At 66.1% G+C, this 57671-nt stretch carries 44 protein-coding genes and 1 riboswitch (2 of these 45 cut by a window edge); of the genes, 10 read left to right on the forward strand and 34 right to left on the reverse strand.

The window, feature by feature from the left end:
* Window positions 1-665 carry the 5' portion of a TonB-dependent receptor gene (locus tag ASF14_RS05205; RefSeq protein ID WP_056432791.1) on the reverse strand. 1636 nt of this gene lie to the left of the window's left edge, so the window shows 665 of its 2301 coding nt (coding positions 1-665); it begins with the start codon at window positions 663-665; its stop codon lies off the left edge, out of view.
* A 31-nt stretch (window positions 666-696) separates the two neighbouring features.
* Window positions 697-806, reverse strand: a riboswitch (TPP riboswitch).
* Window positions 807-932: 126 nt separating this feature from the next.
* Between ASF14_RS05205 and ASF14_RS05210 the strand changes: the two genes are divergently transcribed.
* The gene (locus ASF14_RS05210; RefSeq protein ID WP_056432653.1) at window positions 933-3356 is read left to right on the forward strand and encodes a S9 family peptidase; all 2424 of its coding nucleotides are present in this window, start codon (window positions 933-935) and stop codon (window positions 3354-3356) included.
* 187 nt (window positions 3357-3543) lie between these two features.
* Window positions 3544-5343, forward strand: coding sequence for a DUF885 domain-containing protein (locus tag ASF14_RS05215; RefSeq protein ID WP_056432655.1), 1800 nt, complete (start codon window positions 3544-3546; stop codon window positions 5341-5343).
* A 9-nt stretch (window positions 5344-5352) separates the two neighbouring features.
* Here ASF14_RS05215 and ASF14_RS05220 read toward each other — a convergent pair whose 3' ends face one another.
* Window positions 5353-7134 (reverse strand): M14 family metallopeptidase, encoded by a 1782-nt coding sequence (locus ASF14_RS05220; protein ID WP_443025759.1) that lies wholly within the window; start codon window positions 7132-7134, stop codon window positions 5353-5355.
* 193 nt (window positions 7135-7327) lie between these two features.
* On the opposite strand from ASF14_RS05220, the gene ASF14_RS05225 reads away from it, so the two are divergent.
* The gene (locus ASF14_RS05225; RefSeq protein WP_056432660.1) at window positions 7328-8515 is read left to right on the forward strand and encodes a DUF2252 family protein; all 1188 of its coding nucleotides are present in this window, start codon (window positions 7328-7330) and stop codon (window positions 8513-8515) included.
* Between the two features lie 263 nt (window positions 8516-8778).
* Here the strand turns inward: ASF14_RS05225 and ASF14_RS05230 are convergent, their stop codons facing one another.
* The 7 genes from ASF14_RS05230 to ASF14_RS05260 form a co-directional block, all read right to left on the reverse strand.
* The gene (locus ASF14_RS05230) at window positions 8779-9021 is read right to left on the reverse strand and encodes a hypothetical protein (protein WP_056432663.1); all 243 of its coding nucleotides are present in this window, start codon (window positions 9019-9021) and stop codon (window positions 8779-8781) included.
* 160 nt (window positions 9022-9181) lie between these two features.
* The gene (gene katG, locus ASF14_RS05235; protein WP_056432793.1) at window positions 9182-11407 is read right to left on the reverse strand and encodes a catalase/peroxidase HPI; all 2226 of its coding nucleotides are present in this window, start codon (window positions 11405-11407) and stop codon (window positions 9182-9184) included.
* A gap of 326 nt (window positions 11408-11733) precedes the next feature.
* Window positions 11734-13008, reverse strand: a complete 1275-nt coding sequence (locus ASF14_RS05240; RefSeq protein WP_236696935.1) for a PQQ-dependent sugar dehydrogenase — start codon at window positions 13006-13008, stop codon at window positions 11734-11736.
* A 39-nt stretch (window positions 13009-13047) separates the two neighbouring features.
* Window positions 13048-13923, reverse strand: a complete 876-nt coding sequence (locus tag ASF14_RS05245; protein WP_082442088.1) for an NAD(P)-dependent oxidoreductase — start codon at window positions 13921-13923, stop codon at window positions 13048-13050.
* Window positions 13920-15098 carry an L-rhamnonate dehydratase gene (locus ASF14_RS05250; protein ID WP_056432666.1) on the reverse strand — a complete coding sequence of 393 codons (1179 nt, stop codon included), beginning with the start codon at window positions 15096-15098 and terminating at the stop codon, window positions 13920-13922. The genes ASF14_RS05245 and ASF14_RS05250 overlap by 4 nt, the downstream gene beginning before the upstream one ends.
* Window positions 15095-16351 carry an MFS transporter gene (locus ASF14_RS05255; RefSeq protein WP_056432669.1) on the reverse strand — a complete coding sequence of 419 codons (1257 nt, stop codon included), beginning with the start codon at window positions 16349-16351 and terminating at the stop codon, window positions 15095-15097. The genes ASF14_RS05250 and ASF14_RS05255 overlap by 4 nt, the downstream gene beginning before the upstream one ends.
* Window positions 16341-18038, reverse strand: a complete 1698-nt coding sequence (locus tag ASF14_RS05260) for a GH39 family glycosyl hydrolase (protein WP_082442089.1) — start codon at window positions 18036-18038, stop codon at window positions 16341-16343. The genes ASF14_RS05255 and ASF14_RS05260 overlap by 11 nt, the downstream gene beginning before the upstream one ends.
* 388 nt (window positions 18039-18426) lie before the next feature.
* On the opposite strand from ASF14_RS05260, the gene ASF14_RS05265 reads away from it, so the two are divergent.
* Complete coding sequence (locus ASF14_RS05265; protein WP_056432672.1) at window positions 18427-19158, forward strand: FadR/GntR family transcriptional regulator; 732 nt, start codon at window positions 18427-18429, stop codon at window positions 19156-19158.
* Between the two features lie 40 nt (window positions 19159-19198).
* On the opposite strand, the gene ASF14_RS05270 is transcribed toward ASF14_RS05265, so the two are convergent.
* Window positions 19199-20755, reverse strand: a complete 1557-nt coding sequence (locus tag ASF14_RS05270; protein WP_056432675.1) for a DHA2 family efflux MFS transporter permease subunit — start codon at window positions 20753-20755, stop codon at window positions 19199-19201.
* A gap of 125 nt (window positions 20756-20880) precedes the next feature.
* On the opposite strand from ASF14_RS05270, the gene ASF14_RS05275 reads away from it, so the two are divergent.
* Both ASF14_RS05275 and ASF14_RS05280 read left to right on the forward strand, forming a co-directional pair.
* On the forward strand, window positions 20881-21933 hold the full coding sequence (locus ASF14_RS05275; RefSeq protein ID WP_056432678.1) for a type III polyketide synthase: 1053 nt from the start codon (window positions 20881-20883) through the stop codon (window positions 21931-21933).
* The gene (locus ASF14_RS05280; RefSeq protein ID WP_056432681.1) at window positions 21930-22448 is read left to right on the forward strand and encodes an isoprenylcysteine carboxyl methyltransferase family protein; all 519 of its coding nucleotides are present in this window, start codon (window positions 21930-21932) and stop codon (window positions 22446-22448) included. The genes ASF14_RS05275 and ASF14_RS05280 overlap by 4 nt, the downstream gene beginning before the upstream one ends.
* Here the strand turns inward: ASF14_RS05280 and ASF14_RS22130 are convergent.
* The 4 genes from ASF14_RS22130 to ASF14_RS05305 form a co-directional block, all read right to left on the reverse strand.
* On the reverse strand, window positions 22411-23154 hold the full coding sequence (locus ASF14_RS22130; RefSeq protein WP_236696936.1) for a hypothetical protein: 744 nt from the start codon (window positions 23152-23154) through the stop codon (window positions 22411-22413). The genes ASF14_RS05280 and ASF14_RS22130 overlap by 38 nt on opposite strands.
* Window positions 23147-25354, reverse strand: coding sequence for a PAS domain-containing sensor histidine kinase (locus ASF14_RS05295; protein WP_056432690.1), 2208 nt, complete (start codon window positions 25352-25354; stop codon window positions 23147-23149). Before ASF14_RS05295 ends, ASF14_RS22130 begins: the two co-directional genes overlap by 8 nt.
* A gap of 178 nt (window positions 25355-25532) precedes the next feature.
* Window positions 25533-26585 carry a zinc-dependent alcohol dehydrogenase gene (locus ASF14_RS05300; protein ID WP_056432693.1) on the reverse strand — a complete coding sequence of 351 codons (1053 nt, stop codon included), beginning with the start codon at window positions 26583-26585 and terminating at the stop codon, window positions 25533-25535.
* Complete coding sequence (locus ASF14_RS05305) at window positions 26582-27640, reverse strand: patatin-like phospholipase family protein (protein WP_082442091.1); 1059 nt, start codon at window positions 27638-27640, stop codon at window positions 26582-26584. The genes ASF14_RS05300 and ASF14_RS05305 overlap by 4 nt, the downstream gene beginning before the upstream one ends.
* A gap of 135 nt (window positions 27641-27775) precedes the next feature.
* Here ASF14_RS05305 and ASF14_RS05310 point away from each other — a divergent pair, with 135 nt between their 5' ends.
* From ASF14_RS05310 to ASF14_RS05320, 3 genes are all read left to right on the forward strand, one after another.
* Window positions 27776-29284, forward strand: coding sequence for an MFS transporter (locus tag ASF14_RS05310; RefSeq protein WP_056432700.1), 1509 nt, complete (start codon window positions 27776-27778; stop codon window positions 29282-29284).
* Between the two features lie 88 nt (window positions 29285-29372).
* Entirely contained in the window at window positions 29373-31598 is a 2226-nt protein-coding gene (locus ASF14_RS05315; RefSeq protein WP_056432701.1) for a hypothetical protein, read from the forward strand.
* A gap of 3 nt (window positions 31599-31601) precedes the next feature.
* Window positions 31602-32336, forward strand: a complete 735-nt coding sequence (locus ASF14_RS05320; RefSeq protein WP_236696937.1) for an SDR family oxidoreductase — start codon at window positions 31602-31604, stop codon at window positions 32334-32336.
* 9 nt (window positions 32337-32345) lie between these two features.
* Here ASF14_RS05320 and ASF14_RS05325 read toward each other — a convergent pair whose 3' ends face one another.
* Window positions 32346-33326, reverse strand: coding sequence for a methyltransferase (locus ASF14_RS05325; RefSeq protein WP_082442093.1), 981 nt, complete (start codon window positions 33324-33326; stop codon window positions 32346-32348).
* Window positions 33327-33392: 66 nt separating this feature from the next.
* Window positions 33393-33659 carry a hypothetical protein gene (locus ASF14_RS05330; RefSeq protein ID WP_056432704.1) on the reverse strand — a complete coding sequence of 89 codons (267 nt, stop codon included), beginning with the start codon at window positions 33657-33659 and terminating at the stop codon, window positions 33393-33395.
* A gap of 128 nt (window positions 33660-33787) precedes the next feature.
* Between ASF14_RS05330 and ASF14_RS05335 the strand changes: the two genes are divergently transcribed.
* Window positions 33788-36115, forward strand: coding sequence for an FdhF/YdeP family oxidoreductase (locus ASF14_RS05335; protein WP_056432707.1), 2328 nt, complete (start codon window positions 33788-33790; stop codon window positions 36113-36115).
* Between the two features lie 93 nt (window positions 36116-36208).
* Here the strand turns inward: ASF14_RS05335 and ASF14_RS05340 are convergent, their stop codons facing one another.
* The 18 genes from ASF14_RS05340 to ASF14_RS05425 form a co-directional block, all read right to left on the reverse strand.
* Entirely contained in the window at window positions 36209-37642 is a 1434-nt protein-coding gene (locus ASF14_RS05340; RefSeq protein WP_236696938.1) for a porin, read from the reverse strand.
* A gap of 49 nt (window positions 37643-37691) precedes the next feature.
* Window positions 37692-38825, reverse strand: coding sequence for an FMN-dependent L-lactate dehydrogenase LldD (gene lldD / locus ASF14_RS05345; RefSeq protein ID WP_056432709.1), 1134 nt, complete (start codon window positions 38823-38825; stop codon window positions 37692-37694).
* A gap of 16 nt (window positions 38826-38841) precedes the next feature.
* Entirely contained in the window at window positions 38842-39609 is a 768-nt protein-coding gene (locus tag ASF14_RS05350) for an FCD domain-containing protein (protein WP_056432813.1), read from the reverse strand.
* Window positions 39606-41279: an L-lactate permease gene (gene lldP / locus ASF14_RS05355; RefSeq protein WP_056432712.1), complete on the reverse strand. Its 1674-nt coding sequence runs from the start codon at window positions 41277-41279 to the stop codon at window positions 39606-39608. Before lldP ends, ASF14_RS05350 begins: the two co-directional genes overlap by 4 nt.
* A 403-nt stretch (window positions 41280-41682) precedes the next feature.
* Window positions 41683-43158 carry a tryptophan halogenase family protein gene (locus tag ASF14_RS05360; RefSeq protein ID WP_056432714.1) on the reverse strand — a complete coding sequence of 492 codons (1476 nt, stop codon included), beginning with the start codon at window positions 43156-43158 and terminating at the stop codon, window positions 41683-41685.
* Window positions 43159-43197: 39 nt separating this feature from the next.
* Window positions 43198-45234 (reverse strand): hypothetical protein, encoded by a 2037-nt coding sequence (locus ASF14_RS05365; protein ID WP_056432717.1) that lies wholly within the window; start codon window positions 45232-45234, stop codon window positions 43198-43200.
* Window positions 45231-48113, reverse strand: coding sequence for a TonB-dependent siderophore receptor (locus tag ASF14_RS05370; RefSeq protein ID WP_056432720.1), 2883 nt, complete (start codon window positions 48111-48113; stop codon window positions 45231-45233). Before ASF14_RS05370 ends, ASF14_RS05365 begins: the two co-directional genes overlap by 4 nt.
* Window positions 48114-48219: 106 nt before the next feature.
* Window positions 48220-49173 carry a FecR family protein gene (locus ASF14_RS05375; protein WP_056432723.1) on the reverse strand — a complete coding sequence of 318 codons (954 nt, stop codon included), beginning with the start codon at window positions 49171-49173 and terminating at the stop codon, window positions 48220-48222.
* Window positions 49170-49760: an RNA polymerase sigma factor gene (locus ASF14_RS05380; protein ID WP_236696939.1), complete on the reverse strand. Its 591-nt coding sequence runs from the start codon at window positions 49758-49760 to the stop codon at window positions 49170-49172. The genes ASF14_RS05375 and ASF14_RS05380 overlap by 4 nt, the downstream gene beginning before the upstream one ends.
* A 547-nt stretch (window positions 49761-50307) precedes the next feature.
* On the reverse strand, window positions 50308-51372 hold the full coding sequence (locus ASF14_RS05385) for a ferritin-like domain-containing protein (protein ID WP_168371505.1): 1065 nt from the start codon (window positions 51370-51372) through the stop codon (window positions 50308-50310).
* 464 nt (window positions 51373-51836) lie between these two features.
* Entirely contained in the window at window positions 51837-52097 is a 261-nt protein-coding gene (locus tag ASF14_RS05390; RefSeq protein ID WP_236696940.1) for a hypothetical protein, read from the reverse strand.
* 454 nt (window positions 52098-52551) lie between these two features.
* On the reverse strand, window positions 52552-52866 hold the full coding sequence (locus ASF14_RS05395; protein ID WP_056432729.1) for a 2Fe-2S iron-sulfur cluster-binding protein: 315 nt from the start codon (window positions 52864-52866) through the stop codon (window positions 52552-52554).
* The gene (locus ASF14_RS05400; RefSeq protein ID WP_056432732.1) at window positions 52866-53855 is read right to left on the reverse strand and encodes an NAD(P)H-dependent flavin oxidoreductase; all 990 of its coding nucleotides are present in this window, start codon (window positions 53853-53855) and stop codon (window positions 52866-52868) included. Before ASF14_RS05400 ends, ASF14_RS05395 begins: the two co-directional genes overlap by 1 nt.
* A complete protein-coding gene (locus ASF14_RS05405) occupies window positions 53855-55015 on the reverse strand; it encodes an acetyl-CoA C-acetyltransferase (protein ID WP_056432733.1) in 1161 nt (386 codons plus the stop codon). Before ASF14_RS05405 ends, ASF14_RS05400 begins: the two co-directional genes overlap by 1 nt.
* 1 nt (window position 55016) lies before the next feature.
* Window positions 55017-55799, reverse strand: coding sequence for an enoyl-CoA hydratase/isomerase family protein (locus ASF14_RS05410; protein ID WP_056432736.1), 783 nt, complete (start codon window positions 55797-55799; stop codon window positions 55017-55019).
* A complete protein-coding gene (locus ASF14_RS05415; RefSeq protein WP_056432818.1) occupies window positions 55796-56866 on the reverse strand; it encodes a phosphotransferase in 1071 nt (356 codons plus the stop codon). Before ASF14_RS05415 ends, ASF14_RS05410 begins: the two co-directional genes overlap by 4 nt.
* A gap of 2 nt (window positions 56867-56868) precedes the next feature.
* Window positions 56869-57645, reverse strand: coding sequence for an enoyl-CoA hydratase-related protein (locus tag ASF14_RS05420; RefSeq protein ID WP_156361052.1), 777 nt, complete (start codon window positions 57643-57645; stop codon window positions 56869-56871).
* On the reverse strand, window positions 57642-57671 hold the final stretch of the coding sequence (locus ASF14_RS05425) for an acyl-CoA dehydrogenase family protein (protein ID WP_056432742.1). 1149 nt of this gene lie beyond the right edge of the window; only the last 30 of its 1179 coding nucleotides appear in the window; the start codon falls outside the window, past its right edge; the stop codon is at window positions 57642-57644. Before ASF14_RS05425 ends, ASF14_RS05420 begins: the two co-directional genes overlap by 4 nt.

Below are 57671 nucleotides of genomic sequence, written 5' to 3' on the forward strand. Positions count from 1 at the left end.
CCCCGCCAATTGTCCGCACGCGTATTGGAATAGGAGACGAACGCCTTCAGGCCCGTGCTCCCGATCTCCCCCGTATCGACCCGGACGAAGACACGGCGCATGGCATAGGAACCGAGCGCCAGGTCGGCGAGCATTTGCCGCGTCGCCTTGGGATCGTCGAGGCTCAGCGACAGCAAACCGCCCGCACCCACGACGGTCGGGGCATCGAGATCCACCGATCCCGGCGACAGCGCGATGCGACGCAGATTCTCGGTATCGGCGAATTGCGAGGGATAGGCGTAATAATAGCCGATATCATTCTGCGGCGCGCCCTCCATCAGCACCCCGATCTCGTCCTGCCCCAGGCCGCGCAGTGTCAGGCTGGAACTGGTCGACAGGCCGTAAGGGTCGCTGGAGGCAACGTTCGCACCGGGCAGCAGGTTGACCAGCTGGAAGGCGTTCTGGGTCGGGGCCTGCTTGACGATGAAGTCGGTCGCGACCTCGCTGACCGCATGGGGCGCGGTCTGATCGGGCAGCAGGCCTTCGGGATCGCGGTGGCCGATCACGCGAATATCGGCTGAGGCATCGGGGGCTTGCTGCGCCGAGACCGTCACCGGCCACGCGGCGGACAGCATCAGGGCAGCAAGGCGGATCATCGTTTGATCGCGCGAAATCACAACCGGCATCGTCTTTTCGTCCACTTCACGGAGGGACGACGGAAGAGCCGCGTACCCTCCCTACGCCGGTATGACCCGGATCAGGTTCAGCGGGTCATGGGCTGCTGCCCACCTCTCAACAGCGCATCAGCGGCCCCCCGGGGATGGCGCCGTCTAGGCGGTTATGCGCCGCATGCAAATGCTTATCGCCTCTGGCCTTGCCGCAAACCCCGAAAGGACTGGCAGGCCCGACGCGCCCGTGGCACATGATCCGCCATTCATCATAAGGGGTTACGAATGCGCGCTGGTGCCTGCCTGATCGCTCTGCTGCTTGCCACCACTGCCCATGCGCAGACGCCCGGCACCACCTATCACCGCGCACCCGATGCCATCGCCAAGGCGCTGGAAAACCCGCCGACCCCGGCCGTCGCGGTCAGCCCCGACCACCGCACGCTCGCGATCCTGGGGCGGGAGAACCTGCCGGCGATCGCCAATCTGTCGAAGCCGATCCTGCGCCTCGGCGGCTATCGCATCGATCCCGTGACCAACGGCCAGGCCGAGGTCCGCGTTCAATGGCTGAACGCGCTGAGCTTCAAGGACATCGGCAGCGGCCGGACCGTCGCGGTCCAGTTGCCCAGCGGAATGCGCTTCGCGTCGCCGGACTGGTCGCCCGACGGCAGCCGCCTCGCCTTCTATGCGCAGGATACGGACGGCCTGTCGCTCTGGGTCGCCGAGCGCGATGGCCGGGCGCGGGCGGTCGCACGGGGGCTGAACGGCGCCTTCGGCACGCCGTTCGTCTGGATGCCGGACAGCCGGTCGCTGGTCGCCTATACGGTTCCCGCCGGGCGTGGATCACCGCCCCCCGCCGCGACGACGCCGACCGGCCAGATCGTGCAGGAAAGCAGCGGCCGGACATCGGCTGCGCGCACCTATGAGGACCTGCTCGGCGATGCGCATGACGAGGCTCTGTTCGACCATTATTTCACCGGACAGCTCGTCCGCATCGGCCTGGATGATACCGCCCGGCCGATCGGCACGCCCGGCCTGATCCGTGATTTCAGCGTCTCGCCCGATGGCCGCTACCTGCTGACCGAGCGGCTGAAGCGGCCCTATTCCTATCTGCTGCCCGCCCGTTTCTTCCCGACCGAAATCGCGGTCTCGACCATCGATGGACAGTCGGTAAGGACGCTCGTCGACCGCCCGCTCGCCGACGACCTGCCGGTCGATTTCGATGCGACGGTAAAGGGCCCGCGAGAGGCGGAGTGGCGGTCCGACGCGCCCGCGACCCTGGTCTGGGCCGAGGCGCTGGACGGCGGCAACCCGCGCGTGAAGATCGCCTTCCACGACAAGGTCATGATGCAGGCCGCGCCCTTCGACGCCCCGCCGGTCGAACTGGCCCAGACCCCGGCGCGCTATGCGACGACGATGTGGGGCGATGACGGCTTCGCCATGGTCGTCGACCGCGAATGGCGCAGCCGCACCGAGCACCGCCTGGCGGTGGCACCGTCGCGGCCGGGGCAGAGCCGGATGCTGCTGACCCGCAATTATCAGGATCAATATGGCGATCCGGGCCGCCCGATCCTGATGGAGAATGCGGCGGGCAAGCCGGTGATGCGCTTCACGCCCGGACATGACGGCATCTATGTCACCGGCGACGGCGCGACCAAGGCGGGAGCCTTCCCGTTCCTCGCCACCATGACGCTGGCCGGTGGCGAGCAGAAGCGGCTTTGGACCGCCAAGGCCCCCTATTACGAACCGGTCGTCGCGATGCTCGACGACAAGGGCCAACGCATCCTGACCCGGCGGGAGAGCGCGACGCTCGCCCCCAATTACGTGATCCGCACCGTCAAGGGCGGCGGGGCGAAGGCGATCACCACCTTTGCCGACCCTGCCCCCGTCTTCGCGGGCGTCACCCAGCGGACGATCACCTATAATCGCGCCGATGGCGTGCCGCTGTCGGCTACTCTCTATCTGCCCGCCGGTTACGATACAAAGCGCGACGGGCCGCTGCCGACGCTGCTCTGGGCCTATCCGGCCGAATATACTGACGCCAAGGTCGCCGGACAGACGGTCGACCAGGGCAATCGCTTCGTGCGGCCGCGCGGGATCAGCAACCTGTTCCTGCTGACCCAGGGCTACGCGATCCTCGACAATCCGGCGATGCCGATCATCGGCGAGGGCGGCGCGGAGGCGAACGACACCTATGTCAAACAGCTGCGCGAGGATGCGCAGGCGGCGGTCGACGCGGTGGTGAAGCTGGGCGTCGCCGACCGGACCCGCATGGCGGTCGGCGGCCATAGCTATGGCGCGTTCATGACCGCCAATCTGCTGGCCCATACCGACCTGTTCCGCGCCGGGATCGCGCGGTCAGGGGCCTATAACCGCACCCTGACCCCGTTCGGCTTCCAGGCCGAGCAGCGCACATACTGGCAGGCGACGCCGACCTATACCGAGATGAGCCCCTTCACCTATGCGGACCGGATCAAGGCGCCCATCCTGCTCATCCATGGCGGTGCCGACGACAATAGCGGCACCTTCCCCATTCAGTCGGAGCGGATGTACGCCGCGCTGAAGGGCAATGGCGCGACCGTCCGCTATGTCGTCCTACCGAACGAACCGCACGGCTATCGCGCGCTGGAATCGACCGAGGAGACACTGTGGCAGATGACCGACTGGCTTGACCGCTACGTCAAGCCGAAGCAGCCTGTGGCGGCGGACTGACCGGCATTCATGGTGCGTGGTCATACGGGCGTTTGACCGTCGGCCCTCCAAACGCACGCCTCCCTCGCCCCTCACAGAGGGGAGAGAGCGGTATTTACACAGACGATCCGCATCAGATGCCCGCTTGCCCAGCAGCCACTTTGTCGCCTAGCTTCCCGTAAATAGCTTTATAACGGGGAAAAACGGCATGGATCGTCGCAACTTCATTATGTCCGGCGCGGCCACCGCCGGGCTGACCATGTTGCCCACGCGGTCCGCCTTCGCGCAGACGTCTGGCGACGCGCGCCTGAACACCGCCTTCGATCAGGTCCTGGCGGAGACGGTGCGCGAGTCGCCCGAATTCGCGACCTCGCTAGGTCTGGACACCGGCCGGAATGCCGACCTTCGCCACCAGCTGGGCGACAACAGCTACGGCGCCATTGCCAAGAACCTGGCCCGCAGCCGCAAGGCGCTCGCGCTCGTCACCGCCGTCGACCCCGCCTCCCTATCGCCCCAGGCGCGGATCGATCGTGAGGTCGTGCTCTACAACATCAAATCGAACATGATCGGCCCGGAGCAGTTCGGCCTTGCCTCGCCCCAGGGCCCCTATCCGATCTCGCAGCAGGACGGCGTGTATTTCTCGCTGCCCGACTTCCTGGCCTCGACCCATCCGGTGAAGACCGCGGACGATGCCGAGGCCTATCTCGACCGGCTCGCTTTGATGGGGCGTCAGCTCGACAACGAAACCGACGTGCAGCGGCGTGAAGCCGCCAAGGGTCGCCTGGCGCCCGACTTCTCGCTCGACCTCGCGCTGGGCCAGATGGCGAAGCTCCGTTCCCCCGCCGCCGCCGACAGCCAGCTGGTCCAGGCGCTGACCCGCCGCGCCGGCGCGGCGAATATCGGTGGCGACTGGAAGGCGCGCGCGACCCGGATCGTGGCGGAACAGGTCTATCCCGCGCTCGACCGCCAGATCGCCCTGCTGCGCTCGCTGCGCCCCTCGGCCCGCAGCGCCGCGGGCATCTGGGCGCTGCCCGATGGCGAGGCGATGTATGCTGCGGCGCTCGCCCAGGCGACCACCACCACCCTGTCACCCGATGCGGTGCATCGCATGGGCCTGCAACAGGTCGCCGAGCTCACCGCCCAGCTCGACACGATCCTGCGCGGCCAGGGTCTGACCCAAGGCAGCGTCGGTGCGCGCCTCGATCAGCTCAACCGCCAGCCTGCGCAGCTATACGCCGATAACGACGCCGGACGTGCCGAACTGCTCGCCAGCCTCAATGCCAGTGTAAAGGCGATGCAAGCCCGCCTGCCCCAGGCGTTCACGAACCCGCCCAATGCCGCGCTGGAGATCCGCCGCGTCGCGCCCGAAATCCAGGACGGCGCGCCCAACGGCTATTATTTCCGCGCCCCGCTCGATGGTTCGCGTGCGGCCATCTATTGGATCAACCTCAAGAACGTCCACGACTGGCTCAAATACACGCTGCCCAGCCTGACCTATCACGAGGGCGTGCCGGGCCATCACCTTCAAATCTCGACCGCCCAGCGTGCGCCGACGCATCCGTTGCGCAAGATCGCCTTTTTCAATGCCTATCTCGAAGGCTGGGCGCTTTATGCCGAGCAATTGGCCGACGAGCTGGGCGGCTATGCCTCACCCGTCGAGCGCGCGGGCTATCTCCAGTCTTTCCTGTTCCGCGCCGCACGACTGGTGGTCGATACGGGCATCCATACCAAGCGTTGGACGCACGAACAGGCGACCAAATATCTTGTCGACACGGTCGGCTTCGCCCCCGGCCGTTCGCAGCGCGAGGTCGAGCGCTACTGCGTCTCGCCCGGCCAAGCCTGCAGCTACAAGATCGGCCACGCCGCCTGGCTGCGGGCCCGCGAAAAGGCCAAGGCGATCGCGGGCAGCCGTTTCGACCTGAAGCATTTCCACGACGTGCTGGAAGCGGGTGCGATGCCGCTGTCGATGCTCGAGCGTATCGTCGAGGAGCGGGCGCGCGCGGTCTGACGCCGCGCGTCAGTCCACCTCGCGCGCAATCGGGTAGCGAAGCGGATAGGGATGCCCCGGCCCGGCCTCGGCATAAAGCCAGGCCAGCCGGGCGTCCGCGTCGGCGGCGAAGGCCGGCTCTTCCTCGAGCTTCTTCTCGAAGCGACGCTTCACATCGGCATCGGTGTCGAGAAGTTGCTCTCCCAGAGCGGCGAGCACATAGCCGTCGGTATTGGGCGCCGGTGCCAGCATCTCCGGGAAAAAGCCCCAGGCCAGGAACGAGTCCTGGCTTTCGGGTTCCAACAGGGCGGCGGCCAGCAAGCCCAGCGGCTGATCGGCCGGAACACGGACACTGCCCGCCGGCATCTCCTGCTCGACACTGGCATGGGCGAAGCGTGCGGTGATCGGATAGCGTCCCTCATTGGGCTGCGACAATTTCGGGTCGATCAGTTGGACCCGGTCGAGCTTGCGGATCTGCGGCGCCTGTATTGTCTCGAACCGGATGCCGTGCAGGCGGAGCCGTTCGATCACCTCGGTCTGCTCGGGCGGAATCCACCAGGCCTTGGGCAGGCGAACGCTCTCGACCGGCTGCTGCCCAACGATCGGCATCCGGAAGGTGATTGGCTTGCCCAGCCAGCGCTGCTCGTCGCGCCCGGAGGCGGGTGATCGATAGGTGTCGAATGCGACGCCCTTGAAATTCTCGATCCAGCCGATCGGCGCGGCGGCGGGCTTCCACCGCGTCAGCAACTCGGCGGGGCGGCTCGCCCGGTCGGCCGCCTTGGCCTCCGCGATCCGGGCGCGATCGGTGGCGGCGACCTTCAGCGCGGCTTCCAGCAGGACATAGGTCCCCAGAACGCGCTGACGATAGGGTTTGAGCATATGGTTCTCGACCAGCACGGTCGGCATGCCGATGAAATCGCCATAGCCGGTCGAATAGCGCGGCCCTTCGGGGCTGTAGCGTATGCCCTTTTCCGGGTGCCGCGTATCGATCGGGCTGGGATAGATGATCGGAATATGCCCCGCCGCCGTCAGCGCGGCCGAAACCGCCGGACCGAAGCGACCCTCCAGCCAGTCGGCGGTGGCACGGTGCCGCGCATAGGTGCCCCAACCGGCATAGGTAAAGGTCACGTCATACTGCATGTCGAAGCCTTCACTGACATGACAGTCGATATAGAGGATCGGGTCGAGCGCGCGGATCAGGCCGATCATCGCGCGCGATTCCGGCGCATCCAGCTTGGCGTAATCGCGATTGAGGTCGATATTGCGCGCATTGGCGTCCCGCCCCTTTTCGGCCGGGCCCCGGATATGCGGATAGTTGTAGGCGCTCCTCTGTTCATGCCCGTCGATATTGTAGATCGGCACGAACACCAGATCGACCTGATCGAGCAGGCTGTCCTTCCCGCGCAGCGCAATATCGCGCAGCAACATCAGCCCGGCATCCTTGCCGTCGATCTCGCCCGAGTGGATGCCGCCCTGCACCAGCACGACGGGCTTGCCCGCCCCCCCCTTGCTGGCGCGGACATAGATCATCTCGCGCCCCTGGGTGGTGCGGCCGAACGTCTCGACGCGGATGAGGGGCGACGCCGCTTGCAGACGTGCGAGCCATGCCCTCACCTCGGCATAACGCGGCGTCGTCCGGAAACCCGATGCCTCGACCGGGGTGATCCAGGGATCGCCCGCCTTTGCGACCAGGGCTTCGCTCTTCCCGGACCATGGCAATGTCGGCGGCAGGCGCGCGGGCTGCTGCGCAGTCAGACTGCCTGCCGTCGTCAGTAGCAAAAGGCCGAGAAGGGGAGCACGCTTGGTCTGCAAGGCAGCACTTTCAAAGGGGACCGACATGAAGCCGCCGCTGTATGATACGATATAGCGTACCGCAACCCGGTGCTTGTGCCGGCCCGATATCGCTTGTGTGGCGACAGCCCAAATCGCGCCGCCAGCAATGTTTTGTTACTTTCGGCGCGCCGTCGCGTTGTCGTGAAGTAACTCGTTCGAGGTCCCGTCACACATGCCATTTCCCGCCGATCGCAATGCCATTCTCGAAGCCCGTCGTACGCTGAAGATGGCGCGATCCGCCCATGCCTATGTCCGCGGCAACACGGCGAAATTCTACGAATGGCTGGCTGCATCCAAGACGGCGCGGCGGGTGCCGCAGGGACCGGCGATCTGGATTTGCGGCGACTGCCATCTGGGCAATCTGGGGCCGGTCGCCAATGGCCATGGCTCGGTAGAAATCCAGATCCGCGATCTCGATCAGGCCGTAATCGGCAACCCCGCCCATGACCTCATCCGGCTCGGCCTGTCGCTGGCCACGGCGGCGCGCGGCTCTGACCTGCCCGGTGTCGTGACCATGCGCATGATGGAGGCGATGGTCGAAGGCTATGCCACGGCCTTTCGCGGTCCCGATCGCGACGATCCCGACCTCGACTCCGAGATCGTCCGCAGCGTCGAGCGTGAGGCCCTGGGTCGGCGCTGGCGCCATCTGGCCAAGGAAAGGCTGGACGCCGTCGAACCGCTTATCCCGCTGGGCAAGAAATTCTGGGAGTTGTCGCCTGAGGAGCGTGAGGCACTGACCGCGCTGTTCGCCGACGAACGGGTCGGTGCCATGGTGCTGTCGCTGAAGGGCAAGCCGCAGGACCGCGAAGTCCGGCTGGTCGACGCTGCCTATTGGATGAAGGGGTGCAGTTCGCTCGGCCTGCTGCGCTACGCCGCGATCGTGGCGCTCCGGACGCGCAAGGGTAACTGGTCGTACGCGCTGGTCGATCTGAAGGAGGCGACCGCTCCCATCGCCCCCGCAGCGCCCGGCGCGGAAATGCCGAGCGACCCTGCGGAACGGGTGGTGACCGCGGCCCGTCATTTGTCCCCCTATCTCGGCGAGCGGATGATGCCCGTCACGATGCTGGACCGCTCGCTCTTCATCCGCGAACTGACCCCGCACGACATGAAGCTGGAGGTGGATCAATTTAGCCAGGGCGAGGCGGTTCGCGCCGCCCGACACCTGGCTTTCGTGGTCGGAACCGCCCATGCGCGCCAGATGGACGCGGCCGCCCGCTCCGAATGGCTGGCGATGATCGAAGCGGATCGGAGCGGTGCGCTCGACACACCGTCATGGCTCTGGGAAAGCGTCATTACGCTCTCCGGCAGTCACGAAACGGGCTATCTCGAACACTGCCGACGCTATGCCATCGCCGCCTGAAGCGGGACAGCATTACATTGAAGCAACGTGAGCCCCTCCCCTTCAGGGGAGGGGTTGGGGTGGGGCCTTTCCACGAACGCCGTGCTTGTGGAAGCGCCCCACCCCCGGCCCCTCCCCTGAAGGGGAGGGGTGGTTTCATCTCAGGTCATCAGGCTCTGGGGTCAGATCCATGGTCATCATTGCTGCTTTCTTCCTTCTCCCCTCTATGGGGCGAGGGAAAGACAGGGCGCATGTTGACGCTCGGGGGAGAGCTCAAGCCCCAATCAGCCGGAATTGGCCTCGGCGATCTGGCGCGCCATGCGCTCGGCATCCTTGGCGACCTGTTCGTCGTCCAGCTCGCGACGCAGCCACCGCACCTCGTGAAGATTGCCGTGCTCGTCGAGTTCACCGCATCCGATCCGCTTGCCATAGTCCAGCAGCGCGCACGTCGCCCCGGGGACATGCGCCCGGACGATCTTCTGCACCTCATCGATAACATATTCGCCGGAACCAGCAATTTGCGTCATATCATCCTCTGATCGAACCTCGGGATAGCATTCGTATCGACGCGCACGAAGTCGTTTCTTTGCCCCTCCCCCTATCGGACAGCGCAGCAGACATGAAAAAGGGGCGCGGTGCCCGGACCCAAGTCCGGCGCACCGCGCCCCCGCAAGGCAATCGACGGGCTTAGCTGGCCTGGTTGGCCGACACAGGCTTGGCGGTCACGTCGAAGCGATCGGCGTTCATCACCTTCACCCAAGCCCGCACGAAGTCGCGCACGAACTTTTCCTCATGCCCGTTCTCGGCATAGACCTCGGCTGTCGCGCGCAGCTGCGAGTTGGAGCCGAAGATCAGGTCGGTCCGCGTCGCGCGCCACTTTTCCTGGCGACCGCCACGGTCGTAACCGATGAACTTCTCGTCGCTCGACGCATCGACCAGATCCCAGAAGGTATCATTGTCGAGCAGGTTGACGAAGAAGTCGTTGGTCAGCTGACCCGGACGATCGGTCAGCACGCCTTCCGGCGCATCGCCGAAGTTGGCACCCAGCACGCGCAGGCCACCGACCAGCACGGTCATCTCCGGCGCGGACAGGCCCAGCAACGCCGCCCGGTCGAGCAGCAGCTCCTCGGTCTTCACCGGGTTGCGGGTCTTCAGATAGTTGCGGAAACCATCGGCCTGCGGCTCCATCCACTTGAAGCTCTCGACATCGGTCCATTCCTGCGTCGCATCGCCGCGACCGCCCAGGAACGGAACGCTGACGTCGAACCCGGCATCACGCGCCGCCTTCTCGACCGCCGCCGAACCCGCCAGCACGATCGCATCGGCCAGCGACATGTCGCCGCGCAGTTCGTTGAGCTTTGCCAGCACCGTCTGGAGCTGTTCGGGCTCGTTGACCGCCCAGTCCTTCTGCGGAGCCAGCGCGATGCGGGCACCGTTGGCGCCGCCGCGATGATCCGACCGGCGATAGGTCGACGCCGAGGCCCAGGCGGTCTTGACCATCTGCGCGACCGTCAATCCGCTGGACAGCACCGCATCCTTGAACGCAGCCACGGCCGCATCCGACGGTGCGGTGCCTTCCGGCACGGGATCCTGCCAGATCAGCGTCTCTTCGGGAGCTTCCGGCCCAAGATAGCGGATCTTCGGCCCCATGTCGCGGTGGGTCAGCTTGAACCAGGCCCGGGCAAACGCATCGTCGAGCGCCGACTGATCGTCGCGGAAACGCAGCGCGATCTCGCGGAACTCGGGATCCATCTTCAGCGCCATGTCGGCGGTGGTCATGATCGTGGGCACGCGCTTGTTCGGGTCGCGTGCGTCGGGGGCCATGTCCTCCGGATCAGGGTTGACCGGGGTCCACTGCTTGGCACCCGCCGGGCTCTGCGTCAGCTCATAGTCGTATTTGAACAGCAGCCGCAGATAGTCGCCGGTCCACCGGGTCGGATTGTTCGACCAGGCACCCTCGATGCCCGAGGTCGTGATATGGCCCTGGCCGATCTCCTCGCTGTCGGTCAGCCAGCCGAGACCCTGCTGGTGGATCGCTTCCGAGGCGGGGTTCTTGAAGCCCGTGGGGGGCTTTGCACCATGCGCCTTGCCGAAGGCGTGGCCACCGGCGGTCAGCGCCACCGTCTCTTCCGAGTTCATGGCCATGCGCTGGAACGTCGCCTTCATGTCGCGCGCCGAGGTCAGCGGATCGGGATTGCCACCGGGACCTTCGGGATTGACGTAGATGAGGCCCATCTGGATCGCGGCAAGCGGCCCTTCGAGCTCGGGCAGTTCCTCGGTGATGCGGGTCTGCGCACCTTCGTCGACCCACAGCTCTTCGGCGCCCCAGAAGGTGTCACCCTCCGACGCATAGACATCCTTGCGGCCGCCCGCAAAACCGAAGGTCGGGCCGCCCATGCTCTCGATCGCGACATTGCCCGCCAGGATGAACAGATCGGCCCAGCTGATATGCTTGCCGTATTTCTGCTTGATCGGCCACAGCAGGCGCCGCGCCTTGTCGAGATTGCCGTTGTCCGGCCACGAGTTGAGCGGCTCGAAACGCTGCTGACCCGAGGACGACCCGCCGCGCCCATCGGTCACGCGGTAGGTGCCGGCGGCGTGCCAGGCCATGCGGATCATGAAGGGGCCATAATGGCCATAGTCCGCCGGCCACCAGGGCTTGCTGTCGGTCATCAGCGCGAGCAGGTCCGCCTTGACCGCGGCATAGTCGAGCGTGTTGAACGCCTCGGCATAGTCGAAATCTTCGCCCATCGGATCGGGCGAGATGCCGTGCTGGTGCAGCATGTCGATCGGCAGCGCATCGGGCCACCAATCCTTGTTGGTCCGCCCCAGCAGCGACCGCGCCTTGACCTCGCCGCCGCCCTTGCCGCCCATCGGGCAACCGCTGCCCTTGGGCTGTTCGTAATCGGCCATGTCGGTGTCCTCTTCCAACCGGTGTTCCTATGGGAGCGAAGGTGCCGCATCGGACAACATGCTGTCCAAGCGATTTTTCGGGCCTGACAGATTTCATTAATCGATCACTATCGGCACCGTGCTCATGGAACAGAATGCCTATGACCGCGACCGGTTGCAGAATGGCAGGACGGACCATCTGTCGGGTCGCACGTCCCAGCCCGCTGCCGGGCAGCGGGGAATGACGACCGCCCGCCCCGCCCTGAAGAGCGGGAACGGACAGTGCCTATCAACAAGCGCGGGTAAGACCGCCGGGCGATCTTTCTCCGGCCCGGCGATCCGGCGACTTACGCCGAGCGTCGCGATGACAATCGCAGCAACCGGCCGCCATCGCCATCCTCCAACACCCACAAGGCGCCATCGGGACCGGCCATCACGAAACGGATGCGGGCCCCCATGTCCCAGCGCGCCGCTTCCCGTGGCTTGATGCCGTCGAACGTGATCTGCACCAGCAGGTTCGATCCCAGCCCCCCGACAAAGGCCGAACCGCGCCATTCGGGGAACATGTTGCCCCGATAGAAGGTGAAGCCCGCAGGGGCGATGACCGGGTTCCAATAGAGCGCCGGTTGCCGGAACTGCGGCTTGGTATCGGGACGGGGGATCGGCTTGTCGTTGTAATTGTCGCCATAGGAGACCAGCGGCCAGCCATAATTGGCGCCGGGTTCGATCAGGTTGAGTTCGTCGCCGCCCTTCGGCCCCATCTCGGTTTCCCACAGCCGCCCCTGATCGTCGAAGGCGAGGCCGTAAGGATTGCGCAGGCCGCTCACCCAGGTTTCGGCCGGGGTCAGGTTGGGCGCGGGCATCGTCGCCTGCCGGACCTTGGCGGTGGCGGCGGCGACCGTATCCTCGGGCGGATCGATGATGCCAATGCTCGTCGCGCCGGTCCTGCCCGCCGCCGGATTGCCGGGCGCGGGCTTGCCGTCGAGCGTCAGACGCAGGATCTTGCCGAGCGCCTGATCGGGGTCCTGCGCCGGGGTGAAACGCTGCCGCTCGCCCACCGTCAGGAACAGATACTGCCCGTTCGGCGAAAAGGCGATATAGCCGCCAAATTGTCCCCCAGCACCGCGCGGCAGTTGCCGCCAGATGACCGACAGGTTCGCCAGCGAAGCGCCCCCTGCCCCCTCCATCAACGTCGCGCGCGCGAGGGCCAGCCCGTCGCCGCCTTCGCCCGGCTCGGCATAGGTCAGATAGACCTGCCGATCCTGTGCGAAGGTCGGCGATGCGATGACGAAGAGCAGGCCGCCCTGCCCTTCATGATGGACCGTCGGAACGCCGCCGACCGGGGTCTTGGCCCCCGCCTTCGTCACCAGCCACAGCTTGCCAGGCTTTTCGGTGACCAGCATGCGGTCGTTGCCGATAAAGGTGAGCGCCCAGGGATCGTCGAACGTCGCGATCGCCTCGGTACGGAACGGCTTGGACGTCGCGGGCTTGGCGTTCCCGTAATTGACCGGCGCTTCCGCGGAACTTGCCGCGGGGCCGTTTTCCTCCGCCTTGCCGCAGGCGGTCAGGGTCATCGCCAGCGTGGCGAGCGGCAGGACGAAGGGTGGGATGCGATGGAACACGGGGGATGAAATCCTTGGCAAAGACGCGGAAGACGGGTGTCAGCAATGCTGGGGGCGAAGCGGCTCGACGACGGCGGCGATGTCCTCGTTCGCCCGCCCGGCCGCCGCCGCCGCCTCGAACCGGGCGCGTGCGGCAGCGGCGCTGGCGAGATCGATACCCTGCGCATCGAACGCCGCCTGGGCATAGGACAGGTCCTTGGCCATCAGCGGGATCAGGAATTGCGGGTCATAGGCACGCTGAAGCATCCGCCCCGCGACCGCACCCAGCAACGGACTGCCCGGCGCTCCACTCGCCAGCAGGCCGACCGCACGGTCGACATCCAGCCCGCTCCGTTCGATCATCGCGACGGCTTCCGCCAGGCTGGCGATCTGCACGCCGCACAGGAAATTGTTGACCAGCTTCAACAGCGCGCCGCTGCCGGTATCGCCCAGATGGATGGTTTCGCTGCCCATCGCCGCCAGAACGGGTTGGGCCGTCTCCACATCGGACGCGGCACCCCCCACGAGGAAGCGCAGCTGCCCCGACGCGGCCTGCACCTTGCTTCCCGTGACCGGCGCATCGAGAAAGCCGATACCGCGCCCCTTGGCGGCCGCGGCCAGCTCGCGCACCCAGTCGATCGTCAGCGTGCTCGCCTCGATCAGGATGCTGCCGGGACGCATCGCCGCCAGCGCGCCCCCGTCCAGCCAAACGGCGCGGGAGGCATCGTCGCTCGACAGCATCCCGATCGCGACATCCGCCTGCGCCACCGCATCGGCCGGTGTCTCGGCAACGTACGCTCCGGCGCTCGCCAGCGAGGCGGCCTTGTCCTTCGAGCGGTTCCACACGGTGACGTGGAACCCCGCCTCCAGCAGCTGGCGCGCCATGCCGCCACCCATGATGCCCAGGCCCAGCAGGGCCACGTTGCGGATCGTCATTGCGTCACCTCGAATTGCAGGAGTGCGGCCTCGTCGATCTCCAGCCCCAGGCCGGGAAGATCATCGGACAGCCTGATATAGCCATCCTGCGCGACGGGCTCGCCCTTGAAAATATACCAGAACAGTTCGTTGCCCACTTCCACGTCGACCTTGGGAAAATATTCCGCGATCGGCGAGTTCAGGCTGGCCATCACGACGTGATAATTATGCATCTGCCCGGCATGCGGTACGACCGGGATGCCATGCGCCTCGGCCAGCGCCTGGATCTTGCGGGCGGCGGTCAGGCCGCCGACCCGGTTCGTGTCGAACTGGATGTAATCCAGCGCGCGAGCCTCAATCAGCTGGCGGAAGCCGTAGCTGGTGAATTCATGCTCGCCCGCCGCGATCGGCGTCGATCCGAAACGGCGCAACTCGTGATAGCCATGGATATCGTCGGGGATGATCGCCTCTTCCAGCCAGCGGAGGTTGAACGGTTCGATCAGCCGCATCATCCGCTTCGCATAGTCTAGGCTCCAGCCCATATAGGCATCGGCCATCACGTCGATCTCATCGCCCACGGCTTCGCGCACCGTACGCACCAGCTCGACATTGCGTGCCATACCCGCCGCACCGTCGTCCGGGCCCCAGCCGAAACGCAGCTTCATCGCGCCGAAGCCTTGTGCCTTGTAGCGTCGGGCTTCCTCGGCCAGCTCGTCGAGCGGCACGGAATAGAGGCGGCTGGCATAGACGGGGATATGCGGCCGGGTGCGTCCGCCCATCAGGCGGAAACAGGGCTGCCGGGCGTCCTTGCCCATCAGGTCCCACAGCGCAATGTCGATGGCGGAGATCGCGGCCATCACCACGCCCTTGCGCCCGAACGCCATCGTCTTGCGGTACATGTGCTGCCACAGGAACTCGGTGTCCCAGGGATTGCAGCCGATCAGCAGCGGTGCCAGCGCACCGTCGATGATCTGCTTGGCGACCATCGGCGCCAGCGCGGCATTGCCGATGCCGACCAGCCCGGTATCGGTGAATATCTCGACGATCAGCCAGCCGTGGAAGGTGAAGCTGCCCATCGTCTCGGGCGAGAGCATGGGCGAAACGGCGTCCATCGGATTGGTGCAGAAATGGGGCGGCAGGGCCTGTGTGCGGCCCTTCCACTGCACGACGCGGGTGCGGACTTCGGTGATCTTCACGCGGTGTTTCCTTCACGGTCGAGTTGTTGGATGCGCGGAACCGCCAGACAGATCAGCGCGAAGGCCAGGACGTGGAGCGAGGCGGCGACCGCCAGCACGGGGGCATAGCCATGGCCATGGTCGAGCGCCCACCCCGCTGCCTGGCCCATGACGATGCCGCCGAACGCGCCGCCCATGCCGACCAGCCCCGCGAGACGCCCCAGCGCCGCGCGCGAGATCATGTCGGTCGGCAGCGTCATGACCAGGGTCGACCAGCCCTGCTGGCCGAAAAAGGCCAGGCTGAAGATGGCCAGCACTATCCCCACCGTTTGCGCCTGCGGGACCAGCATCACCCAGGGCATGCACGCGGCGCAGGCGGCCAGCGCGATCTTGCGGGCGGCGTTGACGGACATGCCGCGTGCGAGCAGTCGGCTCGACAGCCAGCCCGCGCCGATACTGCCGCCGCCCGCCGCCGCATAGGGAATCCAGCCCAGCGTCGCGGCCTGTTTGAGGTCGAAATGATGCACCTCGAACAGATATTTGGGCAGCCAGAACAGGTAGAAATACCAGGCGCCGTCGCTCAGGAACTTGGCGCCGACGATACCGGCGACCTCACGCCGGGCAAGAAGCGCACGAACCGTCGGCGCCTTCGCGGGATGGTCCGGCACAGCCGCCTCCGGGAGCGGATCGCGATAGGATACGGCCCACGACACCGCCCAGACCAGCCCCAGCGCGCCGGTCACGAAGAACACCCAGCGCCAGCTCGCCAGGCCGAACCAGTTCGCCTTTGCGAGCAGCAACGCGATCAGTGGCGGGGCGATGACCGCGCCGACCGATGTCCCGGCATTCACGATACCCATCGCGGTCGCACGGGCGCGGGGCGTGAAACGCTCGGCAATGGCCCGTGTGGCGGCGGGAAAGCCCCCGCCCTCGCCGATGCCCAGGAGCAGCCGACTGGCGACCAGCGCCACCACCCCGCCCGCCAGCCCATGACTGGCGCAGGCCAGCGACCAGAACGCCATGATCGCCACGAAGCCGACCCGCGTTCCCACCCGGTCGAGCAGCCAGCCACCCCCCAGATACATCAAGCCATAGGTCGCCAGGAACGCGGAATCGAGCAGCGCCTTGGTCTGGTTGCCGATCGGGATATCCTTCTGGATATGCCCGATCACCCAGGGCAGTGTCTGTCGATCGAGATAGCTGATGGCGATCGCCGTCGCCACCAGCAGCGCGATCCCCCATGACCGTGTGGCAATCGGGGTATCAACGCGCATTCAACACGACCAGCGCGACGCCCTGTCTGGGCACCGTGATCGACGTGGTAACCGTGTCGCGCGCCTCGGCCGTCAGGGTGATGGGCTGCGGCTGCATCGCCGATGCCTTTTCCAGCGCGGCATATTGCGTGACGTTGGGATTCAGCGGCGACCCCATCTTCTTCCAGGCGGAAAAGGCATTGGCGTTGTCCTCATCGACGCGGAACAGCGTCGCCGTCGGGGCCCGGCCACGGACGCCCCGGATCGTCAGGCGGATCGCCGCGCTCGGGCCGGGCACGTCGTCATCGTGATAGTGCCACAGGAGGACGGCGACCTGGCCGTCCTTGGTCCGCGTGGCGAGCGTGCCGACATCCGCCTGCCCCCGCACGCCTTTGGCCATGATCTCGTCCAGCGGCAGCTCCGCATCGCTCGTCGCGGCCAATTGGTCGGTTCCCAGCTTCGCGAACATGCGGAATATGTTGAGCACGGGCAGGTCGATGCCGTTGGACGACAGCTGGCGATACCCCGCGAACCAGGGCTGGTCCTCGAACTCGAACGCCCAGGTCAGCACGCCTTCCAGATTGACGTTGCGCCGCTTCGCCAGGGCCCAGATGCGCGGGAAGCTGGCCGCCGTATAGCTGGAATACATGGTGCCGTTGCGATAGCCGTTCTTGAGGCCGGGACACGCCGCGCAGCCCTCGGGATCGCTTTCGCCGATCACGACCGGCTTGGACGCCAGCGCTGGCATGGACAGCGTCTTGTCGAAGCCGCCGTTCACGCCGCGAAGGTGAACGTCGAGACCCATGCGGACATGGCCGTCCACGAACTTGGGGTCCCCCTTGGCATGGAAGGCCAGGAAGTCCGTCGGCGTTCCGACCTGGCCGGTGGCGTAATTCTTGCCGCTGGTCACATGGCGCAGGAAGCCGTCCATGAAGCTGCCACCGGGACCCGCCGAATCCATGCCGCCGACCCGCGCCGTGGGCAGCGCGCGGCGAACGCCATCGATGGCATAGTCGTGCAGCTTGTAGAACTCCTCCGGCGTGCCCTGCCAATAGGCTCCGTTCGGTTCGTTCCAGACCTCGAAATACCAGCGTTCGACCTCGGCACGGCCATAGCGTTCGACATTGTGGCGGGTCCATTGATAGACCAGCTCGCGCCACTTGTCATAATCCTTGGGCGGATAGGCCCAGCCGGTGATGATGTATTTATAGTCGAAGCCCGGACGCCAGTTGTGCCGGTACGGCGTCCCCGCCGGGGCCGTCGACATCGCCTCCGGCATGAAGCCGATCTGGAGGTACGGCTTGACGCCCCGCGCGATATAGGTGTCGATGATGCGGTCGACATTGGTCCAGTCGTAGATCGGCTTGCCGTCCTTGGTCTCCCGATAGATGTTGGTGCTGCCCCATTTGAACGCCGGTGTGCCGTCGCCGGTGTTCAGCAGGTTGTGCGCCCGGAAATACACCTCGCCGCGCCGCAGGTCGCCCAGTTGCACCAGCAGTTTCTCGCCGTCCTTCATCGTCGCATAGTTCGGTTCGTCCGCTCCGAAGAACCGCCACGACGGCGGCAACGCCCCGACCGTCTTTGACGCATCCACCGAGACCGCCACGGGTCGCGGCGCCGCCACCGCCGCCGGGGCAGACTGCCCGTGCGACGGCGCGGACATCAGCAACGCGCCCATGGCGACCGACAAGCCGCTGAAATATCTCATGACCTTATCTCCATAAAGGCGTTGGGGATCGAACGGGGACACGAAGGTCCGCTGCGAAAGCGCAATGACGGACGGGAATAGGGCTCAGCGGCGGCGAACGGCTCCACTGCGCCTTCCGACGCCGTGCGAACCGCAAACCGGAGCGGCGCGGTTCCGTTTCGCACGATCGCCTTGAGCAGCGCGACACCTATCCCCTGCCTTGCCATAGCCCCTTTCCCCGAGCGGTATGCCACCGCCTCACGCCACAACCATAACTTGTAGTACCAGATTTCACAACGACAAAGAATTGGGACTTTGTCGTATCTTGTCCCTTTGCAATCTTGTAAGACATTGGACCCGACAGCGGTTGCGCTTGACGCATACCGGCTGTCGTCACCATGGTGTTGATATGACTGCCGATGACGCCCCCGACTTCGTTCGCAAAAGCCGCCCGACCGACATACGCGGGGGGATCGCCCATGAATTGGGGGTGGCGATCGTGAGCGGCAGGTTGGCCCCCGGCACTGCGCTCGTCAGCGAAGAGCGCTACAGCAGCGAGAACGGCGTTTCACGCGGGGCGTATCGCGAGGCGCTGCGAATCCTGGCGGCCAAGGGTCTTATCGTCAACCGCGTGAAGAGCGTCACGCGGGTGACCGAACGGGCCAAGTGGAACATGCTCGACCTCGACGTCCTGGGCTGGATGTTCGAGGGGGGACCGACGCCCGAATTCATCGCCAGCATCTTCGAACTGCGCAGCATCGTCGAACCGTCCGCCGCCATGTTCGCGGCCCGGCGGCGTGACGAGCGGCAGCTGGCACGCATGGGCCATGCCCTGGGAGAGATGGAGCGCTATGGCCTGCTCGACCCTGCCGGGCGGGCGGCGGATCAGGCCTTTCACCTGACGATCCTGGAGGCCACGCGGAACGAGCCGTTGATGACCCTGTCCTCTTCGATCGCGGCGGCGGTCGAGTGGACGACCCGCTTCGCCAGGGACGAGCGTCGCCAGTATCGCGACCCGATGCCGGATCACCATGCGGTGTACGCCGCCCTGATCGAAGGCGACGGGCGGGCCGCCCGTCACGCCATGGAGATACTGATCGGCAACGCGTCCAGCGACGCCGGTGTCGACCCCGATCGATGATGGGACGGGCGTCGGGCGGTTAGGGGTCGAATACTCCGCGTCATTCGACGGGGGTACGCCGCACCCACAGCACCGCGAGCAGGACGATGGCGGTCAACACCCCGCACATCGCCCAGGCGGCGTTGACGGCGGGGACGAGCGCAGCCTTTTCCACCAGCGGCCGCACCATCTCGACGGCGAAATCGTCGAGCGGCTGGCCGCGCTGTTCCAGAAAGGCGTCCTTGGGGATGCCGATGCGCAGCGCCGTGTCGAGGTCACCCGCCTGAAGGCGGCTGGCGATATGGCGCCCCTCGGTCGCGGCGCGGCTGAAGATCATCGTGTCGACCAGTGCCAGCCCGACCGCACCGCCCAGATTGCGCATCAGGTTGAACAGCCCGCTGCCATCGGCGACCAGCGTGCGCGGCAACCGGCCCAGCGCCATGCGGGTCGGCGGCAACAGGCAGAACATGATCGCCGCGCCGCGCACCACCTGGGGCAGGATCATCGCCTGAAAATCGGTCTGCGCGGTCTGGCTCATGCTCATCAGCAGGCCGATCGCGAACAACCCGAAGCCGAAGGCGGTCAGCCAGCGCGGATCGACCCGCCGTTCGGCCCAGACGGCGATGGGCGCGCTCACCAGTTGGGCGATGCCGGTGACCAGCATAATCTCGCCGATGCGCAGCGCGCCATGCTCGCGCACCAGCCCCAGGAAGAAGGGCATCAGATAGGTCGAACCGAACAGGCCGAACCCCAGGACGAAGCTGAACAGGCATCCGATCGCGAAATTGCGGTCGGCAAAGCAGCGCAGTTCGACCAGCGGCACCGCCGCACGCCATGTCCGTACGACGAACCCGCCCCCGCACGCCACGAAGACCGCCAGCAAGCCCAACACGCGCGCATCGCCCCAGCCGCGCGTCGGCGCGTCCTTCAACCCGATCTGCAACGCGACAAGCGCGGCGGCGAGCAGGACCAGCGCTGCAATGTCGATGCTACGGCGCGTGCCCGATCGCTCGACCGCCGCCTCGCCGCGCAACAGCCACGCCACGCCCAGTGCCGCGACGATACCCGGCACGATGTTGATGCGGAACAGCCAGTGCCACGAAAAGGATTGCGTCACCCATCCGCCGACGATCGGCCCGATGGTCGGCGCCAGAACGGCGGCCACCCCGGCGATGGTGGTCGCCAGCCCCTGTACCCGTACCGGGAACAGCAGGAAGACGGCGGAAAACACGATGGGGATCAGCGTACCGCCCGAAAAGCCCTGCACGACCCGCCACAGGATTAGGCTTTCGAAACTGCCGCTCAGCGCGCACCCGATCGAGGCCAGGGTGAACAGGCTGACCGCGCCGACGAACAGCCGCCGCATCCCCAGCACGTCGGTCAGATACCCCGTAAGCGGGATCGCGACGATTTCGGCGGTCAGATAGGCGGTCTGGATCCAGACCATCCGATCGGGCGCGATGCGCAGCGCGGCCTGGATCGTCGGCAGCGAGGTCGCGACGATCTGCACGTCCAGGATCGCCATGAACATGCCCAGGCACATGCAGGTGAAGCCGGCCCAGGCGGCGAACCCGGCCGTCTGCGGCTCGGAGGCGGGTGATGCGGTCGCGGGTGTCATATCGTCGCTACGCCTGCCATCCGTCGACCCCGTCCTGTATTTTTCGACAGGTTGAACAAGCCGCGACGCGGATCGTTGCGCTCCGGTATCCATTTCCGCCGGTTGACCGGCTACTCGGACGGTGCATGTCTCAACCGGTTGCCCTTCTGTCGCTTGCGACGCGCACGCCCCATCATCGACTGTCCCAGGATCAGGCCCTCGCCACGGCGCGGGCGTTGATCGGCGACCGCTTCGCCGATTTCGACCGGCTGGCCCCCGTCTTCGACCATGCGGGCATCGCCGAGCGCCAACTGGCCATGCCGCTCGACTGGTATCATACGCCCCGCTCGTTCGAGGAGCGGAGCGCCGCCTATCTCGACGTCGCGCTCGACTTGTTCGTCGCCGCTGCCCGTGGTGCGCTGGAGGAGGCCGGATTGGAAGCCGGCGACGTCGATGCCATCGTCACCGTCTCCTCGACCGGGATCGCCACGCCCAGCCTGGAGGCGCGGGCCATGGCGCATCTGTCGTTCCGGAACGATGTGCGGCGGGTGCCGGTCTTCGGCCTGGGCTGTGCGGGCGGCGCCACCGGGCTGGCGCTTGCCGCCGATCTGGCCCGCGCGCGACCGGGTTCGACGGTGCTGTTCGTCACGGTCGAACTGTGCAGCTTGGCGCTGAGGACCAACGGCGCGGACAAGGCCGACCTGATCTCCACCGCGCTGTTCGGTGACGGCGCGGCGGCGTGCCTGCTGCGAACCGGCGACGAAGGCTTTGCCCAGATCGTCGGTAGCGCGGAACACACCTGGAACGACACGCTCGACATCATGGGGTGGCGCACCGAGCAGACGGGGCTGGCCGTCGTCCTGAACCGCGCGATCCCGACCTTTGTCGAGCGCGAGATGCGTCAGGCCGTGACCGGCATGCTGAATGCGCAGGGGTTCGCCTTGTCGGATATCGACCGTTTCATCTGCCATCCCGGCGGGGCGCGCGTGCTAGACGCGCTGGAGATCGCCCTTGGCCTGGAGCATGGCGCACTGGCGCAGGAACGTGCGGTTCTTCGCGACCATGGCAACATGTCCGCGCCGACCGTGCTATTCGTGCTGGACCGCTATCGCCGGGAAGGCCTGCCGCTCCGCTCTCTGCTGAGCGCCTTGGGGCCGGGCTTCACCGCCTCTTCGCTGGTGCTGGAGTGCAATCGATGACCCTACCCTATGCCATCATGGCGTTCGTCACGCTACAGCGATTGAGCGAGCTGGTCATCGCGCGGCGCAACACCGCCCGGCTGATGGCGGCGGGTGCGCGCGAATATGGGGCGAGCCATTATCCGGTGATGGTCGCGATGCATACCGCGTGGCTGGTCGCCCTGTGGTTCAGCGTGGGCGGCCGGACGGTCTCCTGGCCGTTGCTCCTGGTCTTCGCCGTCTTGCAGGGGATGCGGATCTGGGTGCTGGCGACCCTGGGTCCGCGCTGGACGACGCGGATCATCGTCCTGCCGGGCGCGTCGCTGGTCGCCCGGGGGCCGTTCCGTTTCCTGCGCCACCCCAATTACGCCGTCGTCACGGCCGAGATCGCGGTGCTGCCCCTCACCTTCGGACTGGTCGGCATTGCCGCGCTGTTCACCGTCCTGAACGCGGCGATGCTGTATGTCCGGATCGGCGCGGAGAACCGCGCGCTGGGCCTCAGCGCCGGGTCGCAGCCGCCTCCCGCTCGGCCTTGATCCGCAGCATCGCGGCGTGACAGGTGGGCGAGGTCTGATCGATCTTCTGGATCATGCAGGCCTCGACCTTCTTGCGGCTCATCGACTTCATCTCCATCGGGCACAGCCGCCGCGCCTCGGCGACGCAGGCCTTCTTGCCCGGATCGGGCTCGGCCTGGGCGACGCCGATGGTCAGGGGCGACAACAGCGCCGCGATGGTCAGGGCTTTGTACATCATGCGACTTGCACCTCGTGATATCGTGGCTGCGATGTACCCCACAATATGGGTGACAGGCCAGTTTCGGATTTCACGGATCGAAGCGAAAACCGAGCTACTCTCCCGTAGTGAGGTCATTCCCGATGGATCACCCGCCCGATCGCTTGCGCGATCCGGGTGATGGTTGTCGGCTTTTCGCAGCGGGCCACGGTTGCGAAGCGGGTCGGCAAGGCCCCCTCCATCATATCCCGTCGTGAAGATCAGCGGTATCCCGCGTTCGATCAGGATGTCGGCGACCGGATAGGCCAGATCCCCGCCAAGATTGACGTCGAGAATGGCCCCGTCGATCCGCCGTTCGGATCGGGCCATCTCCAAAGCCTCCCGGAGCGTGCCAACCGGGCCCAGCACCACCGCGTCAGCCTCACCCAGTTCGATCCGCAGATCGTCGGCGATCAGAAATTCGTCCTCCGCCACCAGAATATGACAGCCGCTTAGTGTTCGTTCAGCCATGCGCCCCCACCTCCTTGCTCGCGGAAACTGGCAGCGAGATCGCGCAAAGCACGCCGTCCGGGCCATGTTGGTAGGATGTGCGCGCCCGAAGCTGATAGGGAAGCGCCCGCTCGATCAATTCGCGGCCCTGGCCGGTACCCTTCGGGGCCGATCCGGCGGGCGGCATGGCGACGCCGCTTTCCCGCCAATTTATATGGAGCCAGGGCTGCCCATCATCGCCCATGGGCTCGAGCGACCATGTCACGGCAAGGTGCCCGGTCGCTTGTCCCAGAGCGCCATATTTCACCGCATTCGTCGCCAGTTCGTGGAGCGCCATCGCCAGCGTCTGAACGGTTGACGAGCGCAAGCGCACGCCGGTCGGTCCCGTCAGCGTGACATGGTCCAGGCCGCCGTTGATCGCCGACAGCTCGGTTCGGATCAGATCGTCGAACATGACACGATCGACGTCATGAAGCCGGGACAGCAGCCCCTGTACCCGCGCCAGCGATTCCAGACGGTCCCGAAAGCGCAAGCGAAAGTCCGATAGATCGGCACTGGACCGCGCCGTCTTGTCGGCCATCGACCGCACGACGCCGATCAGGTTTCGGGTCCGATGCTGGAGTTCGTCGACAAGGATCGACTGGCGTTCCTGCAATTCCTTCAATTGCTGAACATCGGTCGTCGTGCCCAGCCATTCGACGATGCGCCGGGCATCGTCGCGGACCGGCATGGCACGCATATGGTGCCAGACATAGGCGCCGTCGCTCGCGCGCCGGACCCGGAACTCAACATCGATACGGCCCGACAAGGATGCCCCGTCCCATGCGCGCAGGACGGCATCATGATCGTCCGAACAAACCGCATCGAGCCAGCCGCGACCGATGCTGGCCGTCAGGCTCTGCCCTGTAAAGGCTTGCCACTGGCTGCTGGCCCAGCTCCACTGACCCCGTTCGGCCGAGCGCCAGACCAGCTGCGGTATCCCCTCGACCAGCAGGTGCAACCATGCCTCGCTGGCTCTCACGCGTTCTTCGATACGGCGGCGCTCGGTGATGTTGGTGAACAGGACAGCGACATGATGAAGCCCAGTGTCGAGCGGAAAGATATTGAGATCGAACAGCCGGTCCAGCGTCGGTTCGCTTTCCTCGACGCGGATCGAGCGGCCGGTATCGAGGACCTGGCCATACAGCTTCGTCCAATGCGGGTTCGGCGTGCCCAGCAATTCCGTCGCGGTCTGGCCGACCGGCCACGGCATGCCCGTATGTTGAAGGAAGGCGGGATTGACCTCGACAAAGCGAAAGTCGGCCCAGCGGCCATGGTCATCGCGAAGGACCTCGACCACGGCATAGGCCTCATCCATCGATTCGAAGAGGGCGCGATATTTGGCTTCGCTGTCGCGCAGGGCCGTTTCGGCGCGTTTGCGCGCGTCGATGTCGATATTGATCCCCGCCCATTTCTCGATGTGCCCCTCGGCATCGAGGACGGGACCGGCACGAACATTGGTCCAGCGCCAGCCGCCATCCGGGGCACGGAGCCGAAACTCCGCATCGACCAGCCCCCGTATCGTCATCGCCTCGCGCCACTGGCGTTCGGCATAGGCGCGATCGTCGGGATGAATGGCATCGAGCCAGCCATAACCCAGCCATTCCGTCTCCGTCTGGCCGGTATAGGCCCGCCAGCTTGGGCTGTCGGTGACGACGACACCGTCCGGATCGGTTTCCCAGACCGCCTGCGCCCAGCTTCCGATCAGCAGTCGATGTCGCGCCTCGCTTTCGCGCAAGGTGCGCTCGGCCAGGACCTGCGCGGTCGTTTCCCGCAAGGTCCACAGGACACCGGCGACCCTTCCCGCCTCATCGCGGACCGGGGCATAATCGACGTCGAACCACGCATCCTCCAGCCGGCCGTTGCGCTGTACGGGATAGCGCTGCGCCTGAAGGCGTGCCGACTTGCCCGCCATTCCGGCCGCAATGTCCGCCGCAAAAACATCGCGCGACCGGGCAAAGGTCTGAAAGGCGGATTGTCCCAGCGCGTCGACATGGTGTTCACGCAGAAGTTCGGTGAAGCGATCATTATAGAGGTGGATGGCCTCCTCACCCCAGACAAGGCTCATCATGCTGGACGACGCGAGCATGAGATCGACCACCGTCTTCAGGCTCTGCGGCCAATGTCCGATCGCCCCCAATGGCGTCTCGGTCCAGGCCCGATCGCGGATGCGGACCGCCATTCCCGTTTCGCCATGGGGCCATGGCGGCACATCCTCTCGATCTTGTGCCACCATCTCTCCGCCTCGCTGATCAGGTCTTGCAAAAGACCAGAAGATCACGCCCGACACGTCGCCGGGCAGCCCGCTAACCTGTTACGTAAAAAAGATAATCGAACATCCGTCTAAGGGTCCATGGCTGTCATATGGTCAATCCGACGAAGATCGCTCCCGTCCGTGCCCGATCCTGCGCCGCCTCGAACGCCTCGTTGATCTGGTCGAGCGGGAAGCGATGGGTGATCAGTTCCTGCGTCTTGAGCACCCCGCGCGTCACCAGGTCGAGCACCTCGACCTGTTCGGCATGGATGTCGTGAAAGGCGAAGCTGGCGCTGGGGATCAGGGCGATCTCGGACATCTGGATACGCTGCCACTCCAGCGGGATGGCGATGGCCCCCGCGTCGAAGCCGCCGACGATGACGACCTTGCCGCCGCGCCGCACCAGCCGCGTGGCGAGCGGCAGCGTGTCGGGCATGGACTCGCCGCCCGCGCATTCGAACACGATGTCGGCGCCGCGATCGTCGGTCTGGCCGAAGATCGCTGCCTCGGGGTCCTCGTCGTCCGGGTGAAGGGTATGGTCGGTACCCAGCCGCTCGGCCAGGGCGAGCGCGTGCGGCATCTTGTCGATGACCGTCACGGTCGCACCGCTGGCCTTGGCGAGCATCAGCTGGCCCAGCCCGATCGGCCCCGCCCCGATGATCGCCACGCGCGATCCGATGGTCAGGCCCGACAGATGCTGGGCGTGCAACGCCACGGCATAGGTGTCGAGCAGCGCGGCATCGTCATACCCCACATTGTCGGGCAGGCGGTGGAACTTGTGCTGCGGTCCGACGACATATTCGGCATAGGCGCGCGAGACGCTGGCGCGGCGGGTGGGATAGAGATCGGGGCAGCGATTATATTGCTGCACCCGGCACCAGTCACAATGACCGCAGCCGAGCACGGATTCGACCAGCACCCGGTCGCCGATCGCGACGCGGCTGACCGCCGGGCCGACCTCGACCACCTCGCCCGCCAGTTCATGGCCCATGATGCAGCAGTGCAGTTCCTCCTCCGCCTTTTCCCAGTGGCGCAGGTCGGTGCCGCAGATGCCCGCCATCCGCACCCGCGCCTTGACCCAGTCGTCGGCAGGCAACTGGGGTTCCTCGACCTCGGCGATCTCGAAACGGCCATCGGCGGTCTTGCGGGCGGCTTTCACGGCGTGTCTCCAGAATGGGCGGCGAGCGGCTCTTGCCGCGCCGCGATGGTGGTCGATGTCAGCCCCCTGCCCCCAAGCGGAATCGCCCCCTCCGCCAGCGCCGCGACCAACGCACGAGCGTCGCGCAAGCCCGCATCCCAGCGCCCCCGCACCGAACGGGGCGAGAAGTCCAAAGCCTTGCCCGCGACTTCGTCCTGCTGCTCGGCATAGCGAAGCTGCACCAGCGTGACCGATGCCTGCGCCATCTCGGGAGCGGTGGCATAATGGTCCTGCCAGCGGGTGAGCGTCCGGCGCGACTGTGCGGCGAAGACCAGATCCTGCGTCCGGCTGATCATGCCGCCGATGGTCGGTGCGCGCGGGCCAGCCAATGGCAACAGGTCGACCGCGATGCACAACAACGGCCTGTCACCGGGCTGGGCCAGCATGGGGTCGAGCGGCAGATTGGCGGCTAGTCCGCCATCGACATAGAGTTCCCCGCCGATCGCGACCGGGGGAAAGGCAGGCGGCATGGCGCAGCTGGCGCGGACATGATCGGGTGTGATCCTGTCGCGCCCGTTGTCGAAGACGACCTCGGCGCCGGTATCCAGTGCGACCGCCTGCACCATGTAGCGGACCCTGCCGTCATTCAGCCGCTCGAAATCGACGAGACGCGCCAGCGTGTGGGCCAGCGGTGTGGTGTCATAGAGCGCGGGCGTATCACGCTCGGCCAGGGCGGTGCCGAGCGGCGCGAACAGGCCCCGTCGCCCGCCGAACAGCGTTGCGATCACCTCACCGCTGCGCCGCCAGCTGTCGATCATCCCGTCCCACGCGAAAGCGCCGATGGCGCCGGTGCGGTCCGGCCGCCACAGGTCGGACAGCCGCGACAGGATATCCGCCGGTGCATTGCCCGCGATGATCGCGCCGTTCATCGCCCCGGCCGAGGTGCCGACGACCCAGTCGGGCGAGATGCCCGCCTCATGCAGGGCCTCATAGACCCCGGCCTGATAGGCGCCCAACGCATTGCCCCCGGCCAGGACCAGAGCGATGCGGAGATCGGGCGGCACGTGAGGAGTCATGCGCCAACAAACCCCCAAATGCCCGGATAGTGGCGTACAAACGCCCGCAATACCCAGAAAACCCAATGATATAGATCAGGCCCTATGTTGGTCGGCAGAAACCGGGGTCGCCGACGGAACGTTGCCCCGGCACTCATGACTCTCGACCCGCAAGCCGAACTGACCACCGCCGACCGCGAACGCGGCTTGCGGCTGCTCGTCGTCGAGGCGGGGTTTTCGGGTGGCGCCGCCGCGCTGACCAGCGGGGTGATCCTGACCGCCTTCGCGCTGCATCTGGGGGCGTCGAACGTGATGGTCGGCGTCCTGGCGGCGATGCCGTTCCTCGCGCAGTTGCTGCAACTGCCCGCCATCCAGCTGGTCGAGCGATGGCGGCGGCGCAAGCGGATCGCGGTCCTGTCCAGCCTGGTCGGGCGGACAATGCTGGCCGTGATGGCGGTGCTCGCCTTTTTCAGCGGGACGACCGCGCTGCTGATCTTCCTGGGCGCGCAGATGCTGCTCTGCGGACTGGGCGCGGTCGGCGGATGCGCCTGGAATACATGGATGCGCGATCTCGCGCCCGACGATCGGCTGGGCGACGTCTTTGCCCGGCGGACGGTGTGGCTGACCGCGATCAGCCTGATCCTAGGGCTGGTCGCCGCGCTGGCGTTGGACTGGACGCCAGCGGGATCGCCTGCACGGGACATGGTGTTCGCCGCCATGTTCGCCAGCGGCTGCGTCACCGGGCTGATCAGCGCGCGGATCGTCGCGATGATGCCCGAGCCGTTGATGCCGCCCGCCCCCGGCTCCATCGCATTGCGCACCTTGCTGGCCCAGCCGCTGGGCGACCCCAATTTCCGCCGGTTGCTGGTCTTCGTGGCGAGCTGGCAGTTCGCGATCAACCTCGCGACGCCCTTCTTCACCGTCTTCATCGTCCGCCAGCTGCATTTCGCGGTCAGCTTCGTGCTGTTGCTCAGCGTCGCCAGCCAGGTCGCCAATATCCTCGCACTCCGCCTCTGGGGGCGGCTTAGCGACCGGTTCGCCAACAAGTCGGTGCTGGCGGTGTGCGCCCCGGCCTATATCCTGGCGATCGTGGCGATGATCGGCGCATCGCAACTAGGCGACCGGGGGGCGGTGAAGCTGTGGCTGATCGGGCTCCACCTCGTCATGGGTGCGACCATTGCGGGCGTGACGCTGGCCAGCACCAATATCGCACTGAAGCTGTCGCCCAAGGGGTCCGCCACCGCCTATGTCGCGGCCAATGCGATGACCACCGCCATCGCGGCCGGGATCGCGCCGATCCTGGGCGGGCTGCTGGCGCAGTTCTTCGCCGCGCGCCAGTTCGAGCTGGTGGCGCGGTGGCGCAGCCCCAACGGCATCTTCACCCTGCCGATCGTGCTGACCGCCTGGGATTTCTATTTCCTGCTGGCGGGTCTGATCGGCCTCTATGCCATCCACCGCCTGTCGCTGGTGCGCGAGCAGGGCGAGATCGAGCGGCGGGCCATGGTCGGGCAGGTGCTGAACGAGACACGGCGCAGCATCCGCAACATATCCTCGGTCGCGGGGCTACGCGCCGCGACCGACCTGCCCGGCGCCCTCCTGCGCGATGCCCGCACCCGCATCCGGCTGAAACGCGCACAAGCGGCGCGGGCGGGACGAATGCACTGACCCAGTTTAGCGGAACGCCATTTGCCCGGAACTCCGTTCTTTCCGAGGGGGTTGGCCATCATCCCCGTCCCCCTTTCGGAGTGATGCCATGCCCCGAACAGCGACGGCCGAAGCGCCGCCCGCGATCAGCCCCCATCTGCTCGACCTGCGCGACCTGCTACGCGACGAACCCGCGCCGCTGGCCGATTTCACCGTCGGCGATCTGATCATCCGGCTCCACCGGACCGCGACATCGGTGTTCGCGATCGTGCGCCGCAAGGGGAGCGCAGGCGGACTGGCGGTGCGGGCCGCCTATATACCGATGCGCTTCGACTGTGCGGTGCTACCGCCCGAGAAGGGCGAGGTTGCCCGGCTCCGCCTGACCAGCGCGATGGGCGAGCATGTCATCTCTTATATCGCCGACCGGCTGGCGGTGGAGCGGCTGCGCATCACGACGCGCTTCACCCCGACCCGGCCGATGATGCTGCCCCCCGCCCCGCGCGACCTCTATCCCCTTGGCGCGACCGACGATCCCCTGCGGGCGCAAGGCGTGGTCGAGGCGTCGCAGCGCGGGCTGAACACCGGCCTCCTCTATTTCCGCATCGAGGCGCCCGCCTTTGGCAATGTCCTCTACATCCAAAATTTTACCGCTTCGAACGACTATTTCCGCGCCACCGGCACCGTCCCGCGCGAGGCGGTGGCGGGGAACTGGCCCGAGCTGGGCTATGTGCTGCCCCTCCCCGATGCCGATGCCGATCCTTCGGATGTCGCGTTGCCGGCGGGTGAGAGTGTCACGCTGTCCGACACCATCCTGGTCTTCCGCCACCATGCACCTCCGCACGAACGCGAGTCCGCCCGCCAGTTCGTGCAGATGCTGGGCAGCGCCTATGACCTGCTCGATCCGCCCCCTGTCGCCTATCGCGACTGGATCGACCGCGCCGAGCGGGCCGCGCGCGATCTGGACGAAGCGCCAGACGCCACGATCCGCCATTACGGCCACCGCTATGTCCACCCCTATACGGGCGCCGAATATCCCGACATCATGGTGCAAATGTCGGTCATCGCCGCGCTCCGCCGATGGGGAGATTGGCGGGGCGAGCCGCATCCCCTGGAAGCGGCGTTCAAGGCGGGGCTGCCGCGATTCTTCGACGAAAAGCTCGGCACGTTCCGTCGTTATCTGCCCAATGTCGGCAAGGACAAGAATGCCGATGCGGTCGACAGCTGGTATCTCTATCACCCCCTGCTGAACCTCGGCACGCTGGCGCTGGGTGGCGATGACGATGCGCGCGCCCTGTTCCTGAAGGCGATCGACTATGGCGTGCGGGTCGCGCGGCATTTCGACTATCGCTGGCCGATCGAATATGACGTCACCGACTTCTCGGTCATCACCAAGGAGGCCCCCGTCGACGGGCGCGGGCAGACCGATGTCGGCGGCATCTATGCCTGGGTCATGCTCCAGGCGTTCGAGCTGACCGACGACAAGACCTATCTCGACGAGGCGCGCGCCGCGATCGATGCCGCCATCGGGCTGGGCTTCAACCTCAACTATCAGGCCAATCTGACCGCCTGGGGCGCCGCCGCCTGCATGCGGTTGTGGCGGATCACCAATCGCGACGCCTATCGCGAGCAGAGCTATGTCTATCTCGCCAGCTTCCTGCACAATGCGGTGATCTGGGACAGCCGCATCGGCCATGCCGCGCATTACGAGACGTTCCTGGCGGTCACCTGTCTGCAGGACGCGCCCTATATGGCGATGTACGAGTGCTTCGACAGCTATGTCGCGTTCGAGCGTTATCTGGACGATGGCGGCCCCGACCTCGACCCCGAGGCGCGGATGCTGATCGGCGAATATTGCCGTCATGCCCTGTCGCGCGCCTGGTATTATTATCCCGACGCCCTGCCTCCCGAGGCCATCGCCGAGGAACAGCGCGAGGCCAACGGCCATATCGACAAGACCCTCTCCTTCCCGCTGGAGGATCTCTATCCCGATGGCCAGCCCGCCGGGCAGGTGGGACAGGAGGTGTACGGCGCGGGCGCGGCGTTCATCTTCGCCACCAGCGCCTTCCACCAAGTCGAGGGCGCGCCATTCCGCCTCTATTGCGACATGCTGGTCCGCGCGGTCGAGCGGGTCGGCGACCATGCGTTGTCGATCGTGCTCGACGGGGGTGAGACGCGCACCGCCTCGCTGCGCCTCGTCCGGTTGAAGCGGCGCACGCTGACCGACAGCCGCGTCACCACCGCCAGCGGCGATACGATCGCCCCCGATGCCGTCAGCACCGACCGCGTCGATTATTGCGTGCCCGCGCAAGGCCGCCTGATCCTGACCTGGGAATAACCGATGACCAAGAACCCCACCATGTTGTCCGGCCGCCGCATCCTGCTGACCGGCGGCACCACCGGCATCGGCCGGGCCGCGCTGAAGGCGCTGGCGAACGAGGGCGCGCGCGTCCTGACCTTCGGACGGCATCAGGAAGCGCTCGACGCGGCGCTGTCCGAGATCGATGGCGACGTGATCGGGATCGTCGAGGACGCCGCGACGCGCGACGGCATCGACCGGGTCTTCGCCGCGGTCGACGACCGGCTGGGGGGCATCGACATGCTGGTCGCCTGTGCCGCACTCGGCGCGCAGCCGATCCATGAGATGGCCGAGGAGGATTGGCGCTATGTCATCGACGCCAATCTGACCGGCTATCTCGCCTGCGCCCGCGCCGCGATCCTGCGCATGCAGGAGCAGGGAGGCGGCCATCTGCTGTTCGTCGGATCGATCAGTACCGAGATCAAGGCGGCGGGCGAAAGCGTCTATGCCGCGACCAAGGCGGGTATCCAGGCCTTTGCCGAGACGCTGCGCAAGGAGGTTGCGGACAAGCGCATCCGGGTCAGCGTGATCCAGCCGGGATCGGTCGACACCGACATGCAGGAATGCAGCGCGGAGGAGAAACAGACCGCCGTCGCCGACGGCCGGATGCTGCCTGCCGAGGATGTCGCCGATGCGATCCTGTTCGTCCTCAGCCGATCGGCCAATTGCGACATCGTCAACCTGCGGATCGAACCGCTGATCCAGAAGACGGCGTGAGGGGGGACGTCAGAGTCCCACCCGCCGTATGACCAACCCCACCGCCGCGATCCGTTCGACATCGACATAGGTCGGCTTTTCCAGCTCGTCGCCGAAGATGTCGGGGTCGAGCTCGGAATAGTCGACCTCGAAGCCGGTCGCGGGCAGCTGCTCGGCCAGCGCCATGCGCAGCACGTCCTGCCCATCGACGACCGAAGCGCCCGTATGCAGGATCAGTTGTCCCTTGGGCTTGAGCAGTGCCAGGGCCTGAAGCGTCCAGTCGAGCGAAAGCTGGCCGCCATACAGGTCGCCACCGTCGCGGTAAGCCCGGCGATCCGCGTCGATCATGAACGGCGGATGGGTGACGATCTGGTCGAAGGAGTCGGTCAGCTCCTTTGGTGTCGAGACATTTGCGACGCTGTGCGCGATACCGGCATGTTCGGCGTTGATCGACGCCAGGAACAGCGCGCGCGGGTTGATGTCGGCCAGCGTCAGATGCGAACCACGCGCAACCCGCGCCGCGACGATCCCGCCGACCCCGGCCCCCGCACCATAATCGAGGATGTGCCGGGCGCCCACGTCCATCCGCCCGATGATCAGTCTGGCGAACCGATAGCTGTCCGGCCCCAGAAACACCGAGTCCGTGGCCGTGGTCGGATAGGCGGAATGGAGGAACAGCGTCCCCTCGACGCGCGACACGCGCAATGTGGCTTGCAGGCACCCGTCATCGCGTTCGACCAGCATCTCCGCCGCGTCCAGGGCGGCACGCAGCTCGGCATCCAACACCGACGGTGAGAAGGGCAGGCTCCAGCCCAATATGTCCCGCACATCGTTCGCGGGTCGATCCCCGCGATTGACGAGGACCCGCGCATGTGTGGCGGGCGTCGGCGTCACGAACTGATAGTCGCGTGCCTCCAGCAATTGCAGGAGGCGCAACAGGCCCTCGCGCTGCTTGGCCGGTCCGGTTGGGCCCTGGGCCGCTCCCGGCCGCTGTTCGATTTCGCCTATCACTCTATGATCCTTGTGTTTTCTCCTTCAATATCGGGAGACAGGCGCAGTTCCCGGTTTCAATATGGATCAGCCTGTTGCTTGGCCCGGCTGCGCTTGCTCGATCGCTGCTGGCCGGCCACGCCGGGTGCCGAGAATTAGCAAGGCCAAGGCACCCGCCGCCCCGGCAACGAGGATCGAGGGGCGAACGCCAAGGCGGACCGCCGAACGGTCGAGCAGCACCTCTCCCCGCCCGATGGCGTTGACCAGTCGCGGCACGATCTGCGTGTCGATGAAGAATTTGGGGGCCGAAGGGCCCGTCGTCTTTTTCAGCATATAGTCGCGACCGACCGTCATGGCATTTCTCCTTTTTAAATCCGTATCTTAGATCAAATTCGGGATAGCCGCCGGCGCCACAGGGTTAACGACAAGACCCGGCGAATGTTTCGCAAGGAAACGCCCGCCGCCCCGGCCGGAGATGCCCGATGAAAGCCACGTACAAGCCGTATCGCCTCCCCTCCGGTGGATGGGGCTCCGCGCGCTCGGTCGGCAATATCCTGCGCCGGGAGGGCGTGCTGGGCAGCGCCAGCGTCGCGCTGTCGCGGCATAACAAGGTCGATGGCTATCAGTGCAACAGCTGCGCCTGGGTAAAGCCCGCCACGCCGCTCCCCTTCGAATTCTGCGAAAACGGCGTGAAGGCGGTCGCCTGGGAACTGACCGCGCATCGCTGCACACCCGCCTTTTTCGCCGAACACACGGTCAGCGAGTTGCTGGGGTGGGACGATTACCATCTGGAACAGCCCGGCCGCCTGACCCATCCGCTGCGCTACGACGCTGCGACCGACACATATGTGCCGGTATCCTGGGGCCATGCCATCGAGGAGATCGCTCGCGAACTTCGCGCGGTGAACGACAAGCAGCACGGCACCGTCTTCTACAGCTCCGGCCGATTGTCGAACGAAGGCAGCTATCTCTATCAGTTGTTCGCCCGGCTCTATGGCAACAACAATCTGCCCGACAGTTCGAACATGTGCCATGAAACGACCTCGGTCGCCCTGCCCGCCAGCATCGGCCAGGGGGTCGGCACGGTCGATCTGGGGGATTTCGCCAAGACCGACTGCCTGATGTTCTTCGGCCAGAATCCGGGGAGCAATTCGCCGCGCATGCTCCACCCGCTTCAGGAAGCCAGCCAGCGCGGGGTGCCGATCATCACCTTCAACCCGCTTCGCGAGCGGGGACTGGAGCGGTTTCTGAACCCGCAATCCCCGACCGAAATGCTTACCGGCAAGGATACGCGGATCAGCTCGGACTATCATCAGGTCAAGAATGGCGGCGACCTGGCGGCGATCGCGGGCATCTGCAAGGCGGTGCTGACGCTGCACGACGACGCCCTGGCAGCCGGTGAGCCACCGATCCTGGACCTCGCCTTCATCGACGCGCACACGCACGGGTTCGAACGCTTCGCCGACTGGTTACGGGCGCAGGACTGGGACGAGCTGGAGCGGCGTTCGGGGCTGCATCGTGCCGATCTCGAAGCGACCGCGCTCATCTATGCCCGTGCGCCGTCGACCATCGGCATTTACGGCATGGGCCTGACTCAGCATCGCGCGGGGGTCGAGACGGTGCAGATGCTGGTCAACCTGCTCCTGATGCGCGGCAATATCGGGCGACCCGGTGCAGGCATCTGTCCCGTGCGCGGCCACAGCAATGTCCAGGGCCAGCGGACGGTCGGCGTCACCGAAAAGCCCGAGCTGTTCCCCCTCGACCGTCTGGGCGAGCAATTCGGCTTCGAACCGCCGCGCGAGGCGGGGTACAACACGGTCGAGGCGTGCGAGGCGATCCTCGATGGCCGGTTGAAGGCGTTCTTCATGCTGGGCGGCAATTTCGCCCGCGCGATCCCCGACCAGGGCCGGATGGAGCCCGCCTGGCGCCGAATGCGGTTGACCGTCAACGTCCTGACCAAACTCAACCGCACCGCGCTGCTCCCCGGCGAGATCAGCTATATCCTGCCGGTGATCGGGCGGCTGGAGATCGACGAGACGGCGGCCGGGCAGCAGGCGCTGTCGATGGAGGACACCTCCGGCTGCGTCCATGGCAATCGCGGGCTTCGCACGCCCGCTTCGCCGCATCTCATCAGCGAGATTCGCCTGCTGTGCGAACTGGCCAAGCAGGTGTTCGAGCCCCATCCCAAGGTGCGGTGGGACGATTATATGACCGACTATGCCGAGATCCGGCGGGAGATCGCCTACACCCTGCCCGACAATTTCCACGACTATGAGACGCGCATGTGGGAGCCGGGCGGTTTCCAGCGCGACCTGCCCGCCAAGCGGCGCGAATGGCAAACCGATACCGGCCGCGCCAATTTCGTCACGCCGGAGGCACTCGACGAGGACCTCGATATGCCGGACGTCGGGCATGACGTGCTGCGACTGATGACCCTGCGCAGCAACGACCAGTTCAACACCACCGTCTATGGCTATAACGATCGTTTCCGGGGGATCGACGGCATCCGCAACGTCGTGCTGATGAACCGCTCCGACATCGAACGCCGGGGCCTGAAGGTGGGACAGGCGGTGACGCTGCGCACTATGGCCGATGACGGCGTCGACCGGCATCTGTCGGGGATGATCGTCGTCGCCTATGACATTCCGGTCGGATGCATCGGCGGCTATTATCCCGAGTGCAACGTCCTGATGCCGGTGTGGCATTATGCGGTGGGCAGCAAGACGCCCGCCGCCAAATCCATTCCCGTGACGGTCGAAAGCGACGGCGATATCGTGCTCGAGCCCGGAATGGTGGAAACGTCAGCTTGATAACGCCTTTTGGCGGAGCCGATCGCCCTGTTTTCCTGAACGCTGGCAGGGACTGGAGGCCTTTATCGCATTCCTCATCTGCGATGTGCCGCCCTAAAATCCCTGCTTGACGGTGAAGTGCAGCCGTTCGAGTGTCCCCGAGGCGCCATTGGCCAGTTCGCGATGCGACAGGCGCGCCTCCACACCCATGTCGAGGCGCGGCAGCGGTGATAGGAACAGGTTGATCGCGGTGTCCCACACCTGCCGCGTCGACAGGGGCGACGCCGATGCCGGGTTCCAGACCCGCTGGAACGAATCCATCCAGGTGCTCCGAAGCGTGCCGGTCCAGAATTGGCGCATACCGGCAAATCCCGCGATCAACGGAACAGGCACCAGACGGTCGTTCGCCATCTCATAGACCACGTCGGGCGCGACGTTCACGCCGACATAGCGCCCGATCCCGCGACCGCCCGTCATCATGAAGCGGACATCGTCGCCCTTGCCGGTGGGCAACGGCGCGATCCCCGCCAGCGATATGCCGTAACCTTGCGTCGTCACCGCCGGTCGCGCAGTCGCGGGATCGACCCGCATCGACCGGAACAGGCCCGTCAGCGACAGGCTGGCCCCCTTCCCCGTCCATAGCAACTGTCCGGTCAGGTCGGGGATGCTGTCGTCGTCATTGTCCGACAAGGCGGTTGCCCCCGCCATCGCCGATACGGTTTCCGGGTTCTCGAACGATGCGGAAGCGGTCCATCCGCCGCCGATGGGGCGGCTGTAGCGCAACAACATCTGCCGAACGAGCACGGTGCCGTCGGTCACGCCGACGAAATCGGCGGTTTCGGGCAGGGCCGCGACATATTGGAAGTTGCTCCAGTCCTGCCCCATGGCGAAGCCGCCATAACCCGCCACCGCGCGGCGCAGCCCGAAGCTATAGGGGTTGAGCGCCCGCTCGCCGCCGGACACCGCCGGGGCGACCTGAAAATCCGCTTCGATCAAGGTCGTCAGCGTCTGGCTGCCGACCGGCGTCGCCGTCTGAAAGGCGATGCGTGACTGTTTGGCCGAGGCATCGGTAAGGATGCCCGAACGCCGCCCGCCGACCGGGATCGATTGCGGCAGCGACAATTCGCGCCCCAGCGGATTGGTCGCGGTGTCGCCATTGCCGTAGCGACTGAAGATCAGATCTCCCTTGACGAACCCCGCGATCCGAAAGCTGGTCTCGCCGATGCGGAAGCCATAGCCCGACGGAACGCTGGACGTACCCCCTTGGGCCGTGATCGAAGGGGTCCCCGCCGGACGAGGCAGCGCGTCCTGCGGCGACAGGCGCGTGGCGGGAGCGGGCGCGGCGGCGGCAACCGGGGTGGGCTGCACGGGCGGGCGGGCCGCATCCAGCGCGCGCTGCACCGCGTCGAGCTGTTGCTGCAACTGTTCGACCTTGCGGCGCAGCGCCTGATAATCCTCGGCGGTTTGCGCGGCGGCGGGTGTCGTTCCCGCCAGCGCCAGACCGGAAAACAAGGCGGCACGCGTGGTCCGCTGCCCGAGATGCGGCATCCTGTATCCCCTTTCGATATGGCCGACGTTTGCGCCGGTCCGTTCCACGTCAGCGTGCGATGATGGTCGAGTCGATGTCCGCGATCGTCCGCACGCCGGTCAGCGCCATCGCCACCCGCATTTCCCGGTCGAACAGTTCGAGCAGATTGGCGACCCCCACCTGGCCATCGGCGGCCAGCGCATAGATGAAGGCCCGCCCCAGCATGACGGCATCCGCCCCCAGCGCCAGCATCCGCACCACGTCCAGCCCCGATCGTATGCCCGAGTCCGCCAGGATCGTAAGCTGTCCCTTCACCACGTCGGCGATGGCGGGCAAGGCGCGCGCCGAGGACAGCACGCCGTCGAGCTGCCGCCCGCCATGGTTCGACACGACGATGCCCTGCGCGCCGAAGCGCACCGCCTCCCGCGCGTCCTCGACGTCGAGGATGCCCTTGATGACGATCGACCCCTTCCAGAAATCGCGGATCCATTGCAGATCGCGCCAGCCGATCCCCGGATCGAAATTCGCGCCCAGCCAGCCGATATAATCAGCCAGCCCCGTGGCCGCGCCGCGATAGGCCGAGATATTGCCCAGGTCGTGGGGCCGCCCATGGATGCCGACATCCCAGGCCCAGCGCGGGTGGGTGACGGCCTGCAGCATCCGCCGCCACGCGGCATGGGGACCGGACATGCCCGAATGCGCATCGCGGTAACGGGCGCCCGGCACCGGCATGTCGACGGTGAAGACCAGCGTCTCCACCCCGGCCGCCTGCGCCCGCTCCAGCGCGTCGCGCATGAAACCGCGATCCTTCAGCACATAGAGCTGGAACCAGATCGGCGCGGGCGACTGGCGCTGCACCTCGTCGATGGCGCAGACCGATACGGTCGACAGGGTGAAGGGCACCCGCTTGTCCGCCGCCGCCCGGGCCGCCTGCACCTCGCCGCGCCTGGCATACATGCCGGTCAGCCCCACGGGGGCGAGCACCACCGGCATCCCAAGCGACTGTCCGAACAGCGTCGTGCTCAGGTCGATATCGGCCACGTCGCGCAGCACCCGCTGGCGCAGCGCCACGTCGGACAGGTCCGACACGTTGCGGCGCAGCGTATGTTCGGCATAGGCCCCGCCGTCGATATAGTGGAACAGGAACGGGGGCAGGCGACGCCGCGCGGCCTCGCGATAGTCGGTGGTGGCGGAGATGATCATCGGATCGTTCCCAATTCTATAGCGAAGGGTCGGCGTCGCGCGCGGCGGCGGCGCGTTCGGACCGGGCGAGGTCGTCCTCGACCCGCCGGACCGTGTTGCGCACGAATTCGAGATGGACATCGGCGGCCTCGCGCGCGCCGTCGGCGTCGCCAGCGACGATGCAATCCATGATTGCTCGGTGCTGCGCCGACAGCGCCTCGAACGTCCGTGGCACGGCGTAGATCTTTTCGCGGCTCTGCGAGATGCTGGTGTGGAGCAGTCCGAACAGGCTGGACATGACATGCGTCAGCACCGCGTTGCGCGAGGCATGGGCGATGGCGAGGTGGAAGGCGGCATCGGCATGCCCCTCCGCCGCGACGTCGCCCGCATCGTGCAGCTTCTCCATCGCGTCGAACCGGCGCCGGATGCGGTCCTTGTCCACCGCATCGGCGCGCCGCGCGGCATGATAGGCGGCCGCACCGTCGAGCGACTCCCGGACCTCGAAGATGTCGTGGCCATAACCCGGATTGGCCTCGACCAGCGGGGCCAGCGGTTCGGCGATCATCTGTTCGGTCCATTGCGCGGACGGCTCGGCCAGGATCGCCCCGGCGCGCGGGCGGATGGTGATCCGGCCCTGTGCCGCCAGCCTGTTCATCGCCTCGCGCAGGATGTTGCGCGACACCCCCAGCGTCTCCGCCATCGCGCGTTCGGAGGGCAGGCGCGCGCCGGGCAGCAATTTGCGCTGCGCGATCAGCTCCTCGATCGCGGCCTCCGCCCGGCCCGACACGCTCGACGTTCCGCTCACGGGATCATCCACGGCACGAGATAGGCCTGGATCGTGGTGAGGATCCCGACGAGCGCGCAGAGCGGCAGGCTGTGGCGCACGGTAAAGCGGAACAGGTCGGATTCCTTGCCCACCAAGCCCACCGCGGCACAGGCGATGGCGATCGACTGGGGCGAGATCATCTTGCCGGTGACGCCGCCGGTGGTGTTGACCGCGACCAGCAGAACATCGCTGACGCCGATCTGGTGCGCGGTATTGGCCTGCAATGCCGCGAACAGCGCGTTCGCCGAGGTATCCGATCCGGTCAGGAACACGCCCAGCCAGCCGAGGAACGGCGAGAAGAAGGTGAAGGCCGATCCCGTATGCGCCAATGCCAGTGCCAGGGTCGCCGACAGTCCCGAATAATTGGCGAGGAACGCGAAGGCGAGGACCATGCCGATCGAATAGATCGGAACCAGCAGGCTTTTCAACGTCTCGACAAAGGTGCGCGCCGCCTCCGCCGGCTTCATCCGCAGGAAGGCGATGGTGACGATCGCCGCCAGCATGATCGCGGTGCCGGTCGCCGACAGCCAGTCGAACTTGTACACCGCTTCATAGGGCGTGACCTGCGGCACGATCGGCGGCACCTTGGCGACCAGCTTGTCGAGGAACGGTACATGCAGCTTCAGCACCAGGTGCGCGAACGGCCCGTCGGCGGCGAAGAGCGCCTTGACCGGCGCGATGCTCCACAGCGTGACGAACACGGTCAGGATCAGGAAGGGCGACCAGGCCCAGGCGATCCTGGCGGGCGAATGGCGGACAGTCCGGGTCGAGATCGGCGCGGCCGGCACCGCACCATCGGCGGCGACCTCTGCCGCGTCGAAGCGGAAGATGCGCCGGGGTTGCCAGAAGCGGAGGAAGATGGGCAGCGCGATCAGGGTCGCCAGCGCGGCGGTGATGTCCGGCAGTTCGGGCCCGATGAACTGCGCGGTCAGGAATTGGACGATGGCAAACGAACCGCCCGCAACCAGAATGGCGGGCCATGTCTCACGCACCCCGCGCGGGCCGTCCATGATCAGGATCAGCCAGAAGGGAACGATGACCGACAGCAACGGCAACTGCCGCCCCGCCATCTGCCCGATCAGGAACGGGTCGATGCCGGTCACCTGCCCCGCGACGACGATCGGAATGCCTATCGCCCCGAACGCCACGGGGGCGGTGTTGGCGATCAGGCACAGACCGGCTGCGTAGAGCGGGCGAAAGCCCAACCCGACCAGCAGCGCCGACGTGATCGCGACCGGCGCGCCGAACCCGGCGGCCCCTTCCAGAAAGGCCCCGAACGCGAAACCGACCAGCAGCAGTTGCAGCCGCTGATCCTCGGTCACGGTCAGGATCGACTGCCGGATGATGTCGAACGCACCGGTCGCCACCGCGACCCGGTACAGGAACACCGCGCCGAGGATGATCCAGGCGATCGGCCACAACCCATAGAAGAAACCGAAGACCCCGGCCGCCAGCGCACTGTTCACCGGCATCCCATATAGGGCGATCGCGACCGCCAGGGTCAGCGCAACGGTAATCGTGCCCGCCACATAGCCTTTCAGACGAAAGACGGTCAGCGCGAGAAAGAAGAAGATGATCGGTATGGCGGCGACCAGGCTGGAAAGCCAGATACTGCCCAACGGGTCGTAATTCTGCGCCCAAACCGCCACGGCACCTCTCCTGAAAGCTTGGTAGTACCAGATGCTTATTTCTTGAATTAAAATCTGCCGTCTGGTGGCCGGCGTCAACTATCGACGGCACAGATCATCGCTTTTTGGTACTACCATAAAAGGCATCAGAGATTGCTTATAAAAGCTCTTCGACCGTGACCGGAGACCGCAGACTGCGGCGTATGACGGCTGGCGAGATCGCGGGACAGCCCGCCAGTTTCACCGGCTAGGCAGGTCGGATAAAGCCCTACGGAGCAGGCCTGAAGCGAGGCTCGCGAAGCCTATGAGGGAAGCTGCGGTTCCGCCGTAAGGGATGGCGACACGTCGCCCTTCGCCGGTCTGCGAGCCTGTGGCTTGGGCGATGTCGAATTGGCGGTTTTCGCCCACTGCGACCGGCAAAGGCCTACGGGAGAGGCGGCATAGCCGCCGTCGTTTTCACTATGTCCGCCCGTAACGCGGCCAATTGGCGCAAATTGTCCTCCCGCCCCAGGACTTCGACCAGCGGATTATGATCGCCCGGGCGCTCGCCCTGGCCGTCGAGAACGGCGAACCAACTCGCGTCGCGGAACAGCTCGTCGCTCGACAGGACGATACGACCCGAGCTTCGGAAGTGCCCGAGTTTCTCCGCCAGCGTATCGGGAATCGCCATTGCCTGTCGCTCGCGCCACATGGGTTCGTCGCGGCCCGTGGTGGCGTGATAATGCAGGATCAGGAAATCACGCACGTCGAGCATCTCTTGCCCGAACACCCGGTTGAACTGTCGCGCCAGCAGGGGCGAGCAATCGGCCGCCGGAAAGAGTGACAGCAATTTGGCGATGCCGCTTTGGATCAAGTGGATACTGGTCGATTCCAGCGGCTCGAGGAAACCGCTCGACAAGCCGATCGCGACGACATTGGCCCGCCACGCCTCCCGCCGCATTCCGGGGGTGAAGCGTATCAGACGCGGTTCGGCGAGCGGCGGCCCGTCCATCCCGGCGATGAGTGAGGCGCGTGCTTCCTCTTCGTCCTGGAACCGGCTGGAAAAGACATAGCCGTTGCCGACCCGGTGCTGGAGCGGAATGCGCCAGCGCCACCCCGCCTCGGCCGCCGTCGCGCGGGTATAGGGCGTGCGATCGCTCTCCGCCGCGCTCGGTGCCGCCCAAGCCCGGTCGCAGGGCAGCCAGTGCGACCAATCGTCAAAGCCGACATCCAGTGCCTGGCCGATCAGCAGCGCGCGCAATCCCGAGCAGTCGATGAACAGGTCCCCCGCCACGACCTGCCCACCGTCCAGGGTCAGCGACCGGACGAAGCCGCTCTCCCCGTCCTGCTCCACCGACGCGACGACGCCTTCGATCCGGCGCACGCCCGCGCGCTCGGCCAGTCCGCGCAGATATCGCGCATAGAGCCCAGCATCGAAATGATAGGCATAACCCAGCGTCGAGAGAAGCGAACGGCGATCGGCGACGGGACGCGCGAACCGCCCCGCTCGTGCCGCCTGTGCGGTCAGCGAATAGGCCTCGGTCGGTGCGTGGTCGCCATCGGCGCGGGCGCGGATCAGGCGGTGGAGGAACATCGCGCCGTCACCCGGCGGCCCATACGTGCCGAAGGGGTGGAAGTACCGGCTCCCCTCGCCGTTCCAGCCGACAAACTCGATGCCGAGCTTCACGGTCGCCTTGGTCTCGGCCATGAACTGACGCTCGTCCAATCCGATGATCTGATTGAACCAGTGGATGGTCGGGATGGTCGCCTCGCCGACACCGATCGTGCCGATGGCATCGGACTCGACCAGGGTGATCGCGACACCCTGCCCCGCCAGCGCACGCGACAGGGCGGCGGCCGTCATCCAGCCCGCCGTCCCCCCGCCCAGGATCACGATCCGGCGAATACGTTTGTCCGTCATGGGCGCCAGCCTAACTGATGATCCTCGTGCCAGCGAGCATCATCGGCCCGAGCACGCGACCGTCTGGCCCGTCGGGCGACGGAGCGCGAGATAGACGGTGCTCCACAATTGCGCTGCGTTGGACTCGTCGACATCGGCACCCGCCGCACCGAAGGGCACGACCTGGTAGCGGCCATCGGCATAGCGCCACGACCACAGCTCGGAGCTTTGCACCCTGCGCGTCGCCTCGATTCCGTCCCACAGGCAGGATTGCGCGCGGGCCAGCGACGCGCGAACATCAGCGGGCAGGTCACGCCGCTCCAATTGCCGGGCCAAACCGGCCGCGACCAGCGCCTGCTGCCAGCTCCACACCACCGTACCGTGATAGGCGTTGGGCGAGAATTTGCGCTGGATCGCCGCGTCGGCAAAGGCGGGATTGGCGACCAGCATCCCCACCCCCGTTCGCAGGCCGGCCGGAAAGGCGTCGATGAAGCTGCTCGCCATCATCCTTAACGCTTCGGCCGGGGGTCGGGCGAAGAGCAAGGCAAAGCCGGGATCGCTATTTTGCACCGGGATCGGCCGTCCCTGCGCGTCGAGCGCGATCGCCGGAAAGCGCATCGGCGCATCGCCGATCGACGCCAGCGCGGGTGCCTCCGGTACGCCGATCATGCGCGCATAGCGGCTGACGGCCTGGCGTGCCTCGGCGGCGGTCAGTGTGACGTCGAACAGCGGGGGGGCTTTGGCTCGCCAGATATCGGCCACCGCCCGCGCCCCGCCAAACGCCTTGGCATCGCTGGCGGCGAGATAGGGCCGGAGCAGCCCGCTGGCCGCCAACGCCGCCGCCGAGTCCAGCGCGGCGGGCACGAGCACGGCATTGACGTCATAGGGGATGCGGCCCCCCGCCAGTCCATCATTGCTGTCGCGCCATTCGCCCGCGTCCATGCCGGGCTTCAGCGCGATCAGCTTCGCCGGAACCGGATTACGGGCAAAGGGCTGCGCCTGACGCAGGACGAAGCGCAGATTGCGCACCATCCGTGCGCCCATCGTCTCGCCACCCACCCGCTGCGCAAGAAACGCCGCCGCCCGCGCCCGTCCCCGGGGATCGTCGAGCAACCACGCCCGCGCGACGGGTGCGAGCATATAGTCGCTGTCGACCATGTTGTAGTTGTAGACGGGGACGTCCGAAAGGCTGCCATCGGCCTTGCGATGGTCGAGGATCGCGAACTCGCCGATATCCTCCTCATGCGCCACCTCGCCTTGCGGCGACAGGCGTGCCAGCACCGATGACAGACCCGTTTCCACCGCTTCGGGCTGCAGCGCGGGCATCAGCAGACGGACCGACATCAGCGTGTCACGCCCGAAATAGGTATCGAACCGCCACGACCCGGCCAGGAACTTCTCGGCATAGCTGAGGAAGGTCAGCGCGTTGCGCGCGCCCTGGTCGGGTTGCGCCTTGGCGTTGAGCAGGTCCGCACCCCCGCGCGGGGTCAGCGGCGTCTCGCCGGTCAGCGCCGTCACGGCGAAGCGTATCCGCCCGTCCTTGCCCGCCAGGATCGCGCCATTGTCGATCCGGCCATCGGTGACGGCCACCGCCAAGTCATACCCCGCAGCGCCATCCAGCCGGTCGCGCGACCAGCGGATCGCGCCCGCCGTTATCCGCGGACGGGTCAGCACTTCGGCGGGGGCGGTGCCGAGCGCCTGATAATCGCGGATGACGCGGATGCTGGACAGCACAGCCTGACGCGGAACCAGGCGCTCCGCATCGATCGTCACGGTGAAGCGCACGCCGTGGAGCGGCCGCCCCCTGGCATCGTTGACGGTGACCGGCTCCGGTTCACCCTCCAGCCGCCACTCGGCCTCCCGCGCCAGCGGCTCGAACCATAGGGCGGTGCCGCTATTGCCCGCCGGAAAGGCGACGAGGAGGCGGGGTTGCTTCCCCGATCTCAACACGACATGCGCCGCGACCGGGCCGGAGCGCGTGAAGCTGTTGATGTTCAGCCCTTCGCGCAAGGCATAATGCTCGACCGGTGCCGCGCCGGTCAGGCCGAGCAACGCGGCCAGCCCCAGCGACAGCCGCAACCCCGCCTTCGCGCTCACAGCTTGAGAGTCGCGCTGATCAAGGCATTGCGCCCGACGATCGCACGGCCATAAAAATAGCCGTCGACGATGGTCTGGGTTTGGCCCTGACGTGGATTGCCCTCGGTAAAGCCCTTCACGTCGGTCAGGTTGTCGACGCTGACCGACAGGTTCAGGCGCGGCGTGGCGTCGATACTGGCGCCGATCGAGAAGACGCCATAGTCGGGCAGCGCGATACCGTTGCCGCTGTCCGCGAAGATCTTGCCGATATATTTGTAGCGCCCGTAAATCTCGCCCAGGCCGCCGGGCAGGACGAAGGACGGGGTGACGGTCAGCAGTTTCTTCGGCGTGCGCTCCGGCGTGTTGCCGTCATATTGCGGCTGGGCGACGCCGTTGAAGCGGAGGTTGCTGAGCTTGGGGTCCTGATAGACACCCTGCACGTTCAGGCTGAAGAACTCGACCGGACGCAAGGTCGCATCCAGTTGTACGCCGTTGGTGAAGTTGTCGGCCAGTGCATTGCTCGCCTGGGCCGGGTTGGCAGGGTCGATGAACTGATAGTTCTGGTCGCGGAACTCGGTACGGAAACCGATGACCGAGGCGTTGAAGCCGTTCGCCTTGAACCGTACGCCGCCCTCGTACAACGTCAGCGCAGTTGGTGCATGGGTGCCGCCGGTATCGCCGCCATTGGTCTGGAAGCCGCGCGCGCCACGTACATAGAGCGCGACATGATCGGTCAGCTCGTAATTGATGCCCGCCGTATAGGCCCAATCGGAATAATTGGCGGTCTGGCGGGTATAGGTGCCGCTGAACGTGCTGCCGACATTGTCGTACAGGCCCGGTGTTCCCGCGGGCACGGCGGCGTTGACGGCGGCGCTGTTGCCGATGTCGACCCGAACATGCTGATGCTCGTAGCGCGCACCGAAGTCGATGTGCAGCCGGTCACCGATGGTCAGTTCGTCGTTGAAATAGGCCGACAGCGACGTGACCTCGTCGTTGAACAGGCCCTGTCCCCAATTGCCGTAATTGACCATGCCATTGTTGGTCAGCGATCCCAGCACGCCGCCCGCCGCGTTCAGGGCGACCATGTCATAGACGTTGGAGTCGTTGCGCACGTCGTTCAGCACGGTCGCAACCGCCGACTGGTTGTTGGAGCGGCGGACATTATAGACCATGCCGCCGACGGTCAGCGAATTGTCGATATTGCCGCCGCCGAAATCCCATTTCGCGCCGAAATCGCTGCCAAAATCCTTGGTCGACAGCGTCTGGTGGTTGAGTACCGTCTGCTGAAGCAGGCCATTGCCGTTCAGGCCGTTGAGCGCGGCGGTGTTCGACGCGGGAATCACCTGCCCGGTGCGAATGTTGCGCAGGCCATATTGCGCGACGCCGGGAAAGCGGAGCGCGGCAACCTGGAAATAGGTCAGCGGCGAGGCTTGAAGCGGGGTCAGCCCGGCCAGCGGCGAAGACGCAGGCGTCAGATAGTTGAGCGCCGATGTCAGGCCTGCGGTGCCCGACCCGCTGCCCGGGAAGATGCCGTTGAAATCATAGGACCCGTCTAGATAACGCGCGCGACCGAACAGGCGCAGGCTGGGGCTGACCGGCACCTCGACATCGATGCGATAGGTATTGGCCTTCACATGGATACCGTCGGCCGAACTGAAGCGGCGCAGGCTTTCGCCGGTCGCGGGCGCGTTGGGCACGAGGAACTGGGTAAAGCCGCGCCCGCCCGCATCATCACGCTTCAGGTCCAGGCCGGGTACGCTGCCGATCGTGCCGTCCGCCGCCACCCGGAACGGCATGCCGGCATAATAAGGGAAATGCTTGTCGCCATGCTTCACCGTGAAGCGGACGAGGCCGCCATTGGCGAATTTCTTCTCCAGCATCGCCTTCACGTCATAGGCGTTGAAGGTGAAAGGCGTACGGCGCACGCCCTTTTGGGAGGTGACATAACCGCCGACATTGAACGCCCAGCCATCGGCGATCGGTGCGGAGAAATAGCCATCGGCGCGCAGGTCGCCATAGGTGGTGCCGGTGTAGCGCACCATCGCCCTCGCCTTGTCATGGTCTGGCTTCAGCGAAATGAAATTGATCGTCGCGCCCGCACCATTGGGGGCCAGCACGCCCGATGTGCCGCCCTCGACCGCCTCAAGCCGATTGATGGTGATGTCGTTCTGAAAATAGAAATCCGCGCCGCCGCCGCCATAGAGGATCGGCATGCCGTCCTCTTCCAGCGTGATGAAGGTCTGGCCGCCACCACGCAGGCCGCGCACGGAATAGTTGTTCGAGATCGGCCCCGCCGTGCCCTCGACGAAAATGCCGGGTACCAGTTCCAGCGTCTCGGCGGTCGAGCGCGGGGCCTTGCGCAGCAGGTCCGCCGCGCTCGCCAGCGTGACGTTGGACGAGGAGTTGAACAGCGTCCGACGGTCCGAGGTGTTGCCGGTAACGATGATCTCGTTCTGCGCCCCGTCGTCGGCCTGTTCGGTGCCGGCGGCCGCACTATCGTCCACCATGGCGGCGGGCGTGCTGCCCGGTCGGGCTCCGCCGTCCTGCGGCAGGGTGTAGCCCACCGTCCGCGTCGCCGCCGGCTTGCCCGCCCCGATCACTGCCGTCCGCCCGTCGAACGACAGCAGCCGCAGGTGGCTGGGCCCGATCAACCGCTTCAGCCCTTCCTCGATGCTCAGCTGCCCTTTGACGGCCGACACGGTCTGGCCGCGCGTCACGTCGCTTGGCGCGAGGATCTGGATGCCCGCCTGCTGGGCGAAGCGGACCAGCCCGGTCGTCGCGGGCTGACGGGGAATATCGAAATTGCGGACCGTCGCCTGAGCCGCGACGGCAGGCGATACGATCCCGGCGGCGATCGCCACCATCGAGACAAGCGGAATGGTCAGAATCTGGCTGCGCATGGCACCCCTCCCAGAAGTTTTTTCGACACGCTTCATACGGCGCTGATCCAAGGATGCGCGGCCGCCGCGTTTCCGTCGCCACGCCATCAAATTTTTCAAAACAATTTTACTGGGGAATAATGCGGGTCACGTCGCCTTTGCCCGGCACCTGGCGGCGCTCGACCCGGCCACCGACCATAGCCGCGCTGGCGGCCGCGAAGCCGTCGACATCGTAGATGCGGAACCAGCCCACGACGCGCCGTCCGGCCAGTGGCGGCGCGACTTCCAGCTGGTCGTTGTTGTAGCGATTGAACTCCGCCACCGCCTGCCCCAGCGTCATATCGTCGAGCACGATGCGCCCTTCCCGCCACGCCAATTGCTGGTCCGACGCCTGGGGCTGCATCGCCCGTACCGCCATCCGGCCGGGATGCAGGACCGCCCATTCGCCTGCGGCCACACGGCGCGGCGGCGCGGTGCTGTCGACCGACCAGATCTTCACCACCCCCTTCGTCACCACCACGCGAGCGGCTTCGCCCTCCCGCCGGACATCGAAGGCCGTGCCGACCGCCTGGACTCGATAGGGGCCGCTCGCCACCACGAATGGCCGCTTCGGATTATGCGCGACCTGGAACCAGGCCTCGCCCTTGCTCACATCGATATGCCGCTCGGCGGGCGTGAAGGCCACGCGCAGGGTCGTGCCGCTGTTGACGAGCGCGACCGATCCATCGGCGAGCGGCATGCGCCGTATCTCGCCGATCCGCGTATCGATGCGCTCCCCCCGGTCGGGCCAGAACCCGAGGCTTAGCCCGGCCACGAGCGCGGCCGCCATCGCGCCGCCGCCCCACCGCCGCCAATGCCGTCGATCGCGATGCGCACGCCCCTCATCCTCGAACCCATCGTCTTCGGAAAGCCCCGACAGGGCCCGAGCACGGTCGAGCAGACCCAGCGCCGCCCTTGCGCGCAGGAGAGCCCCCCGATGCCGCCCATCCTCCTCCAGCCAAGCCGCCAGCCTGGCGTCCTCGTCACTATCCAAGCCCCGGTCGATGGCGGCGGCCCAGCGACAGGCGATATCGTCGATCATCGTCCGCCCCCCAATCCCCGGCGGATCGCGCGCGCGGTCCGGGACTGACGACGACGGATCGGAAGCTCGGCCTTTTCTTCCTCGCTCAGCTGGTCCAAAATTCGCTTCAGGCCGCGCGCGACGTCATTTTCCACCACGGTTTCCGGGATATGCAGCCGCATCGCGATGTCGCGCTGCGCCATGCCGTCGATCTTGCGCAGCCGGAAGATCTGACGCGCACGATCCGGCAGTGCATCGATCAGGCGCTCGATCCGGGCCAGCATATGCCGCTCGGCCACGATCTCTTCGGGCGAATGGGACAGGTCGGGTGCGCTGTCCAACTCGGCCAGACCGCTGGCCGCGTCGATGCTGACGACCCGCTCGCGCCTGATCTGCTCCAGCACGACGTTGCGCGCGGCGCGGAAGAAGTAACGGCGCGGGTCGTCGATATGGGTGAACCCGTCGAGTCTGCTGATCCGGCAGTAGGTCTCCTGCACCACGTCATCCACGTCGACGGTCGGAAACGCCGCGCGCAGCCAGATCCGCAACTGCCGCTCATGCGGCAGAATGTAACGACCGACCCAGGCGACAAGCTGATCCGAACTCACGCGGCTCCCCTCATCATCCAAGATGCAGCAGCCTTGCCTTTCCGTCGAGACAATCGATAATTTTACGGCAAGCCGATCGGGCACGGCCCAGATTCGCCGGTCCGCTCCCATGCACGGGGAAATGCCGTCTAAATTTGCGGTATTGCGGGCGTGATCCGGCCCGACAATCCCGGACTGGTAGCCGCATAGCTCGACATATTGGCCTCAAGAACGAAGGCAAGCGTCGAGACGACGTCGCTCCATTTCCTGATACGCAGCCGCGTTTCGGCACACCAGGCATCGGCCGGTCGTTAATTCCCACCAGCGGATTGAATCCGAACGACAAAGGCGCGACTATCCGCGCTGGGAAATCCCGAATTCGAACCGCCGCTCGATGGCTGCCTCGATGCCCTGCAGGCATCGATCCCACAACGGCCAAACGGCAACGCTTCTCCGCGACTATATCGCCACAATCCGGATGTCAGAGCCAGACCGGTGAACCGTCAACCCGATCCACCGGCTGCCGGGGCTGATCACCTGAACCTAACTCATCATTTTCGCCGCAGCATCAATATGTGTTTGCGCCGCTGACCCGGATGGTGCCGTTGACGCCAGCCGGGAAAAAGGCACCGGACGACACCGAGGCGGCCGACGCGTAGAGAATCCCCAGCGCCTGCTCGGGCGTGCGGCGGATCGCAATCCAGTTGTAATTCACGATGTCGATCTTCGAGTAAACCCAATCCGCGCCCGCGAAGCCGCCGATCCCCGGAGCATCCGATTCCATCGCGCGCGGACCGTCATATTGGTCACGCCCAAGAGCCATGGCAACCGCACGACCAAAGAGATTGCTTTGGCCCGCTGCCGGAACCCGCACGTCCGCGTCAGCCCGTACGAACAGCGAGTTACGCAAGATCGCATCGCTGGCTGCGATGCCAGCGGCAAAGGCGGCCATCCCCGTGCGCAACGCCGCGGCGAGCTGCCAAGTCACATCATAGACTGCCTGAGTCACGACCGACGACAATGCGACAGCACCCAGCAGGAAATCATTTTCGGAAGCATAGGGATCGAAGAAGTTGGTGAATGCGGGCGGCGGCGTGCCGCGCTTCGTTATCGCAATCGCCTGGAACGGGCTGCCTTCGCCTCCGGCAATGTTGATCGCCGGTTGCGCCGTGACCGCGCCGGCCAGTGTGCGGCGCAGATAGGCGATTCGCGCGTCGGTTGCCTCCGATACCTCCCGCATCATCGCGAGCAGGCTCAGGTCGGTGAATGCCACCCGGCGCCCCCCCGAAACCGTACCGGCTGCTCCAGCGCCGCCGGTCATGCTGGCCGAAAGCGCGTCGCCATCGAGCGCGCGATGCAGATAGGCGGCGAGCAGATAATGGAGTTGAAGCCCGAAATTGAGGCGGTCATTGTCCGTTGCGGTATAGGTCGGCGGCAGCACCGTGGATGTGGCGGTGCCGGTAGGCGTGGGCGTCGCCACGGCTTCCGCACCGACGACATCGTCGTTGCACGCCGAGAGGAACGACAGTCCCCCGGCCATTGCCGTGGCGCTACCGGCCATCTGGAGACTGATACAGCGATCGCAGGCTTCGCCCTCGACGCTGAGCCGCGAGTTAGAGACGGTCGCGTCCATCGCTGCGGGACGCTCCGCACGCGTCTCCGCCATCTCGGAGCCACGTCAGGATGTGGCGCTGGCGTTGCTGGAGGCGCGCGGAACCGTCATCGACGCGTCATGAATGCCAAGGGATCGCGAGGGTCGTCGGCATGAACCTCGTGATCGCCCCCTCCCCGGGTTTGGCAGGCTGCCAAAATGGCTTGGCTTTGCCGATAGATAATTCTTCGCGGAGGAAATGGTGGAAGTTCATGGATACGGGGCGGTGGATACGCTCTGTCCGTCTGTGACCGCCCCCTGTTCGTGTCCGACCTCTGCCTCGGCACGATGACCTTCGGCGGCAGCGAGAGCATCTGGGGCCAGATCGGCCAGCTTCGCCAGGACGAGGCGGACGCGCTGGTCCGGAGCGCCTGCCGGTCGCAGGTTCGGTGGAACGGTTCTCGACCGTCCCGCCGCCCCGACCGTCCGTCCAGAGGGGCGGCGGGTCACCCGGGCGGGATACGACCGGTCCGGGCGGCATGGGCGAAGGCCGGAAAGCCGAAGCCTTCCGCCTGGCGGGCGGCGATCTCATTGTCATAGGGTCCGCCGTTCGTTTCGGCTGTCCATCCGGTGCTACGACGTTCGACGATGGCGTAGCGCACCAACGGGCTGCCTGCCTCCATGATATGCGGGGTTGTGCTCCGGTCCCGGTAGCACGGCGCGCCGACGCTGCCGGGGTTGCAGATCAACACACCATCAACCGCCATTATTCGCGGTGTATGCGTATTCCCACATAACACCGGACTGGCTGTACCAATCCCCTCCCCACCCGAGCTACCATGGCAGGCGGAGACATCGCCGTCACACAGCAGAAGCCGCGACATGTTCGGATCAGGCAGCTTAGTCTGGCAGGTGTGGATTTTGGTATCCGAGGCTGAGGGTGAGCATGATGCCCGCGCAGCTCACGGGCACGTCGAGCCGCCTCATGTCACGGTCGGACGTCATTCATCACGCGTTACCAATCCGCCTCGTCGCCGACGTCATGTCGATGCTAGGACGGACGTCAGACGCACCGTCCGTCAAGCCTGTCTTGTTGCGGTGATCGGCCTCTACGATGCCCCCCTAAAGTCACCAAAGTTCATGCGAGCTTATGGCCGATGCCGACGAACCCGACGACCCGCAGTCCGGCGAGGGACGCGTCGGATCGGATCGCGCCCACCCTCAATCCTCAGGCGCGATACGGATCCGACAATTGGTGCCCATGTTGCGAACTGCGAGCTGGCAGGCGAGGCGGGATCGGTCGGTGCGATAGTCGCTACTGTCGAGCAGATCGTCTTCATCGGGACCAGGCGGGGGCAGGTCCTCTCCACCCGCCTCGACATAGACATGGCAGGTTGCGCAGGAGCAGCACCCGCCGCACATCGCCAGCAGTTCATCGATACCGGCATCGCGGATCGCTTCCATGACGCTGACATCTGCGGCGCCCTCGACCGTGGTATGATCACCGTCACGGGTAATGACCTCGATCGTTACCATTAGGCGTCCCCCTTCATCATGAAGCCGGTCAACCGCTCTGCGATCAGATTTTGCGCATCGCCGACGATCCGCTCGATCAGTTGGCGACATGTCGGCACGTCATGGATCAGCCCCTGGACCTGCCCGGCCCAGACCAGCCCCGCGTCCAGATCGCCGGTTTCCAGCGCCGTCCGCCCCTTGGCCCCGGACACCAACGGTCGGATATCCTCGAACACGGCGTCGGGACGCGCGGAAATTTCGACGACTTGGTCGGACACGCTGGTTTTGGCCACACGTCCCGTATTGTGAAAGCGACGAAAGATCAGGTTGGTCGCACGCTCGTCGTTCGAGACGATCAATTGTTTGATCGCGTCATGGATCGGCGCTTCGACCGTCGCGCAGAAGCGGGTGCCCATATTGATGCCCTCCGCTCCCAACGTCAGCGCGGCAACCAGCCCCCGGCCATCGGCGAAACCGCCGCTCGCCAGCATCGAAATCTTCACCTTGTCGGCGGCGGCGGGGATCAGAATCAGACCCGGAATATCATCCTCACCCGGATGACCGGCACATTCGAACCCGTCGATCGAGATGATGTCGACGCCCATCCGCTCGGCGGACAGGGCATGGCGGACGGCGGTGCATTTGTGGATCACCGTGATGCCGTGCGCCTTGAAGTCCTCGACATGCTCCTGCGGGCGATGACCCGCCGTCTCGACGATCCGCACCCCGCTGTCGATGATCGCGCGGCGATATTCGGCATAGGGCGGCGGCATGACCGACGGGAGGATCGTCAGGTTCACCCCGAACGGCTTGTCGGTCATGCCTCGGCACCGTTCGATCTCGCGGCGCAGATCATCGGGCGTCGGCTGCGTCAGCGCGGTCAGCATGCCCAGCCCGCCCGCATTCGACACGGCCGAAGCCAGCTCCGCCCGGCCGACCCACATCATGCCGCCCTGCACGATGGGATGTTCGATCCCGAGCAGCCGGGTTACGCGCGTGGCGAGAGGCATCACAGTGCCTCGATGATGGTGACGTTGGCGATACCGCCGCCCTCGCACATGGTCTGAAGGCCATAGCGCTTGCCCCGTGCGCGCAAGGCGTGGACCAGCGTGGCCATCAGCTTGGTGCCGCTCGCGCCGAGTGGGTGACCGAGTGCGATCGCGCCGCCATTCACGTTCAGCCGGGCGGGATCGCCACCGACATGCTTGAGCCAGGCGAGCGGGACGGGTGCGAACGCCTCGTTCACCTCGTACAGGTCGATATCGCCGATCGACAGGCCGCTTTTCTTCAACGCCTTGTCGGTGGCGAACAGCGGCTCCTCCAGCATGATGATGGGATCGCCCGCCGTCACCGTCATGTCGACGATCCGCGCGATCGGGGTCAGGCTATGCGCCTTCAGCGCCCGCTCGCTGACCACCAGCAGCCCGCTAGCTCCGTCGCAGATCTGGCTGGCATTGGCGGCCGAGATCATGCCGCCCTCCTGCAACAGCTTGACCGAGCCGATGCTCTCCAGCGTTGCGTCATAGCGGATGCCCTCGTCGCGGACATGCGGTCCACCATCCACCAGCACCGGCACGATTTCGTTCGCGAATGATCCTGCGTCGGTCGCGGCGGCGGCGCGGCGGTGACTTTCCAGCGCGAAAAGGTCGAGCCTCTCGCGGTCGAAGCCATGTTTGCGCGCCAGCATCTCGGCACCGGCGAACTGGCTGAACTCCTTTACGCCGAACCGCTCGGCGATGCTGGGGCTGACCGGGCCGATCCCCACACCCTCGCGCTGGTGGAAGCTGAGGTTGGAGAACATCGGCACCCGGCTCATGCTCTCGGTGCCCGCCGCGATCACCACGTCCTGTGTCCCCGACATGATCGCCTGTGCCGCGAACTGGACCGCCTGTTGCGACGACCCGCATTGCCGGTCGATGGTGACGGCGGGCACGCTGTCCGGCAGCTTTGAGGCGAGGACGGCGTTGCGGGCAAAGGCGAAGGCCTGTTCACCGGCCTGGGTGACGCAGCCCATGATGACGTCATCGATCGCCGCCGGGTCCAGGTCGTTGCGGTCGACCAACGCGTTCAGGACATAAGCCGCGAGGTCTGCCGGATGAACGCCGGACAATCGACCGTTGCGGCGCCCCCCGGCGGTGCGAACGGCGTCTACGATATAAGCATCGGCCATATCAGGCTCCTTGAAAAACGGGTTTGCGGCGTTCGACGAAGGCGGCGATCCCCTCATGCGCTTCGGGATGGGCTCCGGCACGGGCGATGGTCTGTGCCTCACGGTCGAGGTGATCACGAAGGGTCGCGGTTGCGCCGTCGATCAGCAGGCGGCGGGCAGCACCCAACGCGGCAGTCGGCGCGGCGATCAGACGTGCGATCACCGCCTCGGCCTCCGGGATCAGGTCGGCATCGTCGACCGTCCGCGTCACCATGCCGATCCGCTCGGCCTCTTCCGCTCCGATCCGCTGATTGGTGAGGATGATCGCCTGCGCCCGGCGAAGCCCGACGAGCCGGGGTAGAAGCCAACTCATCCCGCCATCGGGACTGAGGCCGACCCCTGTATAGGCGGCGGCGAAATGCGCCGACCGCGCGGCCAGCACGACGTCGCCCATGATCCCCAGGCTCAGCCCCGCGCCCGCCGCCGGGCCGTTGACCAGCACGACCAGAGGCTTGGCCATGCCCGTCAACGTGACGATCGCGCCGTGCAGCGTGTCGGCCAGGTCGCGGAGGAAAGACCCTGCCTCTTGGCCAGCCTCCGCCATCGCGGCGACATCGCCGCCGACACAGAACAGCCGTCCCGCTCCAGTCAGCACGACGCAGCGTATCGCCGGATCGTCTGCCGCCTCGCGCGCAGCGTCGGCTAGTTCGCTTGCCATTCCCGGATTTATCGCATTGCCCGCCTCGGCCCGGTTGAGCGTCAACCAGGCGGCTCCGCCGTCCTTGCGGACCTGAACATTGCTCATCGACACGCCTCCATCGCTTCGCGAGCCAGTCGCGCCAGCCGGGGAAAGCTCGCCGCACGTTCGCGGGCATGGGCGGACGAGGCGTTGCCCCGGATCACCCGCCCCTTGATCCCATGGAAGATCGCGGCGATGCGGAAGAAATTGAACGCGATGTAGAATTCGTAATCGGCGATCCCGTCGCGTCCGGTCCGCGCGCAATAGGCCGCGATATAATCCCGCTCGGAGGGCAGCCCCAGCGCCGTGACGTCCGCGCCGCCCAGCCCGGCAACGATATCCGGCGGCATCCGGTACATCATCGCGTGATAGGCGAAGTCGGCCAGCGGATGACCCAACGTCGACAATTCCCAGTCCAGCACTGCCAGAATACGCGGTTCAGTGGGATGGAAGATCAGGTTGTCGCAGCGGAAATCGCCATGCACGATCCTGCTCTCGTCCCCCGCCGGTATGTGCTGGGGCAACCACGCGACCAGAGCATCCATATCCTCGTTTCGCCCGGCATCGGCGGCGTCCAGATACTGGCCGGACCAGCGCGCGATTTGTCGCGCGAAATAATTGCCCGGCCGCCCATAATCGCCCAACCCGACCGCGATCGGATCAATGCCGTGCAGCGCCGCGATCGTCGCGTTCATCGCGTCGAAATAGGCGGGGCGCTCGACCCGATCGATCTCGGCGAAGCTGGCGTCCCAGAAGATGCGGCCCTCGATCATCTCCATTACGAAGAAGGGCGTGCCGATCACTCCTTCATCCGCACACACGCCCTGCACTCGCGCCACCGGCACCGGGGTATCGGCCAAGGCGGTCAGGATACGCGCCTCGCGCAGCACGTCATGCGCGCCTTTTGCCAACGGCCCCGGCGGCTTGCGGCGCAGGACATAGCGGGCGTTCGGCGTAGACAGGCGATAGGTCGGGTTGGACTGGCCGCCCTTGAACTGTTCGACCGTCAACGGACCATCGAAACCGGGTATGGCCTCGGCCATCCATGCCGCCAGCGCCGCTTCGTCGAAGCGATGCACTTCCCGGACAGGCGTGGTTCCGGCATTGGCGACGTGATCGAGGGCACTGGCCATAGTCAGCAGCCCTTCCACTGTGGCGACCGCTTCTCGGCAAAGGCCGCTGGTCCCTCGACGGCGTCCTGCGAAGCCATCATTGTCGCGATCGCCGGATAATCCCATTGCTCGCGCAGGAACCGATCGGTGGGCGTGTCCAGTCCGCGCAGCACCGCCTGCTTGGTCGCGCGGATCGACATGGGGCTGCACGCCAGTATCTCATCGGCCCAGCGCCGGGCGGCAGCCAGGACATCGCCCTCCGCCACCTCGTTGACGAAGCCCAGCCTTTGCCCTTCCTCGGCACTTACGCGCCGCCCGGTCAGCATCATGCCCATCGCAGGCTTCAGCCCGATGGTGCGGGGCAGGCGTTGCAAACCACCTGCCAGTGCGGCCAGCCCGACCCTCGGCTCCGGCAGCGCAAAGACGGCACGCGTGCTGGCGACCACGATGTCGCACGCCAGCACGATCTCGAACCCGCCGCCCATCGCGACGCCGTTGACGGCGGCGATCACCGGCTTGGCCATGTCGAACCGCGCGGTCAGCCCGCCGAAACCGCTGGACGGGGTCTCCATGCCGCCGCCCGATGCCTGCTGCTTCAGGTCATGCCCTGCGCAGAACGCCTTCTCACCCGCACCGGTGATGATGGCCACCCACTGGTCGGGATCGGCAGCGAAGGCGTCGAAGGCCGCCGCCAGTTCCTCGTGCGCGGCGGCGTTCAGGGCATTGTGCGCCTCCGGCCGATTGATCGTCACGATCGTCAGACGGCCTTCCCGCGCGACGGTGATATAGCGATGGGTCACTGTGCGGCTCTCCAATCCCGCTTGAT

The organism is Sphingomonas sp. Leaf257, assembly GCF_001422185.1.
GTDB lineage: Bacteria > Pseudomonadota > Alphaproteobacteria > Sphingomonadales > Sphingomonadaceae > Sphingomonas > Sphingomonas yabuuchiae.

Excerpts from the sequence above, each read along its gene's own strand:
- ASF14_RS05210 (WP_056432653.1), top strand. The coding sequence starts at position 933 with ATGCGCGCTGGTGCCTGCCTGATCGCTCTGCTGCTTGCCACCACTGCC.
- ASF14_RS05215 (WP_056432655.1), top strand. The coding sequence starts at position 3,544 with ATGGATCGTCGCAACTTCATTATGTCCGGCGCGGCCACCGCCGGGCTG.
- ASF14_RS05225 (WP_056432660.1), top strand. The coding sequence starts at position 7,328 with ATGCCATTTCCCGCCGATCGCAATGCCATTCTCGAAGCCCGTCGTACG.
- ASF14_RS05230 (WP_056432663.1), bottom strand. The coding sequence starts at position 9,021 with ATGACGCAAATTGCTGGTTCCGGCGAATATGTTATCGATGAGGTGCAG.
- katG (WP_056432793.1), bottom strand. The coding sequence starts at position 11,407 with ATGGCCGATTACGAACAGCCCAAGGGCAGCGGTTGCCCGATGGGCGGC.
- ASF14_RS05245 (WP_082442088.1), bottom strand. The coding sequence starts at position 13,923 with ATGACGATCCGCAACGTGGCCCTGCTGGGCCTGGGCATCATGGGTGGC.
- ASF14_RS05255 (WP_056432669.1), bottom strand. The coding sequence starts at position 16,351 with ATGCGCGTTGATACCCCGATTGCCACACGGTCATGGGGGATCGCGCTG.
- ASF14_RS05260 (WP_082442089.1), bottom strand. The coding sequence starts at position 18,038 with ATGAGATATTTCAGCGGCTTGTCGGTCGCCATGGGCGCGTTGCTGATG.
- ASF14_RS05265 (WP_056432672.1), top strand. The coding sequence starts at position 18,427 with ATGACTGCCGATGACGCCCCCGACTTCGTTCGCAAAAGCCGCCCGACC.
- ASF14_RS05270 (WP_056432675.1), bottom strand. The coding sequence starts at position 20,755 with ATGACACCCGCGACCGCATCACCCGCCTCCGAGCCGCAGACGGCCGGG.
- ASF14_RS05275 (WP_056432678.1), top strand. The coding sequence starts at position 20,881 with ATGTCTCAACCGGTTGCCCTTCTGTCGCTTGCGACGCGCACGCCCCAT.
- ASF14_RS05280 (WP_056432681.1), top strand. The coding sequence starts at position 21,930 with ATGACCCTACCCTATGCCATCATGGCGTTCGTCACGCTACAGCGATTG.
- ASF14_RS22130 (WP_236696936.1), bottom strand. The coding sequence starts at position 23,154 with ATGGCTGAACGAACACTAAGCGGCTGTCATATTCTGGTGGCGGAGGAC.
- ASF14_RS05295 (WP_056432690.1), bottom strand. The coding sequence starts at position 25,354 with ATGGCGGTCCGCATCCGCGATCGGGCCTGGACCGAGACGCCATTGGGG.
- ASF14_RS05305 (WP_082442091.1), bottom strand. The coding sequence starts at position 27,640 with ATGACTCCTCACGTGCCGCCCGATCTCCGCATCGCTCTGGTCCTGGCC.
- ASF14_RS05310 (WP_056432700.1), top strand. The coding sequence starts at position 27,776 with ATGACTCTCGACCCGCAAGCCGAACTGACCACCGCCGACCGCGAACGC.
- ASF14_RS05315 (WP_056432701.1), top strand. The coding sequence starts at position 29,373 with ATGCCCCGAACAGCGACGGCCGAAGCGCCGCCCGCGATCAGCCCCCAT.
- ASF14_RS05320 (WP_236696937.1), top strand. The coding sequence starts at position 31,602 with ATGACCAAGAACCCCACCATGTTGTCCGGCCGCCGCATCCTGCTGACC.
- ASF14_RS05330 (WP_056432704.1), bottom strand. The coding sequence starts at position 33,659 with ATGACGGTCGGTCGCGACTATATGCTGAAAAAGACGACGGGCCCTTCG.
- ASF14_RS05335 (WP_056432707.1), top strand. The coding sequence starts at position 33,788 with ATGAAAGCCACGTACAAGCCGTATCGCCTCCCCTCCGGTGGATGGGGC.
- ASF14_RS05340 (WP_236696938.1), bottom strand. The coding sequence starts at position 37,642 with ATGCCGCATCTCGGGCAGCGGACCACGCGTGCCGCCTTGTTTTCCGGT.
- lldD (WP_056432709.1), bottom strand. The coding sequence starts at position 38,825 with ATGATCATCTCCGCCACCACCGACTATCGCGAGGCCGCGCGGCGTCGC.
- ASF14_RS05360 (WP_056432714.1), bottom strand. The coding sequence starts at position 43,158 with ATGACGGACAAACGTATTCGCCGGATCGTGATCCTGGGCGGGGGGACG.
- ASF14_RS05370 (WP_056432720.1), bottom strand. The coding sequence starts at position 48,113 with ATGCGCAGCCAGATTCTGACCATTCCGCTTGTCTCGATGGTGGCGATC.
- ASF14_RS05375 (WP_056432723.1), bottom strand. The coding sequence starts at position 49,173 with ATGATCGACGATATCGCCTGTCGCTGGGCCGCCGCCATCGACCGGGGC.
- ASF14_RS05385 (WP_168371505.1), bottom strand. The coding sequence starts at position 51,372 with ATGGACGCGACCGTCTCTAACTCGCGGCTCAGCGTCGAGGGCGAAGCC.
- ASF14_RS05390 (WP_236696940.1), bottom strand. The coding sequence starts at position 52,097 with ATGGCGGTTGATGGTGTGTTGATCTGCAACCCCGGCAGCGTCGGCGCG.
- ASF14_RS05395 (WP_056432729.1), bottom strand. The coding sequence starts at position 52,866 with ATGGTAACGATCGAGGTCATTACCCGTGACGGTGATCATACCACGGTC.
- ASF14_RS05400 (WP_056432732.1), bottom strand. The coding sequence starts at position 53,855 with ATGCCTCTCGCCACGCGCGTAACCCGGCTGCTCGGGATCGAACATCCC.
- ASF14_RS05405 (WP_056432733.1), bottom strand. The coding sequence starts at position 55,015 with ATGGCCGATGCTTATATCGTAGACGCCGTTCGCACCGCCGGGGGGCGC.
- ASF14_RS05410 (WP_056432736.1), bottom strand. The coding sequence starts at position 55,799 with ATGAGCAATGTTCAGGTCCGCAAGGACGGCGGAGCCGCCTGGTTGACG.
- ASF14_RS05415 (WP_056432818.1), bottom strand. The coding sequence starts at position 56,866 with ATGGCCAGTGCCCTCGATCACGTCGCCAATGCCGGAACCACGCCTGTC.